Raw genomic sequence first — 53,748 nt, 5'->3', positions numbered from 1 at the left:
AATAGGATTAACCGTAGTATATTGACTTTGTGTATTTGTGCAAGCATTTGTATCGGTAAAAGCATAAATTACAATTGAATATCCTACACCCGGAATAGATGGTTCAAATGTATTTCCTACCATTCCGGTTCCAGTAAAAGTGCCACCAGCGGGCGAGCCGGTCAATGGAGAACCAATTTCATCAAGGCAATATTCTTCAGCAAGCCCTGTAAAACTAACTTCTGGCAAAAGATATACAGAAACTGATTGTGTATCGCTTCCAAATTGCCCCAAAGGATTAATATATGAATAAATAATTTCAAATGTACCTTCTCCAGCAATTACCGGATTAAATAGATCGCCAATCATTCCTTGCCCGGAGAAAATTCCGCCTGCCGGAACAGCTGTCAAAATACTTGAATTGGAATTAATGCAATAAGTTGAATTTAGTCCCGTAAAACTAACATTTAGAGTTGAATCAAAACTTACGCTACCATTTATGTAACTAACCGGCAAAGGAATACCATTGTAATCGGCAATTTCGCAAGCCGACTGAAAAATCAGGTCGGAGGAAGCTCCATTATAAACAAACTGTAGTTCACAAAAATTACCATTGGATACGTTAATTCCCGATAATGTTGCATTCCAGGCAATCCCTACTTGTTGCAAATTTGGCATAAAGTTTCCCATTGTTCCAGCAAATTGAGGATTAATATTTACGAGAGTGTCAAAATCTAAAACACTGGTATCGAAACCAATAAACAAAGTAATTGCTCCAATATTAGTAAAACTATTAAGATTTATCGGCACTTGAATTGTGTCGCCAGGATTTGCTGATATATTTTCAACAGAAACTGTTTGCGAGTATAAATTGGCACTTAAAATTGCGAATAAACAAGTAAGTAGAACTAATTTTTTCATTATATATATTTTTAAAATTTATATTATCTATCTTGTAATGAGCATTTTCTTAGTATCTGAAATGGAAATATTCCCAGAACTAAAATTCAGTTCGTAGAAATAAACTCCCTTTTCAAAATCATCTGCATCAATATTAATTTCATAAATCCCATTAGTCAAATATTTCAAATTTTCCTGCATTATAGTTTCCCCTAAAGGGCTGATAATCTTAATTATAACATTGCCACTCTCGTGAAGAAGAAATGAAATTTTAGAAGTTTCATCAAATGGGTTCGGATAGTTTTGAAACAACTGAAAATATGATTTTGCACTATTTCCTTCGATTCCTGTAAAAGTATCTACAAAAAGGCTTGCTGAATTAGAAAACGTTGAATTACAACCTTCTACATAACATCTGAATGGAACATTATTTAAACTTAAAGTAACATTTGAGATTTGAAGTTCTGAGGTATTAGCGCCTGAGAATATCCCGAAATTAGCAATATTAATCCAATTAGAACCATCATTCATTTGCCATTGGAAAAAACTTGCATTTTCAGCAAGAATATCAAAAATTACATTTTGGTTTTCAGTTGCTGTGATATTTTGTGGCTGAGAAAGTATTGTTGGCAGCGAATTTGAATTTATAAAACCGTTAAGGAAATCAACATTTAAAACATTTGCATTATAGTCGCCTATTTCGCATAAATTGCTAAAACTGAGATCGCATGAATCATTTTTATATATGAATTGCAAATCTAACCAATGAGCAGTTCCAATATTTGCTCCCGCAAAAAAAGCACTCCAAACCAAACCAACTTGTAAACCTCCATTTATTGATGGCATTGAATTGCTTAATACATTTGGAGTTAGGGAGTGAACATTAGAAATAGTATCAAATTCTAATACATTTGTATCGTATTCTATGAAAATGGAAATTGCTCCAATATTGTTCAAATTCTCGAAATTGATGGGAACCAAAATAGTATCGCCCATACAAGCAGATTCACTTGACAATGAGATATTTGGATTTTGACAATAAATATTTGTAATTGTCAAAAAAACCAGAGCTATAACTATTTTTATAATCCTATTCATAGAAAATATTATTCAGTTAATTATTTTAGAATTACCATTTCTTTAGATTTGATGTAATCTCTTGTTAAGCCATCTACTTCAATTTGATATTGATAAACTCCTGAAGGTAAATTATTTGCATCTATAGTAACTTTATATCTGCCAGATTCTTTATTTTCATCAATAATCTTTGAAATTTTTTCACCAAACATATTATATAAATTAATTATAACATGCGAATATTCAGGTATCTGAAACTCAATTTCAGTAGTCTCAATAAATGGATTTGGGTAATTATTGCTCATGAAAAACTCCGTGCTTTCTGAGATATGAATTTTTGGAATAGAAAGCAAAACTTGATTAATAACATTTGCATCGCCATCGGCAAATTCGCAATATGGAGAAAGATCAAAACTTACTATAGAATTGTCAGGTCTATCAATGGTTTTTGCTTCAATGAAAATAATAGTATCATTTGCCATGAAATTTATGGGAGACAAAGAATCCCAGGCAATCTTTATTTCGTTACCAGTAATATTGAACATGAGTTCATTATATTTTGATTTAATATCCATTACTTCAATAAATTCGGCAGGATATTCAATAAACAAAGAAATTGCTGCAATTTCCATTTCATCATTAGCAATTACCGGAATATTTACCATTTCGTTAAGTTTGGTTTCTATGGTTTCTGCATTTTGAAGATTAACAGTTGGTGTTAAGGCAGATTTGGAATTATTACTAGAAGGTGGCAAATAAGAAGCATTTACATCTCCAAAACATAATCCTTGAATATCGTAATTGAGCATAGTATTCAGAACAATAGTGTCTGAACTGTACAACCAATCTCCTGACGGAAATGCCGATATGCTTGAAATAGTTCGTCTTTTTACTAATAAACCATCAGTAGCGTTTATATAATTACTTGCATTAACATCGCCGGCAATTTGCCTAAATTGGCTTAATGCAAATGCTCCAACAGTAAATTTATTTAGTATTAGAGCATCAGTAGAATTTACTCCATTCCATGGTATCGGCGAATATATATCAAGTAAATATATTCCTGCTTGATTTGAACTAAATTCATAAAATCCTCCTACTGAAGATGTTGTTGAATCGACTATTATCCCTTCAGTATTTTCTAAATATAGCTGTAGATTTTCTAAAGGTGAATTAAAATCATTTTCATAAGTAATATAACCACTTAAAGAGAATTCGCTTGGATTAATTATTGTTGTAGCATCAGCACATTCTTTCATTTCTTCGGTATTTCCAACATTATCCGTGGCTATTGTAAAGAAGCCATATGTTGTGTTATCTGTTCCTGTGAAATAAACAATACTGTCAGGATGATATTCTTGTACAAATTCAAATTCTGCATTATTTTCACAAACATATAATTTAAAACTTGCTATACCTGAACCATTGTTATCGTCTTGCCCAATAAGGTTTAAAATAATTGTAGTAGTATCGCTCACTATAGGTAAAGAATCTACAAAACTCTCTGGTGGATAAGCATCAATAATATTGAAAATCTCAGGTGTATTTATAGGAGGATTAATATCGAAAACTATTTCTGCTTCTGCAAAAATTGTATCGCCGGTTTGTGAAGAATTTTTTGGTTCAATTATATAACTTACAAATCCTTCGCCAGAACTTAAAGTATCATTTATTGGCAGAAAACCGGTTAAAGCATCGGTTGGAGGCAATCCTGTTAAAGGATCAATTGCTTGAAAAACCCAGAAAAGTTCATTGCTTACAACATCAACTCCTGCAGTAAATTCAACATCATAACCCAAGGAATCAGGCATATCAATGACTGTAAAATACGAAGCAATATTCTGATTTATAGCAAAAAAGTCTATTCCAAAACCAAAATCTCTTACTCTGAAAGATAATGGATCAAGGTTATCATCAAGAGTTTGACGAATTTCTACACGTTGAGCTGCTGCTGTTGCAAAAGTAGAATCGTTCTCAAATCTAATTGTAAAAGGAAGGGTTTCATTGACTGACACAAATTTTCCATCACCATATCCTTTTGGCCCGATAATATCGTTCGGATCACAAGATGTTACCACTGCATTACATAAATACCTTCCGGCACAAAGTGCAGCATCACCAAAACTAGTAAAACAACCTAAAGTATTTGTAACACTATTTCCTCCTGTATGGCAGTTATATAAACCTAGTCCACATCCAGCTGCCCCTATTAAACAACCTATAGGACCACCAGTACATCCAAGTAAAATCATACCACCACATCCATAATATGCCCAAGCACATCCGGCAGCATCAAAAAAGTCATTACACATTTGTTGACCAAGATTATCAGAGCTACAAGGAACGTTGCCCCCTGGACCACTTGGACCACCGGATCCACTAGAACCTCCTGGACCAGAACCGGGTCCTGAACCAGGACCGGAACCCGGGCTACTTGGACCAGTAGGTCCACTTGGACCACTCGGACCAGTTGAACCGGGACCAGAACCACCGGGTCCACTTGGACCACCAGGACCTCCAGGTCCACCAGGACCACCGGGTCCTGAACCGGGACCACCGGGACCACCAGGTCCACCAGGACCGCCGGGACCACCAGGTTGTCCGGGACCACCGGGTCCACCAGGACCGCCAGGTCCACCAGGCTGTCCAATGTCTCCAGGATTTACACCAGGTCCGCCATCGCCACCAGGTCCGCCGTCTCCAGGAGGAGTTATTCCTGAACCTGGACCACCAGGTCCACCCGGACTACCGGGTTCTCCGGGAGCACCAGGTCCGCCTGGAACCCCAGTTTCTCCTGGAAGAGGAACATGAGCAGTAAAACATAGCACTAACGAATCAGTTCCAAACAATGATAATGAAAAACTACCTCCATAAAGAATATTGTAAGTTGTAAATCGAGAAACATCAATTGCAAACTTATTTACGTCAAAACCAACAAAACCTCCATCTGCAATTGCAATTGGCCAACACTTATCAACTGCCGGATACCATCCCGCAAGATAGTCGGGATTGTTATAATAGTCTAATGAAGCAATACGAACTACAAACGGATTTAGAGCTGTTGAAGTGACTGTGATTGTTCCGGAGGCTGAAACCAAATCCCAGCCAGGGTTTATTCCTGCTCCTCCATGATATTTATTAATTTCCCATAGATAATCCTCTCCTTGTCCGAATGTTTCATTTACATATGAATCTGTTCCCGGACTTAAACCCGGATCAAAAGTATAACTTCCTGAATATCCTCCACCGGTAAAATCGCCTGTATAACCGTATAAACAAGCAAGGCAATTCCAATTAAATCCGGTAGTATCAAAGCTTGTTAAAAATCCCGATGAAATATATGCTGAAATAATTTCGTCTCTCCAGATTGTTCTATCGCTTAGATAATAAAGCATTTCTGTATTTTGATCAACATCAAAACTTGCAGGATCACCTAACATTTGTTGCCGTAATCCTTCGGCAAACCCTAATTGTGTTTCAATAAATTCTGAAGAAGTATAAGCTCTGGCTCTAATTCTGATTGGAAAAACAGCTGAATAAAATCCACTGACAATTAAACTTACTGAGGCTATTTCGCCTGGTTTAATATTTCTACCAAAAATTGGAACATATTTATAATTTGCATACTCCATCCAATCCTCAACATCTTGGGAATAATTTTCCATGAAATCGCTCATTGAGAAAATTTTATCTGAAACATTCAAATTAACAACCGTTGTAGAAATCGGAATTGTAAAATCACCTTTAAAAAATGGAATATCGACATTTCCAACATTTTGAAAATAGAAAGCATAGGAGCCATTATTTCCTACACGAACCAAATTTGGAGAAACAGAGTTATAATCAATTAACATTCCGCTTGAAGCTTCAATAGTTAAACCATTAATAACCAAAACTGTATCTGCATCTTCAATAGCCCTTACAGTATAAGTACCTAAAGGAACTGTTTCTAAATCCCATTGTACCTCAAGATTCATACTATTTTCATAACTACTTATTACAGCAGTATTAACAATATTATCTAAAGTATCTATTAGCGTAAATGAAGTTTGAGATGTAAATCCTGCTCCTTTAATTCTACTACTAACAATTCCTTGCCCAACAGTATCGGGAGAAATACTCAAAATGCTAAATGGCAAAGCTTCAGCAAGAATAGCAATTTCCTGAAATCCGTAGAAATTTGTTGGAGTTTTAATCAAAATATAATAATCGCCTGCTTGTGTTGATGGAACTAAAACTTGCTGATTTACAGCCTGTGGGGTCTCAAACATATAATCGAAATCGCTTAGTGAAGGGACACGACCAAATGCAACATATACTTCATTTGAACCATTACTTTGATTACTTGTAAGACTTATTAAAAGATCAAGGTCGTTAGCAACATTTACCTTATAATATAGTATATCGCCAATATCGAGGGTATTTGTTTCGCTTATATCTAAAAATAATTCATTTATTGAAAGAACAACTGTATCCTGAGAAATCAATTTATTATTTAAATAATCCGATTCATAAACCTGATTTAAGATATTAGTTCTTCCAATATTATAATATCCACCAGGGGTTACTCCTGGGGTTTTTCCCGAAATTATGTCTGTTATAGAATCTCCCGGATTTAGAGTGATATTTTTATCTTTCATTCCGAGCATTCTGTCCACAGAGCCATCATAGGTATTATCTGACGAAAAATAGAGTGCATCACGCAAAAAGCCAGTAGCAACGTGCGTACCAACATTTTTAATTGTATAATTTATATCTAAATTTTGACCTAAATCAACACTATCAGGCATCGAAACAGAAGTAACAATTAAGTCAGATGGGTCCGGGGTTGAAATTGAAACAGCTTGATATAAAATATTATTTCCTCCATTATTATGTTCATAAACATTATTATATTTATTCGTTTTTATTATAAAAAAGTAATTTCCTGAAATTCCTGAAGGAATATTCATAGTTATACTACCCGAATATGAGGCTCCTGAAACTAATGCACCACTGTGATTATAGGAGGTTATAGAATGATTCCCATAACTCAAATCATTCGATGAACTTAAATAAAACCCTTCCGTCCATGAATTCTCAACTGTTACTCCACTACCTTGATTCGTTATCGTAAATGGAACAGTAATTTGCTGACCTGCAATAAGATTAGTAGGAATAGTAAAATTATCGACTACCAAATCGGGTGGATCAGATAAAATGATATTTATTGTATTTTCAGTTTTGTTATTATAAAATAATGTATCTTCATTATTATGATCGTAGTAATCAGTATAAAAAAGTAAATAGTAAGAACCGGATAATCCATGAGGAATTGTTAAACTCCAATTTGAGGAATATGAAGTTGTAGGCAACATCATACCATTATATACTTTTTGTCCTAAATAAATATCATCATTACTATAAACATTATCGCTCGATAAATAAAATCTATCATACCAATAAGTTGAGCTTGTTTGATAATTTCCATTATTAGTAACTTCCCATGAATAAGTCATTGGAAGTCCCGAATAAGCAGTTGCAGGACTAGTTAAATTTGTTACAATCAAGTCGGAATAAGTTGTGTCTGGTGTATATACAGTACCACTACCACTACTACTTGTATCAACATCGCCAAATACTGCAGAAACACCAACATTATTACCTTCATACAAATACTCAAAAATATTGTCATAAACATCAGTATAAACAAAAAGATAGTGGTTTCCTATAATATTTAAAGGCATTGTAAAAGTTACAGTAGTAGTATAAGTTTGCCCTGTATCCAGATTTGTAAAATGCGATGCAGTTACTAAAGATTGTGCCCATCCCGGATTCCATTGAAGGCTTGATGAGATGTAAAGTCTATCACTCCAAGAACTTATGGCAGTTCCAATTCCTTGATTTTTAATTGTATATGTTACTTGGGTTGCGGTTCCAGCTACTATATTTGCTGGCAATTGAACATCTTGAACAATTAAATCGGCATACGGTGTAAGGCTAACATTAATTGGAATATCTAATCTCGAAATATTATCATTATCATAAGTATATTCAAAAACCTGATTGTCACAATCTGTGTGAATATAAATATAATATTGTCCAGAAATTCCATGAGGTAATGAAAATGTGAATGATTCAGAATAAGTAGAATCTGGCAACAAATCATTTCCTCCAAAAATATATTTCGAGTCAACTTCATCAACAAATTCATAATTGAAAGTATCTAATGTTGAAAGGTATATTTTATCCTTCCATAAATCTTCAACCGGGGCATTTGCTCCAACGTTTTTCCCTTGCCAATTGACCGTAATTTGTGAGCCTGAATTTGCACTTGCCGGAGCTGAAATACTATTAACAACCAGATTTGGTGGAGGAGTTAATGTTACACTAATTTTATTGCTTGTCCTTAAATTGTTGGTATTGTCTAATTCTTCGGCTTTTCCATTATAATCTGTAATTACATGGATAAAATAATCTCCATAATATGAATGTGGAATATTCACCTGCGCAATTTGATTATAAATACTATCTACCGGAAGATAGTCAGGAAAACTATACCAATCGGAATAGACATCGCAGTTTGCAGGAATACTAAATTCTTCATATCTAAAGCCAATATAGTTGGAATTTAAAAGAGTACTATTATTTGAATTAAAAATTGAATCAGTAGATATATATATGCCGTCATACCAATGATGTTCGTAGTAAGAGCAATTTGCTAATTGGTATATATAGTATGAGCTGACATGTCTATTCTCACCAATTGCATTTGCAAAACCAGAATTTTCTACAAAGTAGTTTACATTAATTGTATTTCCTGAAAAAACTGAGTTTGGTATTCCAACTGAATTTACAACTAAATCTGATTTGGGTGGAAGTGTGATTGTCAAGACTGCTGCAGATATATCAAATGATTCATTATTATTGTTGTTGCTTTCCAGCAAATGATTTGAAACATCAGTATAAACAATAATATAATATTCACCGAAAATAGTGGCAGGAATATAAAACAATTGATTTTGTATATAACTTTCATTAGTATCTAATGCACTAACATTCTGAATTCTACCAAGTTCAGTATCATCCGAACTTAAAACAGTATCATTTGAAAGATAAACGGCATCGTTCCAAGTTTGTGATAATGAACCACCTAAACCTATATTTTTCACTTCCCATTCAACAGCCAAATCTTGTCCTGAAAAAATAGACGGTGAGGTTTGAATATTATTTACAACTATATCAGGTAGATTTCTAAGAGTGAAGTTTTGAATGGGTCCTGCTACCTCAAAGCACTGATTTTTTGAAACTACCTGCCAATTGTATGAACTACCATACTCAACTTGGTTATTTAATGACATATTTATAAGACTTTGGTCAGGAAATTCTGGAAACTGCGAAATGCTTCCACCAACTTCCCAAATATAAATATCGTACAAAGTAGCATTGTTTGCAGGCATCCATGAAAGATTTATTGGCATTGATAAAGTTGTTGCACTATCTGAAGGAAGCATATTACTAACTTGTGAAGGAATTCCTTCTGAAAAAATACTAATTGTTAAAGATGAATTTCCCGTATTAGTTCCATCGCTCACTGTAACAGAATAAGTTGTTGTAACTAAAGGTGACACATATGGATGTGGAACAGCAGAAACAAATCCTACAGGTTCGGATGCCCAAGTATATGTATAGTTTCCAAATCCACCATAAACGGTTGTTCCAAGCTGAATACTGTCGCCAAGGCAAATGGTTGGAAAAAAAGACATTATGCTAACATCAATTCCAACTGACACATAACCATCAATATAATTTGGTGTCGGAAGAATCAAGTTTCCAATGGAATCGGTAATTTCACAATTTGATGAAAATTCGATAGGCGAATTTTGCCCGTTGAAAAGAAACTTCAAGTCAAGCAATTTTCCATTTGTAATATTAATTCCACTTAATGAAGCCCAGGAAATTGCTACAACTCCATTGTTTGCATTTGCAAGATGTTGTCCGTTTAGCAATTCATTGTTCCAATTCAGGGCTCTTCCCCACGACAATACATTTTGATCGAACTCTAAATATAAAGTCATTGAACCAACATTCGAAATATTACCTACATCGATACTGACAATCACACTATCGCCAACATTTGCAATAACAGAATCGGCTTTAAAAAAAGCTTGAGAATATGAAAATGTTGTGAACATTATTATGGAAGCAACTAATGAAAATAATTTTTTCATGGTATATATTTTTTATTTATTAATTCACTTTATATCTTATATAAACTTATGTGTTTAAATGTATTACCTAAATATATTCATTTTTTTAGTTTCAGAATAATTATTGCTTTCACCTTCAACATAAATTTTGTATAAATAAATGCCTGAAGCATATGATGAACCATCAAATTCAACTTCATATTTTCCAATTTGCTGTTCTTCATTAACAATTATTGCTATTTGCTCACCCAGCATATTTTGAACAACTAATTTAACATGAGCAAATTCGGGCAATTCATACTTAATGTTTGTAATATTACTGAATGGATTCGGACAATTATGGCTGAGTGAAAATTCTGAATTCAGACCTACAGTTTTTATCGAAGGAACGGAAATCGCAATTCCTTGAAGCACCGTCGCATTTTCATCTGCAAATTCACTTTCATAACTAAGATTAATTCTTGGTTCACTTTCGGTGTTTTCTGTTCTTAGCATTTTTATTGAAAGAATTTCTTCATTTTCATTGAAATGAATTGGAAATGCATTACTCCAAGCAATTCTTATTTCATTTTCAACTACATTATATAACATTCCTTCTGCTTTTGAGCTAATTTCAACAACTTCACAAAGTTTGCCGGAATATGACAATATCAAAGTGAAAGCTCCCAAATCCAGGCTATTTGTGCTACTTATCGGCAAATCGAAATATTCTCCAACAGAAACATTTATTGTCCTGTCATTTATTAAAGTTAAACTTGACTCAAGATTTTTTGAAGAAGAATAAGTATTTGAGGCATTAACATCTCCAAGGCATAAACCTGCAAAATCTTCAGTAAAATCAGCATTGTTAATTATTATCTCCGGATTTTCGAAAATCCAATCGCCGGCATCAAATGAGGAAATATATCCAACTGTGCGTCTTAAAACAAGAAGAGCATCTAAGCTACTTATGGTTGAACTCAGGTTAACATCTGCTGCTTCTAATTTTAATCCATCCAATAATTCAATGTAAACAATATGTCGTTGAATTAGAAGAGCGTCAGTAGCATTTATTCCGCCAAAAGGCAATTCAGTTGAAGCCGTCAAACTATAATTTCCATTTATAAGCTGATCAAATACAAATTCACCATCTGTACCAGTTTGTGAAGAATCTAATACAATCCCCAAATTATCAAATAAATAAACTTTTGAATTTGGCATAGCCGTTAAATTTAGGTTATCGTAATGTAATTGCCCATCGAGTGAAAAAGCAGAAGTTACTGTAACAGATTGTACAGCAGTTGAAATACAGGTATTTGAATCTGCATATACGTAAGAAATTGTGAAATATCCAACACCCGATGAAGCCGGACTAAAAACATTGCTCGACATTCCAGAACCATTAAATATTCCCCCTGATGGTGAACCTATAAGAGTATCTTGTGGATCATTATCAAAATATAATGAACTAAGTCCGGTGAAACTAACATTTGGCAAACTGAAAATTTCAACAGATTGAGTATCTGAATTTGTACAATTATAAATGTCAGTGTATGAATATATTATTTCATAAATTCCAGGGTTTGTTCCGGGAGGATAAAAATAATCGCCAAAAATTGCTGGACCTGAAAAGCTTCCACCCACAGGATTTCCAAACAATGAATCTCCTAATTCGTATGGACAATAGCTTGCTTGTAATCCGGCAAAACTGACATTTGGCAGAGGATTAGTAAATACGCTAATATTATCATAATTCAAACAGCCGTTTCCATCTGTTACTGTAAGGTAATAGGTTCCGGTTATGTTTGTTGTTAAGCTTTGTTGAGTAGATCCGTTTGACCAAAAATATGTAGCAAACTGTCCGCCTGATAATGTAACATTATCTCCTTCACAAACAGTTAGATCATTACCAAGATTTACATTTGGAAGAGGATTCAAAACAATTTCTATATCATCAGAATTTGAACAAGCTGTTGTATCTGTAACTGTGAGACTATAAATTCCGGAGGTATTTACTACGATTTCTTGTGTTGTTTCTTGAGTTGACCATAAATAACTTGAATAAACACCGGCATTTAAATTAATAAATATTCCATCGCAAGCTTCAATATCATTGCCAAGATCTACCGAGAGCGGAATTATACTGACAATAATTGTGTCGGAGTTAGTACAAGCATTTGTATCTGTAACAAATACAATAAATGTCCCTGCAATTTCTACATCAATTGTTTGAGTGGTTTCCTGTGTTGACCAGAGGTATGTATCAAAAACTCCTGCATCAAGGGTTTCATATGAAGCTTCACAAATTTCAATATCTGCACCAAGATTTACTATTGGTAAAGCATGAACAAAAACTTCCACGCTATCATTATTCGTACAAGCAAAACCATCACTTACGGTCAGATAGTAGGTATCTGTTTCATTTACTGTTATTGTTTGGTCGGTTCCGCCATCAGACCAAAGATAGCTCGCAAATTGTCCACCATTGAGTGTGGCAAATGAGCCTTCGCAAATATCAAGATCATTGCCTAAATCAACCGCAGGCAAAGGATTCACCGTAATAATTATTTCATCTGATACTGAGCATCCTGAAGTATCGCTAATTGTTAAACTATATGTTCCTGTTACTGAAACTGCTATAGATTGTGTTGTTTCCTGATTTGACCAGAGATAGTCCTGATAAATACCGGCATCTAAGACTACGGATTCTCCCTGACAAATTGTTGTATCTGCACCAAGATCTACAATTACTGAAACTGAGCTGACCATTATAGTATCACTTGCTTCGCAGTCATTGGTATCGCTTACAACAACAAAATATGTTCCAGCCAATTGGACATCAATGGTTTGAGTTGTTTCTTGATTTGACCATAAATATGAATCGAAAACACCTGCATCAATTGTTGCTGCTGAACCATTGCAAATTTCAATATCTTCTCCAAGATATAGATCAGGCAATGGATTTACAAAAACTTCAACACTATCAACATTTTCACAAGCAAAACCATCTGTAACCGTTAGGAAATACATATCTGCTTCATTCACGCTTATTGTCTGATTTGTTCCGCCCTCAGACCATAAATAATTTGCAAACTGACCTCCGGAAAGTATTGCAAACTCGCCTTCACACAATTCTACATTTGCACCCAAATCAACAGCAGGCAAAGAATTAACTGTTATAATAATTTCATCGGAGTTTGAGCAGCCTGTAGTATCAGTAACTGTGAGACTATAAACTCCCGGAAAGATTGCAGAAATTGTTTGTGTTGTTTCTTGAGTTGACCATAAATAACTTGAAAATACTCCCGCATCTAAAATTACATTCTCAGCTTCGCAAACACTTGTATCTGAGCCTAAATAAACAGAAAGAGGAATAACACTAAGTTCTATAATATCAGATGCTGTACATCCATTTATATCGGTAACAAAAACGCTAAAAATGCCGGCATCTGCAATATCAATAGTTTGTGTTGTTTCTTGTGTAGTCCATAAATAACTTGTAAAATTCCCAGGGTTTAGAGTTAGAACAGAGCCTTCACAAATTGTAGTATCTGCACCCAAATCAATTTCCGGATTAGGATAAACATAAATATTTATTCCATCGGAATCGGTACAACCAAATCCGTCAGTAACTGTAACTGAATAATTACCATTATCTGAAACTACAATTGTTTGACTTATTGAAGAATCTGACCACAAAAATGATGCATAATAGCCTGGATCTAAAGTGGCAGTTTCGCCATCACAAAGGCTAATGTCGCTACCAAGATTGACAATTACATTGCTTACATTTACATAAAATGAAGCAGTTGTTGTGTGATAACCATCATCCACCAAAACTGAATATGTGGTAGAAACATTTGGAACAACAGTAATATTTTGACTGGTGCTGGAAAAACCTGCCGGAGAAGAAGTCCAGGAGTATAAAAATGAACCTGAGCCACCGCTGGCAGATGCACTTAACTGAACTGTATCCCCAAGACAAATAGCATTTGAGGAAGACGATATATCAGCAATTATAGATGGAAGTGGTGTTCCAAAATCAAGATATTCTGTATTATTGAAAGTATTAAATTCATCGGGAGTGCAATTTGTTATTGTCAAATATATTCTTCCGTAAGGAACTGTAACATTCCAATTAATTGGTACATCAATGGAATCGTATGGTGCTGCAATAAATTGAACAGTCGTAATCCATGTTGTGTCTAAATCGTAAATTACATAATAATTAAGATTTGCCGTTCCGGTAGCTCCACCATTATTTTCAACCACTCCGTTAATAATAATTTGGTCGCCAATATCTGGGAATGTGTCCGATAGCCAAATTCCTCCAGCATCGGAGAACATCATATCTGGAGCATCGCCAACAATTATTGCCCGGCTGGCTTCATTATTCAATTCATTGTATTCTTGAACTTGTTGCTCAACTTCATCGAGCGTAACTCTAATAACATGAGTTCCAATAAGTGGCGAGGAAAATGAGTCAGTACAAGCTACTGTAGAATCTTCGTGTGCCAATAGTCCTGAAACATAGACAGAATCTCCAAGTTGAACACTATTTACATAAAAACGCACATAAAATGGTCCGGTCGCAACATTTCCGTTGTTAGTAAATGAACCAAAAATATTAACCACTTCGTCGGGATCAGGATTCAATTCGGTTGGTGAAATATGTTGTGAGAGTACCTCTAAATCAGGATCCTCTCCATAGACATGAACATATAAATATGTCCAGTTGTTATTTTCGTCCCATTCGCAATAGCGCGTAGAATCAGGATAAATCATATCTGCCCATATTTTCACAACATAATCGCCTGTAAAGGGGAATGTATGCAAAACCTGCGAGCCTGAATAACTTTGATGATTTATCAATGGAATTCCATCGTAATGTTCCAAAACTCCATCAATCAGATAAGATACAAATACCGTATCGGCATCAAATGTTCCATTATTGTAGATTCTGGATTTTAGAGTAACTGTAGAACCCACAAGTACATTTATGTTGCTCGAATAATAATATGGATATAAACTCGGCACAAAATCATAACCGATACGCCTTTCAGTATAATTGTTGTATTCGTTTGTTTCAAGAATAAAGTCATCTTCATCTACAGTTGCTGAAACCAAATGCTCACAGTCCGCAACCAACCACGGATCAGAGGTAATTAATATATTGGTAAATGAGGGCAGATGTTCGATGAGGATAGAATCGCTAAGTTGTGTGCCATCAATATAATATCTCACATAAAAACTATCGGCATCGGCAGTTCCATTGTTCCAAACTGTTGCAGTAAAATTGATTAAATCTCCCATATCGGGATTATATGCTGAAAATGAAATATCGGAAATTGTAAGGTCTGCAATTGCTTGTTCTACATAAAAGCCTTCCATGTATGAATTATTAAATTCGTTGGTTTCAACTACCAAATCTGCCGAATCTACTTCAATTAAAATATAGTGCCATCCAAGATCTGTAAATACCTGATTATATAGATATAAATAATCGTAGCCAAAACTTGAAATCTGGTCAACTGGCAAAGTAGCTAATTTTGTGGTATCGGTGCCGTAAATATGATAAATATTTGCATCAGTTATGTCAGAATAAGTACACTGCAAATTCCTGATGGAAAAAGTCATATTTATGGGCTGCCCTTCGAGAGGTGAATTGTCGCTAAACCAAATATCATTTGGATTTAAGTCTGCTTCGAGCGGATAAATATATCTAGTTTTTGAGCCATAATTATTCCATTCCGAAAGCTCAGCAATTACATCATTCGGGTCAATATCGACACTTACTGAGTGATATCCTACAGTGTTGTAAGTTACAGTAAAATTAATTACCTTATTTGTTCCGGGAGGAATAGAATCGAAAGTTTCTGTAAAAATCAAATTATTATCTTGAAAAATATGATTAAACACTTGGTATGCAGTTACATTTCCAATATTTGTAACATAGGCTGTTACATCAATCGGCTCTCCAATTCTACGACATTCGCTCGTCCAATGAATATCTGTTCCCCACCAATAAGTGATAGCGAGATCCGGTCCCCAAATTATTTCGTTTGGTACGAAAACAGTAAAGTAAACAGTTGGTGCATTTGCCAGAAGCGTGAAATCTGTAACTGTAGCATTCACAGCATAGGTTCCAACATCTCCCGGAGCAGAAAAATAAATATCAAAATCTCCATTTGCATTTGTGTAGCTTGTGTAGGTAATTCCTGTAGCAGGAACTGTCATTGTTACTAATGCTCCGGCAACATTTGAATTTGGATCGTATGAATTAACATAATCGGCATGACCATAATAATGCAAGGTTCCCCATGGCGAAACAGTTGATGGAGTAATTCCTGCCGTAACTACAATTTGTCCGGGGATGGAAAATTCTCCAACTAAAACAGGTCTGATAGCAAAATTGTTTAATTCATTATCTTCTATTAAAAAGTTTTGTTCATCAATAACTACTTTTATTGGATAATATTCATCAATAGGGAAAACATGATTGATAGAAACATTTGATTGAGATTGCCCTGAAAGATAAGGTATGAATAATTCAACCAAGAATGAATCTTCTTCATAAAATTTAACACTAATGTTTGAAGCCGGATAATCGGAATTGTTATGAACAGTTGCAGTAATTGTGATTTCCTGGCCAACTGCCGGTGTCAAATCCGAGAAATTTATATCGTTTGCATATATTGAAATATCAAGCATATCGTTGCTGACAAGTGGATCGGAACGATAATTCACTCCTTCTCCAATTGATTGATTTCCGAGAGAATCGTAGGCAAAAAATGAATAGCCCAAGAGTTGATTTAATGGTAAGGTTGTTACAAAAGAATATGTTTTTCCATCAGTATAAGTATTATCGCTTGCATCAACTTCATACATCAGAATTTCATCTTCGCCCGAATCGAGAAAATCGGCATCGCCATTTTTATCAATTCCAACAATTGGATAACCTATCATTGGTGGATTATTATCGGCATCAGTATAAATCACTTTATATTCAAAATATTGAGAAGTATTTCCAATGAGAGGATAAACTCCATTTGTACCACCATAATCAATATCGTCAACATAAGTCAAAATTGGAGCCTGAGACAAATAAAATCCTCTACCGTCAAGTAAAAGTTCTTTAGTGCCAATAGAATTTACAGTCCATAAAATAACACCTTCGAAAATACCCACAGTGTCAGGATTAAAACCAACTTCAATGGTTTTGGATTGACCAACTCCAATTGTGAAAATTGTATCAGAAATAGTAAAAATATCATTCGACAAATTCCAGTCATCCATAGTAAATGGAATATTTCCAGTATTGTAAATTACGAGGTTTTTGGTAGCTCCAGCCATTATATCTACGAGGCCAAAATCCCAATCGGACCAGGAATACGACCAAGCTGCCTGAGCCTGCTCCCCTATTCCTTCGAGAGGAAAATTGAAAATTCCAACAGAGGTTTCAACTGTGAGCAATTCGCTGTAAGTTAAAAGTGCTGCCGGCATAAAGAAAATTGGAATATCAATTGAGCTACCTGCGGCAAGAAAAAATCCGGCATAATTGGCATCAGGCGAGAAAGGGGCTACAGAATATAAACTATCAATTGTTATATCAACATTTCCATTATTTAGAAGTGTAAAATTTAAAGTTTCTCCAATATCTTTTACAGCATATCCAAAATTCAAAGTACTCGGAATCGAAACTAATGTTGCATGTAAAATCTCTAAAGAAACAGGAAGATTGAATGTCAGATTTGAAGGATCGTTTGTAATAAAATCAATATTTGTAATATAAGTTCCGTGTGCAAAATTACCATCATATGTTACAATAATTGTATCGTTTTCGCCAATAGGAATTGTTCCAGAATAGCTATTCAAACTAAGCCAAGCGACACTTTCGCTAAGTGTGAAATCTAAAGGTCCTATTCCCGTATTTAAAATTATGAAGGTGTCGGTTTTAAATTCCTCAAATGTTACATAGTTTGATAATTGATTTACATCAATAGAAAACAGAGCGCCATTTATTTCTAATGAAACGGAAATGTTCAGCTGAGGATTTGTATAGTCATTTGTATTCAAAAGAAGATTTGAAGTATAAGTTCCTCCATCGTTCGTACCATTAAAATCAAGACTAACTATAACAGAATCGTGAGCCGGGACAACTCCAATTGTATCAGATAAAGTGAGCCAATTTGAATCGAATCCTGCAAGATCCCAGTTCATAGCTCCGTCTCCAGAATTATAGATTGTTAAATATTGCGTTTCAGAATTTCCCCAATTCAGGACACTGGAAAACATGGATGTATCGACAGAAACTATTGGAGGATCAAGTCCTAAACCATTTAAACTGATTTCTAAATTTGGAATATTTGCTGCATCACTCATCAAACTTAAGGTTTCAGAAATTACACCGGAACTTGATGGAGAAAAATAAATTTCAACATTTTTTTCAGATAATGGATAAATTTCTGTATAAGGCAGAGACACAGAAAAATCGTTATTGCTAAAATTCCATGAACCAATAATTATTCTTTCAGCTCCATTGTTACTGACCGTAAACGCCAAAGTATCGCTTTGTCCAATGTAGGTATTTGCAAAATTCAAAGCTAAAGTAGAAGCACTAATTGAACTTAATCCGGTAACATTTAATGAAACAGGTATTGTCAGTAAGGGTTCATCAGGATCGTTTGAAGAAACATTTATGTTTTGCTCAAAAATATTTGCAATAAGATTATTTGCATCAAAATCTGCTGAAATTGTTTGCGAGGACATTGCACCTACAGTTCCTGAATTCGACGAAAGTGATAAAAAGTTATTAAAATTAATTCCTGAATTTGTCCTGCTCGAATTTCCATAGAAAGTTCCATTATTAGAATTTGAACTTTCATCAATTGCAATATTGCCAGAGCTTTCATCAAATTTATAATATAAAACTAAACCAGTTTCGGTGCCAAGCAATGATTGATTCATAACTGATTGAATTTCAGATTCGTTGCGAGCTACATCCCAAATTCGGAGTTCGTCGATATAACCATCAAAATATTCATTCAAATGAGAACGACCAATTCTCAAATTTGCAGTATTTGCACTAATTGTGAATGGATACCAAATTAATTCTGCATCAAGAATTCCATTAATGAAAATTTGCATTTTGCTACCATCGCAACTTGCAGCAATATGAGTCCAATTTCCAATTGTAGCAAGCGAACTGGAAACAACTGTTTTACTATTGTTTAATGTAAATTGGTATTTTCCATCTTCGTTTATCCAAAGCCGGTATGTCCCAACTGACGAATATTCTTTTGCAACTATAAACTCCTGATTATCATCATTTGGATAAATCCAAGCTTCAATGGTAATTGCAGTGTCGGGATTTAGGCTAGCAGTATTTATTATATTCAGATAATCGCCGGTTCCATCTAAACTTAATGCCGATTTTGCAGGATTATCAATGGAAATGCTGTAGTTCAAATCTTGTCCACCATCATTAGATATGGTAATATTTTGAGATTGAGCAGAACCCGAAGTCATTGTAATATTTATTGAATCGGGTAAGAGTGAAATATCTTGAGGAAGATTACCCATTCCCTGCAATACAATTTGCTTGACAGGAATATTACTTGCATTTGAATAAACAGTTAAAATTCCTGAATACAATATGCTCAAACTTGGGCTAAACTCAAGTGGAAGAGTATCAGTCTGTCCTGGTAGTATGAAAAAACTATTTTGTCCGCTATTAGCAAAATATAGTGACGACAATTCAATGGAGTCAATAAATAATGTGTCTGTCCCAGAATTTTCAAGAATTAAAGAATAATTTCCAGTTGTGCCAACGTCCACTGTTCCAAAATTGATATTATCAACAACTGTCAATTCAGGCGAACCGAGAACATTTAGATCAAGATTGAAAATAATTTCAGGATTTGTAAGGTCGTTTGAAATAATACTGAACGAATTTGTATAAACCCCAGCATAAACTCCTATTGTTGAAATATTTAGAACAATTGCTAAACTGTCGTTCACAGGTACTGAGCCTGAACTTGGGATTAATGACAGCCACGAAATTGTATTATTAATTGAAAAAACCAAATTGGCTTGTCCACTATTTGCAATATAAAATGTATCGGTTTCGATAATACCAGAAGTTAAAGTATCAGTCCAAGATGTATTTTGAACTTCAATATTTGGTGGTGTCAAACCGGTTCCCAATAGAGTAATGAGTAATGTGTCAAAATTTGAGGCATCCGACAATATATATAAAGTATCTAAAAACAAACCATCGGAAATTGGAGCAAATGTTACTTCAAGTGTTGCATAAGCTAAAGGAGATATACTATCTGGAAAAGCGATTAAATTGGTTAGCTGGAATTGTGCTGGTGAGTTGAAAACAGAGTCGATATGTAATACATCTGTTCCGATATTTTGAATCTGAATACTTAAAGTTTCCGTTTCGCCAACAATAATTTCACTAAATATAAGATTGTCAGGACTTGCTGCAATTTGAGCATTTCCTGTTACATTTAGCGATATAGGAATAATTACTGGTGAATTATGTAGAGTATTGTTATCAATAACCAATTCTGTTTCATACAATCCATCAATCAATCCAGTTGAATTAATATCAAGCATAATATTGGTTGTTCCTAAAGGAGGTACAATACCAGTTAGGTTTGAAATGGAGAGCCAATTTACTATAGGTGCATTTATTTCAGTGATACTTGCATCACCATTCAAAATACCATTATTGCCATTCACAGTTAAATCAGTTGTAGTAGTATCATCAAAATTCCAATAGCCAAGCAATCCAAGCTCATTTCCAGATAAAGATTTTGTATAGTTATCTGCGATCTCACTTTCTGTTCGAGCAATATCCCAAATTCTAACTTCATCAATCATTCCATAGTAATCATAGTAAGTAGGGACTGAATAAGCTAGTACACCCATATGCAAGCTATTTGATCCGTTAAGTATTGATGATTGAGAATAAACAATTGAAGAGATTACTTCATTACCATTAACATATAGAAATAGCTGAAAACCATCGTATTTCATTGATACATGTTGCCACTCATTTTGTGTAATTACATTAGGTGCATTAATACTAATCATTTGGTTGTCACTACTTCTCCAAACAGAACAATATAGATTTGCACCATTATAATAAAAATTAAATCCTCCATTAGGCGTGCAACAATCCCTTCCATTACTAAATATCCATTGGTGTCCACTTAACCCCATGGGATAAATCCATGCTTCAAGTGTTGTTTGGTCCAAATTATTATATTGACTAGAAACTGATAAATAGTCATTATCTCCGTCCAATAATAAAGAATTTCCAATAATATTATCATTATTATGAGTATGGGAAATATTATAATCAAGTTCAACAATTCCAGAATTAGTTATTGAAAGTGTTTCTAAGGATGAATCCGGTTCATCAAGAGCAACAAAAAACTCCATGGGGTTAACTGAAATTTCTGGAGTAATAAAACTTAATTCAACAACAGAATACTGACCATATCCAAATGTTCCATCACCGAGAATATAAGTTGCATTTGCATTAAACTCACACGGGAATCCATTTATTTCTGTCCATGATTTAAATTGCATAGTATCGCCGGAAGTAAATCCTGCAAGATTCAAAGTAGGATCAGCTTGCCATGCAGTAAGTTGAATATTTCCTGTCAAAGAGCTAATTGCCACAACTCCTACACAAATTGTATCATCAAAAACTGCAATTTCATCTCCAACTTCCCAAAATTCTGTCAGGTTTGTATTTTGAATTACAATTGTATAAGGTAAACCAGTTGAAACTACTGGAACAAAATATCCATCAAATCCCAGGCCATTTGCAGAAAGAGTAAGATTTCCGGCATTAGTTGAAATTGTAATTGTTGAATTATATGCTTGAACAGTAGTCGGGACAAAGTTTATAAATACTTCCTGATTATCGTTGGTATTTTGAAGACTGAAGCTTGTAGGGTTGATAGTGAAAGCTCCATTTATTGAAGTGATGCTGCTAATTTGTAAAGGTGCTGTTCCAATATTTATAACATTAAAACTTAAAGTGGCTGTATCGTTCAAGTTTACATTCCCAAAATTTAGTTCAGTTGTAGAAACTGTTCCATTTGCAATTCCTACAGGAAGAGCAAAACCATCAAGCGAAACTGGAATTTCGTATGTATCAGGATCATCGCTCAAAATTGTCAGAACTCCGGAATGATTTCCTGCAAAAGTTGGAGAAAATGTTATTGAAACAATTAATGAATCTCCTGCATTAATCAAAGCATTAGAAATATTGTGAGTATAAGAATCAGAATTATCTGAAAGATCAACTTCTAAAAGAGCATTTCCATTATTATAAATAACGATATCTGCGGTAACAGATTGATTCATTTCAACCTGTCCAACATAAACATAATTGCTTGATACTGAAATGTCGGGCTCAATTCCGGCATCTCCACTAAGGTTTAAAACAGAATATTGTCCAAAGCCAAAAGTACCATCTCCAATAATGTAAACTGCTTGTGCATCTACTTCAACATCAGTATTATAAATATTTGTCCATATTTTAAAATTCATGGTATCGCCAATAGTGAAACCTGTCAAAGACTGGTTCAAATCTTCTTGCCAGGCTACAATATTGTGGTCTGCAGAAATTGGACTCTCGTTTTCAATATATGTATTTCCATAAAAAGTTCCGTGGTTTCCGTTTGAAGTCAAATCATTAGCCGAATTATTGTCAAAATTCCAATATCCAACAAGTCCGGATTCGTTGCCGAGAAGTTTATTATTCATGTCCGATTGTATTTCGGTTTGAGAACGTGCATAATTCCAAATCCTAACTTCATCTATATTTCCGTTGAAATACTGTCCGGATGTATGTACAGAAGAGCCTATTCGGACAACATTACTTGGCTGGAAATTATGAGTACAATTGTAACTGTTACCAATTTGATTCCCATTTATAAACAAATTTAATATACCATTCATTCTCCGAACTGTAATATGAAACCATTGATTTAGTGAAGGATTATATGAATATGAATAAGATGAGTTCCACATATAAACATATAAGCTACTAGAGCTATTTTGCCTAATAATAAAGGAATTTGACCAATGTCCAATTTCGATGTAGGTATTATTTGATGAAAAAGATGATGGATTAGCCCAAAGCGAAACGGAGAAATCGCCACTACCAAAATCCCAATTGGAGTCATCAGGTATTTCAATATAATCTCCACTCCCATCAAAACTAGCCGATTTTCCATTTGCCGAATTACTAACTCCTACACAAAGTGTATCATCAAAAGCAGCAATTTCATCTCCAATTTCTATATTAAAACCTTGAACTTCTGCATTTTGAACAATAATATTATAAGGCAATCCTGTAGGTTGAACAGATGTAAAATGTCCATCTGTAACAATTCCACCAATTGGAATTGATATATCTCCATCATTAGAGAAAACTGTTACTGAACCTGAAAAAACTCCTAAGCTTGTTGGTGAAAATTGGATTTCGACATCCTGATTTCCATTTTGTCCTAAAGTGAAGAAAGTATTTCCGATTACTGAAAATGCTGAATTTGAACTTGTAATATTTGTTACAGAAAGATCGCCATTACCGGAATTATTTACATTAATATTTAGCGAAACACTGGTATTTACTGCAATATTTCCAAAATTCAAATATGATGGAGTTACCGATATTTGTGGAGTTGCAGTTGGCAGACCTGTACCATAAAGTTCTATTTCAATAATACTTTGGGTAGGATGATCGGTTTCAATTGTCAATGTTTCCTGATAGATTGCAACACTCGTAGGAGTGAAAGTTACAATTATTGTATCTGATTGTCCCGGAAGCAAAAATCCGGAAAAAACATTTGTTGTAAAATCTGATAAACTGGTCGAAATATTCAATATTTGAAGATTAGCATTTCCATTGTTCGTGATAATTACTGTATCATTAAGGCTAGTATTTATTTCTAAAGCATTAAAATTCAACAAAGTATCTGAAATACTAACATCTGGTGAAAGCCCTGTTGAAATATTTAGGTCTACAACAGCAAACGAACCATTTCCGAAAGTTCCGTTTCCTTGAACATAAGTTGGCACAGCTTCAAAAATTTCGATGTTCGAATACCAATTTGTGTAGAGTTTAAAAATCATGGTATCGCCTGGAGTAAAACCAGCAAGATTTTGATTTTGGTCGCCCTGCCATGCAATAAGTTGCATATTTCCGCTATTCGAATAAGTGATAGCACCAACACATAAGGTGTCGTCGAAAACTCCGATTTGCGAACCAATACCTGGCTGCATTCCATCAATCAATAAATTTGTAATTACAATATTATACGGTATCCCTGTTGGGCTAACAGGAGAAAATGGCATATTCCCATTTGGAGGTGTAAGCGGCGAATTTGAGCTTACAAATGCTGCATCTCCATATAAAGTTGCATAATTATTAAAGGTTGACTGGTCGTAGGCAATATTTCCTGAGGTTTCGTTACAATTCCAATATCCTAACAATCCAATTTCGTTTCCTGTAAGCTCATTGTTAATTATGTTTTGAAGTTCAATCTCGTTGTGGGCTATATTATAGATTCTGATATCATCAATTTTACCATTGTGATTTCGGTTCGACAACTGGCTCCTGCCAAAATATATAGGAATCGAAGATGGGTTTTGAACTTGATATGTGTAGCTATTGCTGGTGTATTCTATACCATCAATAAAAATCTTTATCAAATTTCCTGTTCTGACCACAGCAATATGATACCATGTATCAATAATCCAATCCGTTTTTGAAGGTTTTACATTATTTAATTGCCATCCCGAACCATTGTCATCAATCCAAAGATTTAAACGATGGTCACTATCGTGATTATATTCCATTGCTATCCATTGAAAATCGTTTCTCCCAAATAATCCATCATGAACCAATGATAGATTGTCGAGAGTCATCCAAAAAGCAATTGTAAAATCGTCGGTACCAAATTCCCAATTGTTACTGTACGGAATCTCAATATAATCTCCACTACCATCGAAGGCTATTGCATTATTTTGTGTCGTTATTTGATTAACAGGAGCTGATGAACTAACAAAACTTGCATCACCTGATAAGTTGGCATTATTAGAATTCGATGTAGCATCATATGCTATAAGCCCCAATTGCTCATTAAATTTCCAATATCCAACTAAGCCTATTTCATTGCCATACAATTCGCTATTCATGGTTGATTGAATCTCAGTTTGGTTTCTTGAATAATTCCATATTCTCATTTCGTCTATAGTTCCATTAAAACGCTGTGAATTTTCTAATTGTCTATTATTAAATCGGAGGAATTTGTGGATAATGTATTGCTTACAGTAGCCTGACGAGTGATAACACCATTAACATAAGATTTAAGAATATTGTTAGAATATGTCCATGCAATATGATACCAATTTCCATATTCAATGTTGTACTCAAATTCCCACCAACCTGAACTAGTTCCAGCTAAGTTTATCTGAAATCCTTTTCCAATAGAGTATTCATAGTCATAATCCCAATGCAACCAATATATATTGTTTTTACTTAAAATCGGACAATTGGTCATTGATTGAGGTTTAATCCATACCTCAAAGGTTATTTCATTTGTGAGATTAAAATCATTACTATGAGCAATCTCAGCATAATCACCATTACCATCGAAGGCTATTGCATTATTTTGTGCATTTGCATGTGAAGCAAACAATATAAGTATCAAAATGGATAAATATTTTTTCATAATCTTATAATTTTTTGAGTATCTTTCTAACACAATTTTTTTTATTCGTCTGTAAGTTAATCAAATACAAACCGTTTTTAATAGTTTGTCCATTAGTATTTTTGCAATCCCAAAAAAATTCTTCTGCTCTCTGCATATTGAAATCATTTGAGAAACTTTGAATTACTTTTCCTGAAATATCATAAATTGAAATTTTATAGCTTTCACTGATATCTAAATCAAAATATATACTGAGATTTTCATTAAATGGATTTGGAAATACAGTAAAACAATTGTCATTCTGAATTAATATATTTTGCGTTGAAACAACGCCCGAATTTGCATTAAGCTCGACAACAGAGTATGTTCCAAAACCAAATGTGCCATTTCCTTGAATAAAACTTGCACTTGCATCTATAATCAGGCTGTCATTATTAATAACTGTCAGGATTTTAAAAATCATTTGAGCTCCGGCAGTGAACCCTGCTAATTGCTGCGAAACATCTCCCTGCCACGCAACCAATTGAGTGTTGGCTTGTCCGGAATAGTTTACTACTCCAACGCATAAACTATCATCGAAAACTGCAATTTGTGAGTTGTTTGTCAGATTGTTATTATCAATCAAAACTTCGGAAACAATAATATTATATGGTATTCCTGTGGGTGAAACTGGAAAAAACGTAATTTGTGATAGTGAATTAAAACAAATTGACAAAAACAAAACTATTATAATTTTAATTTTCATTCTAACATTAACAAATTTTCTATTTCTAAACCTATTATTACAAACTTGATGATTAAGTTTTTCGTTTTATGGAAATCACAATGAAATATCAAACATAAATCACAATGGCATTTCATTAATTAATAATTTAACAGTCAGGCATTTAATAGCCTGACTGCTAAATAAATCATTATTTCATTAATAAAAGCTTGTTTACCTGAGATGTATCAAAAGTATTAAATTCAAATAAGTAATATCCGTTTGGTAATTTATTGTTTGAATCGTTTGTGCCGTCCCATATTATAGAATATCGACCCTTTTCTTGTTTTTGGCTGATAAGTGTTTTGACTTTTGTTCCGGCAATATCGTAAATTTCTATGCTCACGAATGATTCGCTTGAAACAAAATAGTTGAACTGGGTGATTGTTTTAAACGGATTTGGATATACCTGGACAGAAGAATTTAAAATAATTTGTTCATTAGCATCTACAGAAATATATGAGAAATTTTCGCCTTTAAATATTATGTTATTTTCTCTCTCGTTCATTGGAATTATTTCTGCTTCTATTTCTATGTTGTTTTGAACTGAATATATTCTAATTTGAATTTCATTATTTTTAGTGAAACCGGGCAGATTGAAGGTATTTTCTCTTTCCCAGGCTGTAAGTGAAATTCTTTCAGAGCCATCGTAAACCACAGCTCCAACACACAAATTGCCATCGAATACTGCAATTTCATCGCCAATCTGTAGCTGTTCGCCCTCAATTTTAGGATTCTCAATAATTATTGAATAAGGAAGCCCTGTTTTTACAAAATTGAAATGCTCCGGTTCAATGGTTTGACTTTTAGATTGAGAAATTGCTCCTCCTGTTTGATATGAAAATACATAATCTGTATATGAATTTAATGCAATTTGATATCCAACTCCCGGAAGCATATTTCCAATTGAATTTATACCATAAGCAGGAGACCACATTTGTCCGGTAGATGTTTGAACAATATCTATAGAATCAACCATTTCTGATGGGAAGGCTGAAGTAATATCCAATGCTCCTTGTCCGAGAAATGCAATTGAATTCCATTTGTTTGCTTCAACTGTAATATTCCATTCCAATGGATTTATTAAAGTTCCTTCAAAATGTATAGTATCAGGATCTGAACTGAATAAATGGAAACCATCTCTAAAATTAATATCGCCTATCGAATTTATTCCATATAATGGAATCATGGCTGCACCTGCATCTGTATAAACTATTCCAAGAGTGCTCAAATCTCCAAATATTGTTGAAGATGCAGGATATCGTGGTAACAAATTAAATGAAATTAAACTAAACATGCCACCGGAAACAGGAACTTCCTGAATTTGATAAACAGTTCCGTCAAGGCTTAATGCAGAAAATTCTCCATATCCAAATGTTCCATCGCCAATATCGTAAGCAGCATTTACTTCGGTTGCATCAAGATCTGCCGATGTATCGTAAATCTTAAAGATCATTGAATTTCCATCGGTAAAACCTGCTGTTCCTGCACCGGAAGTATCTTCGTAACAAGTCAATGTAAAATTGAAAGTTCCATCGAATATTCCTGAGCCAACACATAAGCTACCGTCAAAAACTGCAATTTCATCGCCGATGCTTATAGTTGAACCATCAAGCTGAGCATCAGTAATAATCAAGGTATATGGAAAATCATTGGCTGCTACCGAAATAAAATGAACAGGAGAAGATGGTACATTTTCACCATAATTTATTAGGATTTCATAATCAATTTGACTATTTGTTAGAATATCTGTGAAAATAGGTAAAATTGTAAAAATACTTTCTGTATTATAATTCGGAAAACTAAAAGGAACTTGAATAGTATCGCCTGAACTTATATTATAATGATTTTGAGGGATTCTAAACAACAAAGAAACATTTTCAGACAAAATAGATGAGCTACTATTTATATAAGTATTTCCTGAAGGAGAACCATTTCTTCCATAAGTAGAATAATCATTATAATTCTCATGAAGTGGCCAATATCCAATCAATCCGCTTTCATTTCCATTTAAACTTGATGTCATTGTTGAAATAATTTCCTGTTGAGTTCTTGCAATGTTCCAAATTTTTACCTCTATAATATTTCCATTTAAATAATAGGCGCCATAATCACCTCTACGTCCCAACTGCAAATTGTAACCGGATGTAATTGTGCTTGAACTAACACCTGTATGTTCATTTTGTTTTATACCGTTAACATAAAATATTATGTTACTTCCTGTCCATGTAACAGCAAGGTGATGCCATTCGCTATTTGGCATATTATATCCCGAACCATACGATGATCCGTTTTTATAGAAACCAAATTGAGTATCGTCAATATAAATTGAAAATTTATTATTACTCTTACTTACAATTTCAGTATGTCCTGTATTATTCTTTTTTACCCAACATTCAACTGTTATTGCACTTAGGTTGTGATAATTGGAATGATCTCCAATGTTAATATAATCTCCTGAACCATCAAATTGAGCAGCACCTGCTGGTATATTTAAGAAATCAAAATCAATATTCAAATCTCTAGAGCCCGGATTTATTATTTGAAGATTTTCTACAAGAGTATCAACAGCAGATGGAATGGTTACATTCATTGCAATAGGATTAAGAATAATATCAGGAATCCCGGGGCGTTCCGAAGCTTTTGGTGCATAAATTGATTCATAGTTTGCAAAAACTCCTGTAACAGTAAAATCATATAAGGCATTATTTGTTAATCCGGTTACATCAATAAATGTATCGGTAGTATTATTAAAATATGTATAAGTAAGAACAGTATCAATTTTGTAATAAACATTGTAGCTTAAAACAGAATCAAGACTAATAGTTTCCCAGTTTAAAGAAACTTCCTGATCATCGTATCCAACTGCATTAACTGCATGAGGATTTCCTGCATCTCGGTATAAAGCACCAAGATCTGAAACTGTTCCGTCAGGATCAAGCATAGTTGGATCTCCAACATTTATACATGAAGAAATTGCTTGTAACTGAAAATCAAGAGAATCGGTTAGAACAAAATATGGTTCTTCCGAAATATTCAAATAAATATCTGCATCGTCTCCATTTGCATTATATGAAACGAAAGTCCAGCTATTTATTGGAACATTTGCCAAATTATAAATTTCACCACTTCCATTTCCAAACAAATTATTGTATTCAAAAGTTTCAATATAAGTGTTTGCACGTAAGCCATATTGACCATTATTTACAATTATATTATCATAAATATATTCGTAAGTGCTATTGTTCATATCTATTCCATCAGCAGTATTTCCATAGATGGTATTGTAATGAATATAGATAGTCATATTGGGGTCTCTTTTATATATTCCATCTCCATTATTATAGGCAATAATACTTTTATATATTTTATAATAAGTATAATCATCCTCAATATAAATACCTGTTCCATTATTGTTATGTACAAAGCTTCTGTAAACATAAACATCGTTGTCATAATCTGAGTAAATTCCATAACTATTATTCTCATAAATCTCACAATCATAAATTTCTACAGGATCACAATAGTCATTAATTTCAAATCCTTGAGCAATGTTTTTGTAGATTTTGCAGAATTCGAAATTTACATCAGAATCATAAATATACACTCCATCATCTCCATTTTCGTATATTTCACAATTCAAAATATCAATACTTGATTCATAATTATAATCAATATATAAACCATCATTTCCATTAGAGTAAATTTTCGAATCGATAATCTTTGCATTATAACAGTAATTGTATATTCGAATTCCATAGGAGGTATTATCATGGACATCAATATTTTCTAAATTTGGATTAGAGTAATTGTAAATGTAAATTCCGTAGTCTATGCAATCATAGATCTCAATATTGTTGAGGTTTGGGTTTGAATAATTATAAATATAAATGCCATGATCGTTGCCATCCCAAACCAAACAATTGCTTATAGTAGGATGAGAATAATATTCAATATATAGAATATTTCCGCTTGCATGTCGGAACTCGCAATTACTAAAATCGGGGCTTGCTGCATAAGTGTATATATTGTGATTTGCATATTCAACAATTGCAAAATTCATATATGAATTATCATCGCAAACATCATTAAAATCTAATCCTAACCATTGTCCCCAATTATGAATTTGATGGTAGGGAGCAGAAGTAAAGAGAACTTTGTTTGAACTTATACCATCAACTGCAAGATAACCATTTATATCAAACTGGTAATTATTCTGGAATCGAATTTCAGAGCCTTCCTCAATAATTAAAGAATCTCCATTGTTTATATAAATGTCGCCAACAACAGAATAAATTCCATTCCAAACTCCCGAAACTGCACCTGAAACAACATTTCCGAGATAAAGGATTGTGCTTTCTTCAAGGTCAAGGTCTTCGATAATCGAATAGTTTTCTTTTATGTAATAAGTTTGATAATTAGTCTTTTCGTATGTGATATCATAAGTTCCCGGATTGATATGAATTTCGAAATATCCGAGAGCATCTGTATTGACACTATCTAAAACTGCTGATGGACTTATAGGGTGAAATTTAACTTTTATTCCGGCATGGTTCGTCTGTCCTTCAAGAAAAGCATATCCTTTTATAGTGGTAATAGAATCAATATTGACATATACTGAATCTTCAGAATAATCAAACTCGTTTCCTGAAGTCATAGAATAATTTGCTGCTACTTTATAATGGTATTTATGAAAATCAGCTACTGTATTATCTGTATAAAAAGTATCTGAGAAATTATTTGCAAGAAGGCTAATTGAATCTGGAATGAAGCCAAAAATTTCACTTCTGTAAATTGAATAATCAGAGAAATTATTTAAATCTACAGGTTCTATCCAATTAAGGTCGATATTCCCATTAAGATTATCTGTTATTGATAAGTGCCTTGGAGCAAATACATCAATTGAAAATGAATGAAATTCAGTAGGAGCATTTTCCGGAGAAAAATATATGTCAGTTCCATTTGTTGCAGAAATGTAATAATCTATTACAGTAGCGTAAACTTGAGCTGGTATATTAGCCGTCAAAGTATCACCTGTAATAGTCATTGCAAGCTGAACATAAGCTCCTGAATTTATGCTATAATACAAACTTGCAGAGCTAACTGCAACTGTATCAAAATAATAAGCCTCAACCAAGTAAGGTACTGTTTCATTACTTGTATTCATTAAAGTTGAATGATAAACTCCAAATTCAAATTGCGCTTCAAAAGCAATAGGGTCAATTGTTCCTGAATTACTTAGACTATCATAATTGATTCTAATTCTTCCATTTCCTCCGGCACCACCCGGATTGCCATAATATCCGGTTCCACCGGTTCCACCAGTAGCTGATACAGAACTTGTAATATCAATTTCAAGACCATTTAAAATAATAGAGCCACCGGCTCCGGCACCTCCGCCACCAGTATAATAACCACTATAATTACCACCATTGTTTCCATTACTTGAAATTATGCCATCATTTGTTAAAATATTCGTAGAAATTATAAGGATTCCACCACCATTTCCACCAAAACCTGGAGTATATCCATCATGACGGCCTCCACATCCTGCACCAGAACCAAGATAAAGACGATTTAATTCGGCTGAACCATAGGTTCCTCCACCCCCGCCACCGCCGCCAGTACCATTACTAGCACCATTTCCAGATAAATATTCACCTCCATTTTGTGCAACAGATTGAATTACTGTATGAAAAGCCTCCATAACCAAAAGTCCCATATCCGGCACCACCGCCACTTCCTGCATGGCCTCCACCACCACCTCCGGCTCCACCAAGATTGCTTGAGCCAATTCCAGCAGTAGAAGTTCCACCGCCACCACCTCCGGCAAGACCATTCCCTCCATTATAGCCAGAATAATATGCTCCACCTCCGCCAGCTCCATCCGAACCATGAGAATTACCTCCTTCGCCACCAATACCGACAAAACTTTCTCCACCCTGACCTCCGCCATGTGAGCTACCATATTGAGTCCCACCTCGGTATCCTTTTCCGGATGCTTCAATAATTCCGCTTGAATTTAGCAATACTGATTGGCTTGCTCTGAAAAACAATATTCCACCTGTTGTACCATCCCAAGCCGAGCAAGTAATTATTCCATCAACTGTAACATTCGTAAAATTTGGTATTTTTACTACCTGATGTTTAATATCTGCCGAAGCATTGTAATAGTTTTGAAGAGTAGTATTCAAAGTAATCAGATTTGATGAAATACTGACAATTCTGCTCGTTTCATAAATTCCAACACGATTGAGTGCCGAATCTGTTTCAGCATCTTGCATTGTAATAATAATTATTTCATCTCCAACAGTGAAACTTGAGGCATCAACTACAGAAATACTTTGTGAACCTAAATAATTTGTGCCAGTGAGACTTGTAAGAACAGTATCTACAAAATATGTATCACTGGAATTAACAATCAAGGCTCCATCTGCTCCATTGCCTAATGGATTTTGTGCATATCCTGAAAAAACAAAAACAATAAATAATAAGACCGAAAGTAATTTTTTTAGCATTTTAAATCCTCCTATAATTAATTAAAACTTAATTCTTTGTCAAACAAAATCATTCTTAAAACATGCAATATACGAATTTTGTCAAAAAAAGGTTTGTATTTTGTTATTTTTCTATTCTTTTAACAAATTTTATACAATTTGATTTTGATTGGCCTGTGTAAACTTATTATTTTCAACAAATTAAAGTATATACGTAGCGAAATCATAATTATTGAAAAATATTTCCTTCTTTTGTTTTTGATTGTTAATAAAATTTTGATTTAATGACACCAAATGAAGATAAGATAAAACGAGCTTTTGAAAAGAAAAACTGGAACGAGATAAAAACTAACGATTCGTGGACAATTTTCAAAATTATGTCCGAATTTGTTGAGGGTTTTGAGAAACTTTCTAAAATAGGACCATGTGTAACAATTTTTGGCTCAGCCAGAACCAAAGAAGCAAACAAATATTATAAATTAGCGGAAGAAATTGCATTCAATCTAACAAAAAATGGCTATGGAGTAATTACAGGAGGAGGTCCCGGAATTATGGAAGCAGCCAACAGAGGTGCAAGAAGAAACAATGGAAAATCTGTAGGAATCAATATTGATTTGCCTTTCGAGCAAGAATCCAATCCTTATATCGACAATGATAAACTCATAAATTTCAATCATTTTTTTGTCAGAAAAGTGATGTTTATGAAATATTCGCAAGGATTTATTGTTTTGCCCGGCGGATTTGGAACTTTCGACGAATTGTTTGAAGCAATCACATTGATACAAACAGGAAAAATTGGCCGATTTCCAATAATACTTGTAGGAAAAAATTATTGGGAAGGTTTAGTTTCCTGGATAAAAAATAGTGTTCTTGCCGAAGAAAAAAATATTAGTCCGGTTGATATGAATTTATTTAGTATCGTAGAAACTGCCGAAGAAGCAGTTAAACAAATAAATATGTTTTATTCTAAATATTTGCTTAGTCCGAATTTTTAGTAAAGTATCAAACAGAAAAGTATTTTTCAAGTTCGATTAGAGTGTTTTCGTTTTTTTCCAAATCGTTGACTATTTTTCCTTTTTCGAGAATTGCAATACGACTACAAACTTCAGTAACATGGTTTAAATCATGGCTAGAAATTAACATAGTCATATTTTTCGTTTTTCGTTTTTCGTTCAAAAGATTAATTAGCCTTATTTGAGTTGAAGGATCAAGCCCATTGAATGGTTCATCAAGAACCAAAAGCTCAGGATCTTGCATCAAAGCCGCAGCTATTCCTACTTTTTGGCGGTTTCCTTGCGACAAATCGCGAATATATTTTTGTTTCCCTAAAATTTCGCCAGCAAAAAACTCATCAAATTCATTGTAAAATTCAGTAATATCACCTTTAGAAAGCCCGTGAACACTGCTTATAAATTCGAAATATTCTTCCGGTGTAAGAAAATCAATTAGAAAACTCTGGTCGAGATATGAACCAGTATAATATTTCCAATTATTTGTTTTTTTTACATCAACATTGTTCGACTCAACTTTCCCTGAATTTGCTCTTATCAAATCGAGTATCAACCTAAAGAATGTTGTTTTTCCTGCTCCATTATTCCCAACTAAACCGAAAGATTCATTTTTATTTATTGTTAATTCGGAGATGTCCAGAACTTTTGTATCTCCATAAATTTTGCTTAAATTAGTTACATTTATCATTTTTGTAATGTTTTGTTAAATTTTTGATTCTCAATTCACTTTAATAAAAAATAATCAATTTTCAAATGAAAAATTAGATCGGTTCATTCACGAAATCCTTCTGCCATTTTGTATTTGTTTTTATAAAACTGTTTCAATATAAAATTGAGCATAGATTTGTAGAAAAGCAATCCTCCCAGACCAAGTGCCCCAATGAAAATAAAACCTGTATTTTGTAAATCGAAAAAACTAAAAGGTAGGTATATAAAAACAGGCAACAAAAAAGCAGGAAGCATAGAAAGCCAATGTGAAGCCCCCAAACCTTGATAATTGAATGCTGCATTTTTCGACAAGTCCATCCTTTTTTTACTGAAAGTGGCAAAATAAAACAGCACTATCGACAGAAATCCAATATTGTAAAAATATGTCATAGTATTAATAAGGAATATATCTGTTCCAAAAAATACATACGGTATGGTCAGAATGTAGCAAATGGTCGATATCGAAATTGCAATGATATATTTTACTCTGATATATAAATTTATGTCTTTGTAGTTTGCAAGAATATTATCGAAATAGTTGCTTTCGTAGCTGAAACAATAATTCGTATAGTTCAACATCATTCCTCCTGTCATAAATATTCCGACAAAGATTAAAAATCCTGCCATATCTCTGTAAACAGGATTTGGATAGAAGAAAAAGCCATATCCGAGAAATATGGGAGCCATATAAATTATTGATCTTGTTCTTTTGTGTCGCCATAGTAACCTTAGTTCGAGCATAATTAACTGCCCAGTGAGCCCCATGGTTTTCAAATATTTTATATCTGAAATCGAATCAGTTCTTAGTTTTTTCTTTACACTAACCTCTTCGGGATAAAGCCTCGATTTCAGAAAATTGTAGTTCAAATAATAAGTTAAAATCAACAACAAAACTGGAACCATAATGTATAATGGCGATTTTAAAAGTTCTGCAAAAATTGCAGTTGAAAAAGTCGATAAAGAAATTATCTGAAAATAGTCGAATAAAAAAAGTACAAGAATAACTAATCCAAAATAGCCAACAATTTTAGGTTTATTAGCCATCTGTCTTTTAATGAAAGTTGCAAGAAAATTATTACTAAAAATCAATAAAATCATAGAAATAATCCAAATCCATGCAATTTGTGAAGAATATGCCGGAGCAATAACTTTAAATGCAAATGGAAAAAACACAAGCAATGCCAAATAATTACCAATAGCAACAATTGATTTTGATGCAACAAAATGAACAATCTTCGATTTTTTTATTGGCAAATGCAAATATGTCTCAATGTTTAATGTTGGCAGAGATTGCATAAAATATCTTAATAGTAATTCTATTCCAAGATAATAAATCAAAATACCATTAAAAAGTGCGATTGGATCTTTCTCTGGAAATATTTCTATTAAAATCACATCAATAAATAAACCTAACAAAGCAAGATAGGCTAACATAAGCAACAGCAAAAACCCTATCACAATATTTAAAACAACACTTTTTTGCCAAATTGACGAACGCATCGACTCTTTTATCTGATGACTAATAAACCATTTTACAATCATATTTTATTTTTTAAGTCTTTAATTTTATACAATTAAGGAAGCGAAATTAGTTATATTTTTTCATCCTATATCTAATTAGAATTGAAAAATTTCGCAAAGGCATAGGATAGTTCAAAACCATTTGATAACTTTTGTTACACAAATTATTGATATCCAGTTGTGCAGAAAAAATTGAATTCTTACGTCTTAGTTCATAGCCACAAGAAATTTTGCTTAGTGCATATGTTGGCAAATAGTCGAAATATTCAATATTATCAGAATTATCGGTCTGAGCATATCGTTTTCCTTCTAGATTGAAAGAATATTTCAGAAAACTACTTTTATATTTTATTTCCAAATTTGAATTAAAACTATGGACAGGGACATAAATTAACTGTTTTCCTAAAGAATTATCGTTCGCTACTATACTTTTTCTGTTTGTTGATTTACAAAAAAGATAAAAATTATTTATGTGAATATTAAATTTTTTGAATTTAAAAAAAGTGCCGATTGTAGCCTCAAAGCCATGCCTGTAAACTTGTTTTAAGTTTTCCGGTTTCCACAACCCGTTGTTTTGAGGAATCCAAATAATCCAATTATCAATAAGCGATGCATAGCTTGTGAATTCCATTTCAAAACTAAGTTTCTTGTTTTTTTTATCTATAAACTGTAAGCCAATTTCACCGGAATATCCTTCTTCGTTTTCCAAATTAGGATTGCCAAACTCCGACCAATACAAATCGTTAAGCGTAGGTGAATGATAATTTCTGGAAAAATTCGATTTTAAGAGTAAATCTTTGTTGTTCAGAATTTTATATTCGTAACCAAACGAAAAAATAAGTGGAATTGCTGCCCTATCAACAATTTCATGTTTAACAAGTAAACTTAGATTTTGCTTTTCATTTAGTTCATAATCTAACCCCGTAAAAACTGAATAAATCTGCTGTTCAAAATTCCTATCATAATTTGTTGAAGCTGTTTTATAAAAGCTATTGCTTAATCCTGCATGAATTTTCAGATAATTCAATAAATTTAATTCATATTCAATGAAATTTGAAAAGTTTTCAGACGAATTTTTTGAATCAATAGATAAATTTTCATCTATAAAATTCATGTAATCGTAAATATATGATACTCTGTAACATATATTCGATTTCTCAAAAAAACGTTTATATTCGACATACGACCTTAGAATATCCTCTTTTTGCGATTCGTTCTCTTTTGGAGGAATTTCCCTATAGGCTTTTTGCACCCAAAAAGCTGATGAAACAAGGGTTTTAGAATTTGGTTTTATATAAAATTCCTGAACTACTGATCTTTGCGAGAAACTCGAATTTTGGCGTTGAATTATTTCTTCATTTCCGATAAATGGAAGGTTTTGATACTTGAAATTATTGGTAGAATTTGATATTAAAATTTTTGTTTTTGATTGAAATTTTTTGCCTCCAAGCGAAAAGCTGCCTATTGACTTTTTAGTATTGAAACTTCCAAATATTTGAGCAAAATCGACACTAAGTTTGTTTTTCCAGTCTGCAACACTTTTCATATTGATTGATCCGGCCAGTGCTCCCGAATTGTTTCCAAGTGCAACGCCTCCATGATAAATTAAAATTTCATCGATGAAAAATGCCGGTAATAGCGAAAAATCGAGCTGACCTAACATAGGCGAATTTATTTTCACTCCATTCCACAAAACTTTTGTATGGGAGGCTCCCGAACCGCGAAACGAGCTAGTTGAAACAGCACCATTTCCATAGTTTTTAATACTTATTGAAGAATGTTTCATCAGAATTTCGTCGAGAGAACTGCCAGCTGAGTTTGCCAAAACTGAACTGTCTATTTTTATGGTTTTTAAACCTGTTTGGTCGTTCAATTTTTTTTCAAAAACTATAATTTCTTTCAAATTTACAGTGTCAGAAAAATTCTGCGAATAGCTGCGATTTACAGCAAAAACACTTAAAGCAACAATCAAAGATGATATGTGTAATATGCTTATATATTTGATATTATACTTGCTCAAAAAAAATAATATTAGTTATAGTCTTTTCAAAATAAAGTCCACGAAATTACTCATTTTCAAATTCATGAATGAAGTTTTGGCTAAATCTTTTTTTGAGGTGCTGATGAGAAATGTTTTGGTGATAGCTATCTTTAATCTAAAATGCTAAATTGCATTATCATAGGCTGTTCTTCGAAAACCTTAGGAAACAAACTCCTTCGAAAGTTTCATGAAAATAACCTTTTTTGCCATCTAAAGGGGACTTCTAAAAATAGCAAATTTCAAGACGTAAGAGATTTTAAAACCGCAGTTTACCATTGTAAATGAGGATTTTAAAATTTTGAAACAACGAAGAAATTTGCATTTTTAGATGTTCCCTAAAGGTAAATTGAATTTGTAAAAGGCTAAAAGTTCTATTTGCATTTTTACATGTTATTGCGTACTGAATATTAACAATTTAGATTAATTTTATTTTTCTTGATAAAAAGAAACAAAAATCAAGGCTACAGATAATTTTGATAAAGATTATAGGCGTTGGCCAGAAAAAATGGCGGGCGGGCGCTGGAATGTGGGTTGTAGCATCATTTTTTCTTGACTTTTTGTTACTTTTGTGTCAAGACAAAAGTAAATGATAGGACAATAAACTGAACTTGATATTTCATAATTATAGGATGAAAGTTAATTTCCAGCACCTCAAAAAAAGATTTGGCCGAAGTTTTTAAATTTTAATTTATTTTTACAAAAAAGTTTAATATAAATTTTAAAGCTGTTTTATTATGAAATACTTAGGTTTTTTAGTTACCGCAATTCTATTATTGGCTACAAATCTTTCAAGCCAGACGATTTACGAAATTCAGGGACAGAACACAAGCTCGCCTTTCGATGGACAAATTGTGTCATCCTCAGGAATTGTTACAGCAACATTTAGTTCGGGATATTTTATTCAAGACGGTGATAGTGCCTGGACAGGAATTTATGTTTACGACAACACGAACTTTCCAGCCAATGGCGATAGTATTGCAATAACAGGTGAGGTTTCTGAATATTACGAACTCACCGAAATTAAAAATATTTCAAGCTATAGCTTATTGTCTTCAGGAAATCAGCTTCCTGAACCAATTTTGCTTCCAACAGGAAGTTTAGACGAATCATTCGAGGGAGTACTTATAAAAGTTGGAAATGCCAATTGTACAAATCCGGATTTGGGCTTTGGCGAATGGGAGCTTGACGATGGTAGCGGACCATGTGTAATTGACGATTTGGGCTATGCTTTTTCGCCAATTGCAGGAACTGCTTATTCTGTAACAGGACCACTGCATTTTAGTTACGATTTTTATAAAATTGAACCAAGAAATTCTGATGATGTAAATATTGACGCACCTTTATATTTCACAGTTTCTCCGGCACAAAACAATATTCAAACAAATAGTTTTAGTATTAGTTGGGAAACAAATATTGCTGCCACAAGCGAAATTATTTATGGTTACACTCCAATGCTTGAGTTGGGCGAAATAATTGACACAAATATGCTTGAACAACACGAGCTAATTATTAATAATTTGCAAGCAGCAGACATTATATATTTGAAAGCATATTCTGTGGCAGGTTCTGACACTACACCCTGTACATCAAATGTTTATGCAACAATTTCAAATTCATCTGGCGAAATTAAAGTATATTTTAATCATTCGGTTGACACTTCGGTTTCGACCGGAACTAATGCTGTTTTTGCGGATAATTCAATTACTGATACAATAATTTCATATATTGAAAAAGCTCAAAATACACTCGATATCACAATGTATGATGTTGAATCACCTGAAATTATTTCAGCAATAAATGATGCCCATAATAGAGGAGTAAATATCAGGTATATTACTGACGATGAGCCGGTAAACGAAATATTGGATAGTTTAAATACTGCAATCAATATTTTGAGAGGAAACGAAAATGCAATCATGCACGATAAGTTTATTATCATCGATGTAGAAAGTGTTGATAGCTCTTGGCTGATTACCGGCTCAACTAATCATACTTATGCAAATCTTGGATGGGACTTTAACAATATGATATGTATTCAGGATCAATCGCTTGCAAAAGCCTACAAGCTCGAATTTAACGAAATGTGGGGCTCCGAAACTTTAGCTCCAGACACCACAATATCAAAATTTGGAAGTTTGAAATCTGATAATACTCCACACAAATTTATAATTGATAATATTCCGGTAGAGCTATATTTTTCTCCTTCCGATAACACAAATGAAGTTATCAAAAACCTCATTGACAATACTGAAAATGAAATTGAACTTGCTATGCTCGTTTTCACTGAAAACAGTCTGGGAACTGCAATGAAAAATGCTTATGACAGAGGTGTGAATATTCGAGGAATTATTGACTATGTAGAATCGACAGGTAGTGAGTTCGATTATCTTATTTCAAATGGACTTAATATTATCGACTACCAAAATGAAAATGGCACCCAGTGGCCCGATGGTCCTACCCTACATCACAAATATGCAATTTTCGATTTCGATTCGCAAAATCCGGTACTTCTCACCGGTTCGCACAATTGGTCGGCTTCAGCCGAATCTAAAAACGATGAAAACACTCTCGTAATTTTCGATGAATCACTTGCAAATCAGTTTCATCAGGAATTTACCAAACGTTTCGACGAACAACTTTCACTATATGCACCGATTGAAGAAAAATTGTATTTTTCAGTTTCTATTTTTCCAAATCCTAATAATGGAGAATTCAAGTTGAACGTAAAAAGCACTAAAAACCAAGCCATAAAATTGTCTATTTATGATACTTATGGCAAAAATATTGAAAATTTCAATTATAGAATATATAAAGGAAATAATAGTTTCAACCTCAATATAAATAAAAATAAAGGAATGCTTTTGTTAAACTTTTTGTCTGAAAATGGCAATTATTCTACTAAGGTTATAGTTAATTAAGCAGATAGATAAATATTAATGAGACTTCGTTTTTTATGAAAAAAGTATTCTTAATTCTATTATTTTTTATTTCAGGAATTCAGATTTATTCGCAAAGTATTGTAGCTACAAGCGATCAGATTCAGAAATTCTTTACAACAAAAACATTGGTAGTTTTGGAGAACAATCCGTTGTGCGAGTATAATTTCAAAATTAAAGAAGTAGTAGAAAAACATTGGACAATTACAGATTATGAATTTATTTCTCAGAGCGATTTCGCAAAAAAAATGAAAGATTCAGAATATTCATTTTTGATAACTTCAGAAGTTATGTTCGAAAAAGACAAAACCGGAGCAGTTTACAACTATTTGAATTTGGTGCTTGGAGGTGAAAGAACCTTAACAAAAATGCCTGATTTATGCTCTGTTCCATTGTCATATAAAGATATTGACGAAGAAGAATATGTTTATAAATTATCTGCAATAGTCAGATTTATTCAATCTCATGTAAAAATGACCGCACAAAATCCTGATCTAAATTCCAGGAATATCATTAATCATTATAAAAAAAACGCACCGGAAATTTCCAGCAAAACACTTTACCTTATTAAAGATGAAATAAGTACAGATTTAAACTCTGTATCGAAAATTCATAAATATTATGAACACAATGTAAAATTTGTGAGCCGCGAAGAATTAGAACAAGCCATAGATGAAGCTACTGAAAACATTATTTTTCTACATAAAATAGGGCCAGGCAAAAAAAACAAAAAGGCAAGATGTTTCAAAGTGATTGTTGGTGCTGATGATTCTAAACTCTATTATTTCGATTATCATAAAATCAATAGCAAAAAAACTAATAGCTTGTTAAAAAGCGACTTAGCAAGTTTGGCTAAGCAATAATTCATTTATTTTCCAGCTTTTATAAAAATTATACAACTTTTTCGTGCAACAAATTGTCAAAACTATATCTATATTATAAGTTTTGATTTTTAGATATATTGATATATTTGCATTTTTAAATTTATTGAACTAATGTTAAAATAGAACCATTATGAAAAGAAAGTTATTTTTAAAAAGTTTAATTTTATTTTCAATCCTACTTGGATTAAATCTTTCAGTATATTCACAGTCTCCCTGGGGAACTACACCAGGACCAACTGGAGCAAGTCATAATGTTTTGATTATGTCAACAACAAGTGTTACTATGGATGGGATACCAATTGATACTGGAAATTGGATAGGCGCATTTTTCGTAAATTCAGGACAACAATTGCAAATTGCAAGTAGCGGTCCTGATGGTGCTGGACTAAATTGGCAAGAAAGCACAAATACATTCACTATGTGGGGTGAAGACGTAGGTGATGATGGATTTGCTACCAATGAGGAATTTAAATGGAAAATATGGTTTAAAGCTGATAGTTCAGAGTGTATTGCAGCAGCTACATACCAAACTTTGGGATTCCCAAATCAAGGTATTTTTTCATCCAATGGGATTAGTGGATTAGCTTCGTTAGCCTGTCAAAGTTCATTTGATGTGGGGATTTCAAGTGCTACTTCAATAGTTTCGCCACACTCCGGTTGCGGGCTTACGAACGAAACATTTTCATTCTATATTACAAATTATGGAGGAGATGCTGATAGCATTGGGGTTTCATATTCAATTGACGGAGGATTAACATGGATAAACGAAGCCCATTTAATTAATCTGGCTTCCGAAGATAGTGTATTATATACATTTTCGCAACTGGCAGATATGTCAATGTTAGATTCAACCTACCATTGCATGGTTTCCGTTTATATAAACGAAGATATTGATGTAAGTAATGATACTCTTGCATTCTTTGTTGAAAACAATACTCCTCCCGATATTTATTTTACCGGATTAGATTCTACATATTGCTTTTATGTTAATCAGCCTGCAGTTCAGTTGCAAGCATACATAAATGGAGTTCCAACATATCTTGGCAACTTTAATAGTCAATATGTATTACCATATGTTGATACTTCAGTCTTTGTAATAGGACCGCCTTTAGGTGCGCCAGTTGGCACACATATTATTTGTTATAATTATCAGGATAATACTGGCTGTGTTGGCTCATTTTGCGATACAACTACAATTTACTCACTTCCATATGCAGACTTTTCTGGTTTACCAACTGAAATGTGTCGCTACGAAGAAGTTTGCCTCGCAACATTTCCTCAGGGTGGATATTTTGTAAACCTTAATCCACCTCATTTCGATCCTATAACAAATTGCTTTAGTCCCCTGATTGCAGGTAATTATTCAGGATATTATGTATATGAAGATGAACATGGCTGTATTGACACAAGTGGAACGCAAAGTGTAGATGCTTATGAATTACCAACTGTAAGTTTCACCGGATTGGGAACAGCATATTGTATTGATGGAGACACAGCAGGTATGACAGGTCTTCCTGTTGGCGGTGAATTTATAGGTCCAGGAATAGGCGATAGCTTGTTTATGCCTGCAGCTTCAGGAGTTAGCCCTCCGGGTGGACACACAATTTATTATAAATTTGTTGATCAAAATGGTTGCGTTGATAGTACATATAACTATGTTATTGTTCAGCCACTACCTGAAGTTAGTTTCACTGGACTCCTTAGTGAATATTGTGCAATGGACGATACATCTGAACTTATTGGAACTCCTTTAGGTGGAGTATATACAGGTGCAACTGATACCTCCGTATATTATCCTGCAGAAATGGGTTTATACGATATTACATATACTTTTACGCAAGAATATACATATATTGATACAGCTATTTATTGCATCAATCATCAAACACAAAGTACAACAATTTTCCCGCTTCCTGAAATTAATTTAGGAATAGATCAAGACACATTGCCAAATGGAAACATTGAAACAGCATTACCAGATACAGTGGTTTTAACACCTGGTAGTGGTTTTATTGAATACCTATGGCAAGATGGCTCAACTGACCAGGCATTTAGCGTTCCAATGTATGGAGAATATTGTGTTACTGTTGTCAATTTTAATTCCTGTAAAAATTCTGATTGTATTTTTGTAGGAGGAACAGATTTAGAATTGCTTGCTTTAGTTTCTCCAGCAGATAGCTGTAAATTAAATTCTGAAGAAGAAGTCTTAGTAAGAATTACAAATGTTGGTACGCGAATTTTTAACCAGGCTGATATAATTCCAATTTTCTTGCGTTTTGAATCTGACCCTGTTGTAAGTGAAGTAATAGTATTGTCAAACAATCTAAATCCTGGAGAATCTATTTTCCATACTTTTGGACCGAAGTTCGATCTATCTGATATTGGTGGCTACAATTTTGAATTATTTATAGATTATGTTGGTGGTGGTACTGGAAACCTTTTACCTGATGTGAATCCATATAATGATACTTTAATTACTACGGTTATCAATGCCGGTTTTCCAATTGTTGACCTACCAGAATCAATAGAAACTAATGATTTTGACACGCTTATTCTTGATGCAGGAGCAGGATTTTTTAGCTATATGTGGAGTACTGGTGAGATTACTCAAACAATCGTTCCTACAGATTGGAGAATGTATATGGTAACTGTAACTGACGCATATGGTTGTGCAGCAAGCGATTCTGTTGATATTTTTACAGGAATAGACGAAATAGATAATGAATTTGGATTAATTCAAATATATCCGAATCCTAATAATGGAGAATTTAATGTTTACATTGAGAATTATAAAGGCGTAGAATTCTCGCTTGAAATTTTGAATTTGACAGGGCAGAAAGTATTTGCTAAAAACTATAATAATAGAAATGCAATAATGGATAAAATTGATATTAAAACATTATCAAAAGGGATTTACACCATAAAACTTATTAGCGAAAAAGCTATTAAAACTAAAAAAATAATTCTCGAATAGAAACAAAAAAAAGGCGAACAAATTGTTCGCCTTTTTTTTTTGCTACTCGCTAAAATTTATTTTTCGTTAATTATTTTTTCAATTGCCGAATCGTATGATTTTTTAGCATCTTCAATGAAACCATAAGATTCATCATCGACTCGCATTTCGCCTTTTGTTACATGACCCAAAGCAAAGAATGGTACATCTTGCAACATCATAAAATCAACAAATTCGTTTTGTCTGTGTTGAGTAACTGAAACTACTATCCTACCCTGAGCTTCACCAAAAAGGAATGCATCTCTTCTAATTTCTGCATCGCTGGTAATGTCGAAACCAAGAGAATTTCGCATGCTACTTTCAGTAAGATTTACAAACAAGCCTCCATCAGAAACATCATGTGCCGAACATATTAAATTGTTCTGAATTAATACCTTGACAACTTGTTGCAAAATTAATTCTTCTTCGAAATTAAAATATGGTTCGGGCGATTTTTTTACTTTATGATAAGAATACAAATACTCTGAAGATGAAATATCATTTTTTGACTTTCCAAGTAGGAAAATCATATTGCCTTTATTTTTGAATGAAATTGTCATTAAATGATTTTTGTCTTCTATCATTCCAAGCATTCCTATGGTTGGAGTAGGTAAAACAGGCTCGATTTTTCCTTTATAATTTGTCTGATTGTAAAAGCTCACATTTCCGCCGGTTACGGGAGTGTTAAATTTGCTGCAGGCTTCTCCCATTCCTTTCACAGCTTCAACAAATTGCCAGTAAGCTTCGGTATTGTACGGATTTCCAAAATTTAAGCAATTGGTAATTGCCAAAGGTTCGCCACCAGTGCATACAATATTTCTGGCAGCTTCGGCTACAGCTATTGATGCCCCAACTTTTGGATTGGCGTGAACATATCTGGGATTACAATCTACAGTTAAGGCTAATGCCCTTTTTGTACCTTTTAGATTAACAACGGCAGCATCTGACGGAAAATTTGTACTCATATTTGCTGTGCCAACCATAGTATCGTATTGTTCGTAAACCCACTTCTTTGAAGCAATATTCGGATGTTTTAAAAGAAAGCTTGCTGCTTCTTTCAAATCATCAGGTTCTTCAATATCCTTAATATTGAATTTTTGATATTCTTTAAAATATGCAGGCTCTTTGGTTTCTCTTTTATAAACTGGTGCTCCACCTCCAAGTACTAATGATGATGGTGGAACATCTGCAACCAATTTATCGTCTTTGTAAAAGTACAATCTATCCTCATCTATAACTTCACCAATGATTGCACAATTCAAATCCCATTTTTCAAATATTTTTTCTACAACTTTTTCTTTTCCTTTTTCTACAACAATCAGCATTCTTTCTTGCGATTCCGAAAGGAGAATTTCAAATGGTTCCATATTGCTCTGACGCATAGGAACTTTGTCTAAGAAAATCTTCATACCATGATTTCCTTTTTCGGACATTTCTGAAGTTGAGCAAATTATTCCGGCTGCGCCCATATCTTGCATTCCAACTACAACTCCGGTTTTATTCAATTCGAGAGTAGCTTCGAGCAAAAGTTTTTCCTGAAAAGGATCGCCAACTTGTATTGATGGAATATCGTCTGCCGAATTTTCAGTAATATCTGCCGAAGCAAAGGTAGCTCCATGAATTCCGTCTTTTCCTGTTGAAGAACCAACTATATAGACAGGATTCCCTACACCTTTAGAAATTGCAGAAATTACCTTTCCTTTCTTAACAATTCCAACAGACATAGCATTCACCAATGGATTGGAATTGAAAGATTCATCGAAAAATACTTCGCCACCTACAACCGGAACACCAAAAGAATTTCCATAGTCCCCAATTCCTTTTACAACTCCTTGCATCAACCATTTTGTTTTGTCTAAGTTTGGATTTCCGAAACGCAAAGAATTGAGCTGTGCAATAGGCCTTGCTCCCATCGTGAAAATATCGCGATTTATCCCTCCAACACCTGTGGCAGCTCCCTGATATGGTTCTACAGCGCATGGATGATTGTGAGATTCAATCTTAAAAGCACAAGCTAAATTATCGCCTACATCAACCAAACCTGCATTTTCTTCGCCAGCTTCCGCCAATATATGCTTGCCTTTGCGAGGCAATGTTTTTAACCAAACAATTGAATTTTTATATGAAGCATGTTCCGACCACATCACCGAATAAATACTCAATTCTGTATAATTTGGAACGCGTCCTAAAACTTTTTTTATGCTTTTAAACTCTTCTTCGTTTAGCCCAAGTTTGTTTGCTATTTCTATATTTACCTTCATTTCTGACATCATATTTTTTTTAAAAACAACTCTCATTTTAAATAAAATTATTGTTTCAAATCTAATTATTTTATATGAAATAACAATCTCTGAAATAATTATTTTTTCAATTCTGAATTTTTTATTTCAAATTGTTAAAAATAGACAAAAAAACATCCATTTTCTTACACATTATATAAGTGCTATCTTCCAAATTGCAATTTGATATTTTGTCATTCCCGGATATTTTAGTATCAATAATAGGTTGATTTCAAAGCTGTTTTCTTAGATATTTTACAGATTAATAAAAAACAAAACATTGTTATAGCTTGCATGTCTTTGATATTGAATTTATTCGTATTCCCAATTTTAAAAAATATTGAAGATAGAGAGCCCTTATACATTTCATAATTTCAAATAATGAAATAAAAATATATCTTAGCAAAAAATTATAATCTTTTGTTTGGCACTCTCTATGAATAATCTTAAAAGTATTAGATACAAAATAATTTTCCTAATCGCTTCTGTTGCAATACTTCTTAGCATTTCTATAGTTTTAAACTTGTGGAACACATTTTTTGAGATTGAGGCACAAATCACCACTTCCCGAATTATTATTGTCCTGTCGTTCATTGTATTGATTATTTCAATTGCAATTGGCTTTCTATTTGCTATATATTCTAAAAAATCGAAAGAAGAAATACAAAATTCTACAAATACACTCTTTGTAAGTCAAGAAGGGTTTGATTCAATAATAAGTATTTTGGGATTTGGTTTAGTTGTTTTCAACAAAAAAATGGAAGTATGCAGAGTAAATAATGTAATAAAACAACTACTCAAATCAAAAAATCCAGAAAATAGAAAATGTGAAGATTTAATATGTTCAAATTCAGACAATGAAATCTGTTCTTTTTGCCCAAGCAAAAAAGCCTTTGCAGATGGAAAAATTCATGAAGCAAATATTAGAAGTAGAATAAATAATGGAACACTTCATTTTAGAATAATTGCTTATCCAGTGAAAAATTCTCTAAATGAAGTCGATCAAGTAATTATGATTTACGAAAATCTTACGGATAAGATTAGAATTAACGAAAAGCTTACAAAAAGCGAGGAACGATATAGAAATTTTATTGACAAATCTGAAATTGGTGTTTATGGAACAAATTTAGAGGGAGAATTTCTTTTCGCTAATCCTTCCTTTTTACGAATATTTGGATACAAATCTATAGATGAGCTTAAAAAAATTACAATTAAATCATTTTATGAAAACGATCAAGAAAGACAAAAATTCATAAAATTGATAATGAAAGATAAAAAAACAGACAATTATGAACTTAAAGCAAAGACAAAATCTGGGGAAATAAAATATATTTATATTAATTCTATTATTGAAGATAATATTATTTCGGGGATGGTAAATGATATTACCAAAATAAAACTTATAGAACTTGAATTAGAAAGAAATGAAGCACTTCTTGAGAGTTTCATAAATAATTCGCCAACAATTGTATCATTCAAATCTCCAAATGGTGAGTATCAAAAGATTAATAAGAAATTTGAAAATATTATTAATATCACTAACAAAGAAATAATAGGTAAAATAGATCAGGATATTTTTCCGAAAGAAATAGCAGATAATTTCCGAAATAATGATTTACAAGTAGTTGATTCGGCAAAAATGATAATAGCTGAGGAAATTGTTCCACAGGATAATGTTTTACATCATTATTTATCATACAAATTTCCATTGTTTGATAAAAACAAAAAATTATTATCGGTATGTGGAATTGCAATTGATATTTCAGACCGAAAAAAAGATGAAAAGAGGATTGAAAGATTAATAAATGAGCTTAAAGAGAAAAATGAAGAATTAGAGCAGATTATTTATATTAGCTCACACGATTTGCGATCACCACTGGTAAATGTACAGGGATTTTCTATTGAAATGAAAAATAGTATCAATGAAGTTTCTCAAATAATTAAAAGCTTGAAATTGCCTCAAGAAACAAAAGCCGAACTGCTCAATATTATTGAATATGATATAGAAGAAGCAGTTTTGTATATTAATTCAAGTGCGAACAAAATTGATGAACTTCTATCCGGTTTGCTAAAACTCTCAAGAGCCGGACGGGGCGACATGCTTCCGGAAAAAGTAGAAATGAATCTTTTATTTAGAAGAATAATTCAATTATATGAAACAACCATAAGTGAAAAAAACATAAAAATTGAAAGTAAACCGCTACCTAATTGTTACTCAAATAGCCTTCTCGTGAACCAAATTTTCTCTAATATAATTAGCAATTCTATCAAATACAGACATCCGAATAGACAAGCAGTAATTTCTATTGATGGCTATATAGAAAACAATTATGCAATATATTCAATAAAAGATAATGGAATTGGGATTCCAAAGAAGAACCACGAAAAGATTTTTAACATATTTTTCAGAATGAATAATCGCAAAACTGAAGGAGATGGATTAGGTCTAACCATAGTTCGTAAACTTATTACAAAACTAAACGGCAAAATTTGGCTTGAGGCAGAAGAAGGATATGGTTCTACCTTCTTTATACAATTGCCAACAAATCCTTAAATTCAGTAATATTCAGATGTTATTTAACCATTTTTTATAAAAAATCTCAAAAAATGCTACTTTTGTTGGCAAAATTTTGTAGAATTAAAATCACTAATCTAATATGATGCAAGAAAACGTTAAGATATTAATCACAGAAGACGATCACGGACATGCCATCTTGATAAGAAAAAACTTGAAAAGAGCTGGAATTTCAAATGAAATAATTCATTTCATAGACGGTGAAGAAGTTCTCAACTATCTGTTTAGGCGAGGCGATGGACCACATAGAGAATCGCATATCCCATATCTGCTCCTACTCGACATAAGAATGCCCGGAACTGATGGAATTGAAGTTTTAAGCCAACTTAAAAAAGACAAAGAACTTACAAAAATTCCGGTAATCATGCTCACTACTACCGATGACCCTAAAGAAGTAGAAAAATGCCACCAATTAGGTTGTAGCAATTATATTACAAAACCTCTTGAATACGATAAATTCGTAAATTCAATAAAACAGGTTGGCTTATTTCTGTCTGTTGTGCAAATACCCTTAATCAATGGATTTTATAAACAATAATACTATTATGTATAATCCTAGATTTTAGAGTATCAACTATTATAATGAAATAATCATGGCAATATATAATCAGCTTTAACTTTTTTATTAAATTATCGTACGCAAATTGAGTTCAATAAAATAATGCACGATGAACAACAATTCAGATAATAAAATCAATTCAATACTTGTAGTAGAAGATAATGAAGGATTAAACAAACTTATTTGTAAAAAGCTTAGGAAAGCTGGATTTAATGTTTACAGCATATTAGTTGGAAAGGACGCAATAGAATTTATAAAAAATAACAATAATTTTCTGATTCTTCTCGACTACAGTTTGCCTGATATGACTGGCAAAGAATTGATTGAAGCGCTATTGGAAGAAGGAATAGCAATCCCCCCCTTTGTTTTTATTACCGGTCAGGGATATGAAAAATTAGCCGTGGAACTTTTACAATTTGGAGCAAGAGACTACATAGTTAAAGACGGCAATTTTATTGACATATTAGTAGGAAATATAAAAAAAATTGCCGAACAAATTGACAATGAAAATGAATTGAAAAGGTCAAGAGACCAAATCTCCTATCTTGCAAGTCTTGTCGAAAAAGTTTCAGACGTAATTATCTCTACAGAATATGAAAATGAGCAGTTTTGGATAAAAAGTTGGAACAAAGCAGCCAAAAAAGTTTACGGCTGGGAAGAACATGAAGTTGTGGGGAAAAATATCAATAAAATTATTCCAACTACTTACACCAAAACGAATAATAAGATAGTAAAACAAACACTTATTAATGAAGGAGTTTGGAAAGGAGATATTGTTCAATACCATAAATCTGGCAGAGAAATATATCTTAGCAGTTCAGCAACTGTTTTAAAAAAATCTGATGGTACACTTTCTGGTGCAGTCATTGTAAATCACGATATCACAAATAGAATTATAGCAAATAATGTCTTGAAAGAAAGTGAGCGAAATCTTAAAAAATCAATCGCTGCAAAAGACAAATTCTTCTCTATTATTGCTCACGATCTAAAAAGCCCTTTCAATTCCATTTTAGGATTTTCAGAACTTCTGGCTTCGGATAGCAATAGCTTTGATGATGATGACATTAAGAAAATTTCATCAACAATCTACAATGAAAGCAAATCATTTTATAAATTACTCGAAAATTTACTTGAATGGGCAAGATCGCAACGCCAAGCTATTATGCTGAAAAAGAAAGTATTAAGTGCTAAAAAACTAATTGAAGAAAGCATTTCAATATTAAATTCAAATGTAATTCATAAAGAAATTGAGCTAAATTATTATTCTCAAAATTCCGAAAGCTTTTTTGCTGACGAGCATACAATTAAAACAGTAATTAGAAATTTAATTGACAACGCAATAAAATTTACAAATCGGAAAGGCAAAATTAATATCAATTCAAAACAAGAGAATAATTCCGTAGTAATCTCCATTTCTGATACAGGAACCGGGATTAGTAGCAAGCATATAAATAAACTTTTCAGCTTCGAAAATGGAATCTCTTCAAACGGAACAGAAAATGAACAAGGAACAGGTCTTGGCTTGCTTGTATGTAAAGAATTTATTGAACTAAACGGAGGCTCAATCCATGTTAAAAGTGAAGTAAATGTTGGAACAGAATTTATTATTAAGATTCCTATATTTTAAATTCTCCAACCTTTTATAAAATACATATATTCTATTTCGGCATCATCATTTGCAACAATTATGGACAAGTTTTTTAGTTGCTTCCAGATTTTTTATTTGGAATTAGTTTTATTTTACTTCCATCGCAATATTTTTTGTGTATGGAATAGTAAATCTGAATGTTGAGCCTGAACCTTTTTTTGAAAATACTTCAATTTTTCCTCCTAAAAGTTCTATATAAGATTTGGATATTGCCAATCCTAAGCCGGATCCTTCATACACATTTATATCTTCAATATCAGCTTGTTCGAATCGGTTAAAAATTGCTTTTATTCTGGATTGAGAGATTCCTACTCCTGTGTCGCTTACAAAGATTTCCATGCTTGTAGAATCATCAATAGTTTTTAAAAAGCATCCAAAAGTAATACTTCCACGCTTTGTGAATTTAATGGCGTTTTTAATAAGGTTTGATAATATTCCTTCAACTTTGTGTTTGTCGGTAATTAATTTTGATTCGCTATCAGAAAGCGTAGATTGATAAATCAGCTCAAGTCCTTTTGATTTAGCCTCTTGAATAAAAAAGTCGTATTGCTCTTCAAGTATTTTGTTTACAGATATTTCAGTTTTATATACTTCAACTTGACCAGATTCAATTTTTGATATATCAATAATATCGTTAATTGTATTTAGCATTCTATTTCCACTTTTTTCGATAATATTTATGAATGTATCCTTTTCATTCCCTGTAAGTTGTGGTTCTTTTAATAATTGGGTAAATCCTAAAATACCATTCATGGGAGTACGGATTTCGTGGCTCATATTCGATAGGAAAGCACTTTTAAGGCGGTCGCTTTCTTTCGCTTTTTCCAGAGCCGATCTAAGTTCTTGTTCTTTGATTTTTATCTCGCTTATATCTTCTGCCACTTTAATGTAATTGATTATCTGTCCTTGACTATTTCTTATAGGAGAAACAGAAGCTCTTTCCCAGAAAAATTCCCCGTTTTTCTTCTTATTATGAAATTCGCCATGCCATACTTTCCCTGAAGAAATTGTATTCCATAATTCAGAATAATTCTCATCCGATAAATTCGCTTGTTTAAGTATATTAGTCTTTTTTCCTATTACTTCTTCTAAGGTATATCCCGTAATATCAACAAATATAGGATTTACATATTCAATATTTCCAGCCAGATCGGTTATGATAATAACAACAGGACTTTGTTGGACAGCTATAGATAACTTAGTTAATTCTTCTTCTGTAATTTTCTGTTCAGTTATATCTCTGAATTCAACTACCCGAACATTTTTACCCTTATAAGGAATTTCTCTGGCTTCAAGGCGTAGTGGGTATTTTTCTCCATTTTTTCTTAGGGCAAACGCATGAAACATTTTCATCATCCATATTTAGTTTTAGTACTATTTTCATTCAATTACCTATAATTGTATGGGCATAGGTAAGCTACTATCAGGAACTTGCTGATATTTTGGAGGGTTTTATTTTTAGTTT

Annotated in this window: 19 protein-coding genes; 7 read left to right on the top strand and 12 right to left on the bottom strand. The window is 33.1% G+C overall.

The genetic code is table 11. The annotated features are described in order from the left end of the window. From HN894_04195 to HN894_04165, 7 genes are all read right to left on the bottom strand, one after another. A partial coding sequence (locus tag HN894_04195) for a hypothetical protein (protein ID MBT7142517.1) occupies positions 1–900 on the bottom strand: 900 nt, incomplete at its 3' end. A 27-nt stretch (positions 901–927) separates the two neighbouring features. Continuing rightward, positions 928–1,977 carry a T9SS type A sorting domain-containing protein gene (locus tag HN894_04190; GenBank protein ID MBT7142516.1) on the bottom strand — a complete coding sequence of 350 codons (1,050 nt, stop codon included), beginning with the start codon at positions 1,975–1,977 and terminating at the stop codon, positions 928–930. 20 nt (positions 1,978–1,997) lie between these two features. Continuing rightward, on the bottom strand, positions 1,998–10,166 hold the full coding sequence (locus tag HN894_04185) for a T9SS type A sorting domain-containing protein (protein MBT7142515.1): 8,169 nt from the start codon (positions 10,164–10,166) through the stop codon (positions 1,998–2,000). 63 nt (positions 10,167–10,229) lie between these two features. Beyond that, a complete protein-coding gene (locus HN894_04180; GenBank protein MBT7142514.1) occupies positions 10,230–25,403 on the bottom strand; it encodes a choice-of-anchor D domain-containing protein in 15,174 nt (5,057 codons plus the stop codon). A 35-nt stretch (positions 25,404–25,438) separates the two neighbouring features. Then, a complete protein-coding gene (locus HN894_04175; GenBank protein ID MBT7142513.1) occupies positions 25,439–25,891 on the bottom strand; it encodes a LamG domain-containing protein in 453 nt (150 codons plus the stop codon). Between the two features lie 4 nt (positions 25,892–25,895). Then, positions 25,896–26,615, bottom strand: a complete 720-nt coding sequence (locus tag HN894_04170; GenBank protein MBT7142512.1) for a T9SS type A sorting domain-containing protein — start codon at positions 26,613–26,615, stop codon at positions 25,896–25,898. Between the two features lie 169 nt (positions 26,616–26,784). Beyond that, on the bottom strand, positions 26,785–32,472 hold the full coding sequence (locus tag HN894_04165; protein ID MBT7142511.1) for a T9SS type A sorting domain-containing protein: 5,688 nt from the start codon (positions 32,470–32,472) through the stop codon (positions 26,785–26,787). Positions 32,473–33,414: 942 nt separating this feature from the next. On the opposite strand from HN894_04165, the gene HN894_04160 reads away from it, so the two are divergent. Next, on the top strand, positions 33,415–34,125 hold the full coding sequence (locus HN894_04160; protein MBT7142510.1) for a TIGR00730 family Rossman fold protein: 711 nt from the start codon (positions 33,415–33,417) through the stop codon (positions 34,123–34,125). A 7-nt stretch (positions 34,126–34,132) separates the two neighbouring features. Here HN894_04160 and HN894_04155 read toward each other — a convergent pair whose 3' ends face one another. The 3 genes from HN894_04155 to HN894_04145 form a co-directional block, all read right to left on the bottom strand. Beyond that, complete coding sequence (locus HN894_04155; protein MBT7142509.1) at positions 34,133–34,828, bottom strand: ABC transporter ATP-binding protein; 696 nt, start codon at positions 34,826–34,828, stop codon at positions 34,133–34,135. Positions 34,829–34,911: 83 nt separating this feature from the next. Beyond that, complete coding sequence (locus tag HN894_04150) at positions 34,912–36,390, bottom strand: hypothetical protein (GenBank protein ID MBT7142508.1); 1,479 nt, start codon at positions 36,388–36,390, stop codon at positions 34,912–34,914. A 46-nt stretch (positions 36,391–36,436) separates the two neighbouring features. Beyond that, positions 36,437–38,389 carry a TonB-dependent receptor plug domain-containing protein gene (locus tag HN894_04145; GenBank protein ID MBT7142507.1) on the bottom strand — a complete coding sequence of 651 codons (1,953 nt, stop codon included), beginning with the start codon at positions 38,387–38,389 and terminating at the stop codon, positions 36,437–36,439. A 755-nt stretch (positions 38,390–39,144) separates the two neighbouring features. Here HN894_04145 and HN894_04140 point away from each other — a divergent pair. The 3 genes from HN894_04140 (at position 39,145) to HN894_04130 (ending at position 45,204) form a co-directional block, all read left to right on the top strand. Beyond that, the gene (locus tag HN894_04140; GenBank protein MBT7142506.1) at positions 39,145–41,328 is read left to right on the top strand and encodes a T9SS type A sorting domain-containing protein; all 2,184 of its coding nucleotides are present in this window, start codon (positions 39,145–39,147) and stop codon (positions 41,326–41,328) included. Positions 41,329–41,363: 35 nt separating this feature from the next. Then, positions 41,364–42,209: a hypothetical protein gene (locus HN894_04135; GenBank protein MBT7142505.1), complete on the top strand. Its 846-nt coding sequence runs from the start codon at positions 41,364–41,366 to the stop codon at positions 42,207–42,209. 151 nt (positions 42,210–42,360) lie between these two features. Next, positions 42,361–45,204 (top strand): T9SS type A sorting domain-containing protein, encoded by a 2,844-nt coding sequence (locus HN894_04130; GenBank protein ID MBT7142504.1) that lies wholly within the window; start codon positions 42,361–42,363, stop codon positions 45,202–45,204. 56 nt (positions 45,205–45,260) lie between these two features. Here HN894_04130 and purL read toward each other — a convergent pair whose 3' ends face one another. Then, positions 45,261–47,483, bottom strand: coding sequence for a phosphoribosylformylglycinamidine synthase subunit PurL (gene purL / locus HN894_04125; GenBank protein MBT7142503.1), 2,223 nt, complete (start codon positions 47,481–47,483; stop codon positions 45,261–45,263). Positions 47,484–47,937: 454 nt separating this feature from the next. Between purL and HN894_04120 the strand changes: the two genes are divergently transcribed. From HN894_04120 to HN894_04110, 3 genes are all read left to right on the top strand, one after another. Then, entirely contained in the window at positions 47,938–50,055 is a 2,118-nt protein-coding gene (locus HN894_04120) for a PAS domain S-box protein (protein MBT7142502.1), read from the top strand. 106 nt (positions 50,056–50,161) lie between these two features. Then, positions 50,162–50,614 (top strand): response regulator, encoded by a 453-nt coding sequence (locus HN894_04115; GenBank protein ID MBT7142501.1) that lies wholly within the window; start codon positions 50,162–50,164, stop codon positions 50,612–50,614. Positions 50,615–50,744: 130 nt separating this feature from the next. Next, a complete protein-coding gene (locus tag HN894_04110; protein MBT7142500.1) occupies positions 50,745–52,262 on the top strand; it encodes a response regulator in 1,518 nt (505 codons plus the stop codon). Between the two features lie 108 nt (positions 52,263–52,370). Here the strand turns inward: HN894_04110 and HN894_04105 are convergent, their stop codons facing one another. After that, complete coding sequence (locus HN894_04105) at positions 52,371–53,639, bottom strand: PAS domain S-box protein (protein MBT7142499.1); 1,269 nt, start codon at positions 53,637–53,639, stop codon at positions 52,371–52,373. Between the last annotated feature and the right edge of the window lie 109 nt (positions 53,640–53,748).

Source organism: Bacteroidota bacterium, from assembly GCA_018692315.1.
In the GTDB taxonomy this organism is placed as follows: Bacteria; Bacteroidota; Bacteroidia; order Bacteroidales; family JABHKC01; genus JABHKC01.
Note: the sequence above shows the minus strand (reverse complement) of the source record. Positions and strands in the feature narration are given on the sequence as shown.

Bases quoted from the DNA above. Each gene is read 5' to 3' on its own strand.
- HN894_04120 (MBT7142502.1), top strand. From the start codon at position 47,938: ATGAATAATCTTAAAAGTATTAGATACAAAATAATTTTCCTAATCGCT.
- HN894_04135 (MBT7142505.1), top strand. From the start codon at position 41,364: ATGAAAAAAGTATTCTTAATTCTATTATTTTTTATTTCAGGAATTCAG.
- HN894_04175 (MBT7142513.1), bottom strand. From the start codon at position 25,891: ATGAAAAAATATTTATCCATTTTGATACTTATATTGTTTGCTTCACAT.
- HN894_04160 (MBT7142510.1), top strand. From the start codon at position 33,415: ATGACACCAAATGAAGATAAGATAAAACGAGCTTTTGAAAAGAAAAAC.
- HN894_04185 (MBT7142515.1), bottom strand. From the start codon at position 10,166: ATGAAAAAATTATTTTCATTAGTTGCTTCCATAATAATGTTCACAACA.
- HN894_04110 (MBT7142500.1), top strand. From the start codon at position 50,745: ATGAACAACAATTCAGATAATAAAATCAATTCAATACTTGTAGTAGAA.
- HN894_04150 (MBT7142508.1), bottom strand. From the start codon at position 36,390: ATGATTGTAAAATGGTTTATTAGTCATCAGATAAAAGAGTCGATGCGT.
- HN894_04170 (MBT7142512.1), bottom strand. From the start codon at position 26,615: ATGAAAATTAAAATTATAATAGTTTTGTTTTTGTCAATTTGTTTTAAT.
- HN894_04155 (MBT7142509.1), bottom strand. From the start codon at position 34,828: ATGATAAATGTAACTAATTTAAGCAAAATTTATGGAGATACAAAAGTT.
- HN894_04115 (MBT7142501.1), top strand. From the start codon at position 50,162: ATGCAAGAAAACGTTAAGATATTAATCACAGAAGACGATCACGGACAT.
- HN894_04140 (MBT7142506.1), top strand. From the start codon at position 39,145: ATGAAATACTTAGGTTTTTTAGTTACCGCAATTCTATTATTGGCTACA.
- HN894_04105 (MBT7142499.1), bottom strand. From the start codon at position 53,639: ATGATGAAAATGTTTCATGCGTTTGCCCTAAGAAAAAATGGAGAAAAA.
- purL (MBT7142503.1), bottom strand. From the start codon at position 47,483: ATGAAGGTAAATATAGAAATAGCAAACAAACTTGGGCTAAACGAAGAA.
- HN894_04130 (MBT7142504.1), top strand. From the start codon at position 42,361: ATGAAAAGAAAGTTATTTTTAAAAAGTTTAATTTTATTTTCAATCCTA.
- HN894_04165 (MBT7142511.1), bottom strand. From the start codon at position 32,472: ATGGTCTTGCCGGAGGTGGTGGCGGTGGAACTTCTACTGCTGGAATTG.
- HN894_04190 (MBT7142516.1), bottom strand. From the start codon at position 1,977: ATGAATAGGATTATAAAAATAGTTATAGCTCTGGTTTTTTTGACAATT.
- HN894_04180 (MBT7142514.1), bottom strand. From the start codon at position 25,403: ATGAGAATATGGAATTATTCAAGAAACCAAACTGAGATTCAATCAACC.